Source organism: Polynucleobacter sp. AP-Sanab-80-C2, assembly GCF_035012965.1.
Taxonomy (GTDB): Bacteria; Pseudomonadota; Gammaproteobacteria; order Burkholderiales; family Burkholderiaceae; genus Polynucleobacter.
Map to the genome: position 1 here is coordinate 294,080 of NZ_JAYGQS010000002.1, position 57,671 is coordinate 351,750.

Sequence of the window (57,671 nt, forward strand, 5' to 3'; positions counted from 1 at the left end):
TTTACCCTGATTTCAATCCCTTGAGCGCCGTCAAGGACTTAGGGGGTGAAATAACCCAAAATCAAGCGTTATTTTGCGTTTTAGCTAGTTTTGAGTAGCGCAAATGGATGCATTAAAACGATAAAGATTAGAGAATATGAATCACCCAAAGCCTTCACAAGAAGTTAAAGCAGTTGCAGTGGCTACTGCAGATGATTTGAGGGAGACCATTCGCCGAAAAAGTAAATTAAAAGGTCGTCAAGCAGATGACACATCTTTGGCAGAGGTTCGACAGCTGATTGGTGAGGCGGCCCATCGTCGAGACTTGCTGATTGAAAATCTTCATAAGCTGAATGATGAGTATCGTGCATTACATGATCGACATTTGGTTGCTCTGGCAAAAGAAATGAATTTGCCTATGGCTGAGGTTTATGAAGTCGCCACTTTTTATCATCACTTTGAGGTAGTGCGCGGCAACGATCCTGTGGCGGATATTACTGTGCGCGTATGTGATGGAATTGCTTGTGAATTAGCTGGTGCACAAAACCTAATGGCCAAACTTCCTGCGATTTTAGGAAATCCCAAGGTCAAAGTAATAGCAGCTCCTTGTGTGGGTCGTTGCGAACAAGCGCCTGTAGCGGTAGTGCATCAATATCCAGTGCTATTTGCTACAGCAGAAAAAGTTAAGGCTGCGGTCAGCAACCAATTAACTACCCAGCCAATGGCAAAAGATGATGCCAGCTTTGATCCGGCTGCATTAGCAGGGCATGGTGTATCTCCGCAAGGTGAGAACCAAGCAGTTTCACCTGACTATGTTGGCTATGAGGCTTACCGTGCTCAAGGTGGTTATACATTAGCTAGAGAAATTCATGAAGGTAAGAGAGACGCTGAGAGTGTAATCAAGGCGATGGAGAGTTCTGGCTTGCGTGGCTTGGGTGGCGCAGGTTTTCCAGCAGGTCGCAAGTGGCGCATCGTGAAAGACCAAACAGCACCTAAGCTCATGGCTGTCAATATTGACGAAGGTGAGCCTGGCACTTTTAAAGATCGAACCTATTTAGAGCGTGATCCCCATCGCTTCCTTGAGGGCTTACTCATTGCAGCAAATGTCGTTGGGATTAATGCTTGCTACATTTACTTGCGTGATGAGTATCACGGCTGCCGTGAATTGCTCGAAAAAGAAATAGCAAAGCTCAAAGCAAATCCACCATTTCCGATTCCTAATATTGAATTGCGTCGCGGTGCAGGGGCCTATATCTGCGGTGAAGAATCCGCCATGATTGAGAGTATTGAAGGTAAGCGTGGCGAACCCCGGATGCGTCCGCCATACATTGCACAAGTGGGTTTATTTGGTAGACCAACTCTAGAGCACAACTTTGAAACTCTGTATTGGGTGCGTGACATTGTTCAACGCGGTCCAGAGTGGTTTAGTTCTTTCGGTCGTCATGATCGTAAAGGCTTGCGGAGTTTTAGTGTAAGTGGGCGCGTGAAAATGCCAGGTGTGAAGTTGGCACCAGCTGGTATCACGATTCAAGAATTGATTGATGAGTACTGTGGTGGCATGCAAGATGGTCATCAGTTCTATGGTTATTTACCGGGTGGCGCATCGGGTGGTATTTTGCCGGCGACCATGAATGATATTCCGCTGGACTTTGATACCCTGCAACCGTACGGCTGTTTCATCGGTTCTGCTGCAGTGATGGTGTTTAGTGACAAAGATAAAGCACGTGATATGGCTTTGAATGTGATGTACTTCTTTGAGCACGAGAGTTGTGGTCAGTGCACTCCATGCCGAGTTGGTACCGGTAAAGCTGCGAAATTGATGCAAGCGAAATCATGGGATCAAGAAACCCTCGAAGATTTGGCTACTGTCATGGTAGATGCGTCGATTTGTGGCTTAGGTCAAGCCGCACCAAATCCGATTCGTTGTATTCATAAATATTTCCCACAAGAAATCGTATAAAAAGGGAAGAACGAGACACCTATGAACGCACCAACCAATCCAAAAGAAATCGAACTCCAAACCGTTGAGTTCAAGCTCGACGGCAAGACGATTGTTTCTTATGAAGGCGAAACGATTCTCAAGGCTGCAAAACGTCATGGGATTGATATTCCCCATCTCTGTTTCAAAGATGGTTACCGTCCTGATGGTAACTGCCGAGCTTGCGTTGTGGAAATCAATGGTGAGCGTACCTTAGCTCCAAGTTGCTGCAGAAGTGCAACATCAGGTATGGAAGTTAAAGCCAATAGCGAGCGCGCTATAAAAAGTCAAAAACTGGTACTGGAGATGTTGCTCTCCGATATGCCTGATGAAGGTTTTAAGTGGGTTGGTGATAGCAAAGCAGAAGAACAAAAGCATCAACATGGTGAGCTTAGTACTTGGGCTGCGCGGATGGATGTCACAGTGCGCCCAGAGCTGAAAGCCTTACGGCGTGAAAAAGTTGCTCACGATATTTCCCATCCAGCAATGGCAGTTAATCTAGATGCCTGTATTCAATGTAATCGTTGCGTGCGTGCTTGCCGTGAAGAGCAGGTCAATGATGTCATTGGCTACGCGATGCGTGGGGCCCACAGCGAGATTGTGTTTGATCTCAATGATCCAATGGGTGACAGCACTTGCGTTGCCTGTGGCGAGTGTGTACAAGCATGTCCTACTGGTGCATTGATGCCAAAAGGCTTAATTGGCTCACAAATAGTAGATCGCAAAGTGGATTCTGTATGTCCATTTTGTGGCGTGGGTTGCCAGATAACTTATAACGTCAAAGATGAAAAGATTGTGAGTGTTGAGGGTCGCGATGGCCCAGCCAACCATAATCGTTTATGCGTCAAGGGCCGCTTCGGCATGGATTACATCCACAATCCACAGCGCTTAACAAAACCACTCATTCGTAAACCAGGCGTTCCTAAGGATGAATCCATTCTAGAAGGCAAGCAAGACTGGTCAGATATCTTCCGTGAAGCAACTTGGGAAGAGGCTTTGGATTTTGCTGGCGGCAAGCTTAAAGAGTTAAAAGATAAGCACGGCCTTAAAGTCTTGGCTGGCTTCGGCTCTGCTAAAGGCAGTAATGAAGAGGCGTATTTATTCCAGAAATTAGTTCGTACTGGATTTGGTAGTAACAACGTTGATCACTGCACCCGTCTTTGTCATGCCTCATCTGTTGCAGCGTTATTAGAAGGTGTTGGTTCGGGCGCTGTTAGTAACCAAGTCAATGATGTTGAGCACTCCAGTTTGATTTTCTTGATTGGATCAAACCCAACAGCTAATCATCCTGTCGCTGCAACTTGGTTTAAGAATGCGGCTAAACGAGGTGCCAAGATTGTGCTGTGCGATCCTCGTATGACCGAGATCAGTAAACATGCTTGGCGCACTATGCAGTTCAAGCCAGATACCGATGTGGCAATGCTCAATGCCATGATCTATACGATTATTGAAGAAGGCTTGGCGGACAAAGACTTCATTACGAATCGTGCCAATAATTATGAAGCGCTAAAAGACAATATCAAGGGCTATAGCCCTGAAGCTATGGCGCCGATCTGCGGTATTCCACCCGAAACTCTGCGTGAAGTGGCTAGAGAGTTTGCCACTACAAAATCAGCCATGATTTTGTGGGGTATGGGTATTAGCCAGCACGTTCATGGCACAGATAATGCACGCTGCTTAATCGCCTTGGTGAGCATCACCGGCCAAATTGGTAAGCCTGGCTCAGGACTGCATCCACTGCGCGGTCAAAATAACGTGCAGGGTGCTAGTGATGCTGGTTTGATACCGATGATGTTCCCTAACTATCAACGAGTTGATAATCCAGAAGCGCATGCTTGGTTTGAAAAATTCTGGGGAACGCCTCTTGATAAGAAACCTGGCTATACCGTGGTAGAGATCATGCATAAGATCACTGCGCCTGATAGTGATTCACATAAAATTCGCGGTATGTATGTCGAGGGTGAAAACCCAGCAATGAGCGACCCCGATCTCAATCATGCTCGCCATGCACTAGCCTCTCTAGAGCATTTGGTAGTGCAGGATATCTTTATGACTGAAACCGCATTGCTCGCTGACGTTGTTTTACCTGCAAGTGCTTGGCCTGAGAAGGTCGGTACTGCAAGCAATACGGACCGTATGGTGCAGATGGGTAAAAAAGCAATCAATCCTCCTGGCGAAGCTAAGCCTGATCTGTGGATCATCCAAGAGATTGCTAAGCGTATGGGCCTCAATTGGAATTACCCAGGTCCTGATGCTGGAGTTGCAGCAGTCTATGAAGAAATGCGTCAAGCAATGCATGGCGCAATTAAAGGCATTACTTGGGAGCGCCTTGAAAAAGAATCGAGTGTCACTTACCCTTGTTTATCACTTGAAGATCCTGGTCGTCCAATTGTCTTTGATGATTCTTTTGATACTCCTGACGGCAAAGTCAAACTCGTTCCTGCGGATATCATTCCAGCAAATGAACGTCCCGATACTGAATATCCATTTGTACTGATTACTGGTCGTCAGTTGGAGCATTGGCATACCGGTAGTATGACGCGCCGTGCAACCATACTGGATGCAATCGAGCCCATGGCAACTGTCTCAATGCATGGGGAAGATATGACCCAGTTAGGCGTTTCTGCTGGTGATGTCATTACTGTGCAATCACGTCGTGGCGAAGTTGGTATCCATGTACGTAGAGATGATGGTACGCCAAGGGGTGTGATCTTCATACCATTTGCTTACTATGAAGCTGCGGCAAATTTGATTACCAATTCTGCATTAGACCCATTTGGCAAAATCCCAGAATTTAAATATTGTGCAGTCAAGCTCGCTAAGGGCGGTGATGTTGCCAAGATTATGGGCTACGGCACTAATGCACCAAATGGACCAGAGTTAACCGTCAATATCTAAGCGTTTATCTGTTGTGATTTTTACCTAGAGCTCACGAATTTGATTTGCCCTTTAGAATGATCCCTCTATGGCAAGTTCATCACCCTCCCAAAACCAAGCTGAGTTACCAGTTCTCATTATTGGGGCAGGATTAGCCGGGTTAACCGTTGCTCTACACATGGCTGAGAACCAGCCAGTCATCTTGATGGCCAAACGGGGCTTGAGTGAAGCTGCTACTGCTTGGGCCCAAGGTGGCATTGTTGGCGTGGTGGATAAAGAGCATGACAGTATTGACTCTCATGTGGCCGACACTATAGATGCCGGTGCTGGACTGGTAGTGGAGTCAACTGCTCGCTACATTGCTGAAGAGAGTGCTGAAGCCATTAAATGGTTGGTGGAGCAAGGCGTTCCTTTTACCGAAGATAAGTCTGGCCCCATGGGTTTGCATCTCACTCGTGAAGGTGGCCATAGTCATCGCCGAATTGCGCATGCTGCTGATGCAACTGGTAAGGCGATTCATGAAGTGTTGCTGGATAAAGCAAGAGCCCATAAAAATATCCGAATTTTGGAACATTGGATTGCACTCGATCTCATTACCAATCGTCAACTAGATGCTAAGACACAGCGTAGCAAGCCAAATCGGTGTTATGGCGTATATGCCTTAGATATTCAAAAGAATCGTGTTGAAACAATTGAAGCCAAGTCGGTAGTCTTAGCTACCGGTGGTGTTGGCAAAGTCTATCGCTATACTAGTAATCCTGATACTGCTACTGGCGATGGTATTGCCATGGCTTGGCGTGCAGGTTGCCGTGTTGGCAATATGGAATTTATTCAATTTCATCCTACCTGTTTGTATCACCCCAGTGATCGTACCTTCCTCATTACTGAAGCAATGCGTGGTGAGGGTGGCTTATTGAAATTGCCCGATGGCACTCGTTTTATGCCAGCCCATGATGAGCGCAATGAATTAGCTCCCCGCGATATCGTGGCGCGTGCCATCGACTTTGAAATGAAGAAGCATGGTCTTGATTATGTTCATTTAGATGCGACTCATCTTGGCGAAGCATTTATTAAAGAGCATTTCCCAATGATTTACGCGCGTTGCTTAAGTCTTGGCTTGGATATCACCAAAAAGCCAATACCGGTTGTACCTGCAGCCCATTACACCTGCGGCGGCGTGGTAACGGATCTCAAAGGCCGCACTGATTTACCAGGTCTATATGCGGTAGGTGAGGCAACCTACACAGGTTTGCATGGCGCCAATCGTTTGGCGAGTAATTCACTTCTAGAGTGCGTGGTGATTGGTAAAGCTGCAGCAGAAGATATATCAAATCTAAAGACTCCAGTAATGCCACATCTTCCTCTTTGGGATGAGAGTCAGGTAGAAGATGCTGATGAGCAGGTGGTGATCTCCCATAACTGGGATGAATTACGTTCTTTGATGTGGAACTACGTTGGTATTGTGAGAACCAATCGCCGATTAGAGCGCGCGCTCCACAGAATTAAACTTCTCAGATATGAAGTGCAAGAGTATTACGCCAACTTTAAAGTGACGCGCGATCTGATTGAATTGCGGAACTTACTAGAGTGTGCTGAACTCATTGTCAGATCAGCACTCATGCGCAGAGAAAGCAGGGGATTGCATTACAGCCGCGATTACCCAGGTACTTGGGCGGTCTCATATCCAACGATTTTGACCCCTCAAGCTGAGGGTAGCTTAGAAAATTCTGAAACCTAAGCGATTTATAGAGTGCCCTTTAGAACGGCCTCTTTAATATGTTTACTCAAGCGGGTTTGCCAGCCTTTACCGCTCGCACGTAATTTTTCTAAGATATCTGAATCTAATCTAAGACTTAGCATTTCCTTTGCATTCTGAATTGGAGGGCGACCAACACCTCGCTTAATTAAAGTATCGCCAACATAAACGTGTGCATCTCGAAACCACTGCTCATCTAGTTCGGGCGCGTCATCCGGATCAACCCAATCTTTCGATATATTTTTTAATTTCACGTTCATTTGCTCTCCTTAAGCTGATGATCCTTCTGGTGTTACCTCTGTACGTCCAAACCAACACAACTGGAAGGTGATCTAAATAGCCAAAAGTGATCATCCTTGTTTCCCCATAATTCTTTCTATCGTCTAGCTGGTCCATATGGGACAAAGCAAAGACTTCGTTTGCTCTCGCCATATCTAACCCCCTTACAAAAAGGGTAATTTCACGCTTCACATCATCAAACTCGATCACGTATCCACCCAATTAATGTATATACAAAAATAATTAATGTCAATACAAAAATTGAGAAAGAGACGGCGGGCCCAATTAATGCAAGGACATTAGTCTAGAAATGAAAAACCCCACTGCATATCAGTAGGGTTTGAAGAGTTTGTCAGTCAAAGACTGATGAAGAGAGGTGCTACAAAATTCTCATTGAGAAATCTACGGCATTCATATCCTTGGTTAGCTTGCCTAGTGAGATGCGATCTACACCAGTAGCAGCAATTGCGCGCATCTGATCTAAATTAATCCCACCAGAAGCCTCTAGTAAGGCGCGACCAGCCGTTAAAGCGACAGCTTGTTTCATTTGATCGGTATTGAAGTTATCAATCAAGATACTCTTGGCACCAGCAGCCAAAGCTTCTTCCAATTCCGCAAAGTTTTCTACTTCAATCTGAATCTCGACTCCAGCATTGAGTGCTTGGGCATTCTTTAAGGCTGCAGTAACACTACCTGCAGCAGCGATGTGATTCTCTTTAATGAGGATGCCGTGCCATAGTGCGAGTCGTTGATTTTGGCCGCCGCCTACACGAACCGCATACTTCTGCGCCTGACGTAAACCAGGAATTGTTTTACGGGTATCTAATACAGCACAGCCTTTTGGATTAGGACTAGCCCCAGCAATCGCATCAACATGTTGACGAGTAATACTGGCAGTCCAAGATAAGGTCTGCAAGAAGTTAATGCAAGTACGCTCAGCAGACAGAAGGGCTTGAGAGTCAGCTTGTATATCGCATACCTTAGTATCGGGTTTCATCAAGTCCCCTTCGATGTAATGCCAAGTTACCCTTGCATTGGGATCGAGTTTCTTGAGCGTGCCTTCAAACCAATCTACACCACAGAGCACTGCTTCTTGGCGAACAATTAGTTGTGCCTGCACTGTTTTATTGGGAACTAACTTGGCAGTCCAATCACCCTTGCCAATATCTTCCATGAGCGCATCCTGAATATTGCGTTGGCGAGCTTGCTCTAAAGTTTCGTTGGTATCAAACATGAAAGAATTATTAATATATAAAACTAAAAGTAAAAAAGCTAAGCAGCGCCAATATTCTTGACAAAGCCATGCTGTGCTTTGGCTAAAAGATCAGGGTGGTTTTTAGTAAAGTCCAGCATGCGCTCAATACAAACCAAAGCTTTTGTTCGAGTAGGTTCTTCAACAAAGATTTCACCAGAAGTATTTTCCAGGCAATCTAAAATACCTTGAAGACCATTCATCGCCATCCAAGGACAGTGAGCGCAACTCTTACAGGTGGCGCTATTACCGGCAGTGGGAGCCTCAATCAATTTCTTGTTAGGGGCTAACTGGCGCATGCGATGCAAGATACCCTTATCCGTGGCCACAATGTATTCGCTTGCAGTACCTTCAACCACTGCTTTGATCATGGCTGAAGTTGAGCCAACGACATCAGCCAAATCAACCACAGCTTGGGGTGACTCGGGATGCACCAAGATCATGGCATTGGGATGGGCAGCTTTGAGAATTTCTAATTCAGTCGCTTTAAATTCATCATGCACGATACAGGCACCATTCCATAACAACATATCAGCACCAGTCTGTTCTTGAATATACCTACCGAGATGTCGATCCGGTGCCCATAATATTTTTTTACCTTCAACTTTAAGTTGATGCACAATTGCTAAAGCGCAAGAGCTAGTGACCATCCAATCCGCTTGTGCTTTTACTGCAGCACTCGTATTGGCATACACCACCACAACTCGATCAGGATGGTCTGCGCGAAATTTGGCAAAGTCATTGGCATCACAACCAAGATCTAAGGAGCAGGTTGCATCTAAGTCTGGCATAAAGACACGCTTTTCAGGGCTGAGAATCTTTGCTGACTCACCCATAAAACGAACGCCGGCAACAATGAGATTCTTGGCAGGATGGTTCTTACCAAACCTTGCCATTTCTAGAGAGTCAGCTACAAAGCCACCAGTCTCCAAAGCCAAGTCTTGAATATCGCCATCAACATAGTAGTGAGCAATCAGAGCAGCATCTTTTTCAATCAAGAGCTGCTTGATGCGGGCAATGACAGTTGCTTTTTCAGGGGCTGCTAAATAAGGCGGGACCTTTGCCCATGCTTGGGCAGTACAGGTAACCCCAGCAGCATCTTGCTGAGGATAGTCAAAGGCAATCGGGGCGCTAACAGTTGAATTCATACGAAATCTTAATCCACTCCCGATATTTTTGCGCAGCTACTAAAACGGCAACTTCGCATCTGGCTTGGCAGCCAACAGTACAGCTTTAAACTCTGCCTGAATACGCTTAATCGCTTCTTCACTATCTGCTTCAAAGCGCATCACGACCACTGGAGTGGTATTGGAGGGTCTTGCTAAGCCAAAGCCATCGGCATATTCCACGCGCACACCATCGATCGTATTAGTCGATTGAGAAGTAGGGAACTTGGCATTAGCTTTAATGCTGTCTAGCAAAGTAAATGGCTCACCCTCTGCACAAGCGAGCTGTAGTTCTGGAGTGCAAATAGCATTAGGCAGTTCATTGAGCGTCTTGCTAGGATCTTTTTCTTTAGAGAGGATTTCTAAAAGACGAGCAGCTGTATAGAGACCATCATCAAAACCAAACCAACGGTCCTTAAAGAAGATGTGACCCGACATTTCACCAGCAAGGGGTGCACCAGTTTCTTTAAGCTTGGCCTTCACTAAAGAGTGACCGGTTTTCCACATCAAGGGTTCGCCACCATGCTGCTTAACCCAGGTGGCTAAGTTACGCGTACATTTCACGTCATAAATAATCTGACCGCCAGGATTTCTAGAGAGAACATCCTTAGCAAAAAGCATCATTTGACGATCTGGAAAAATAACTTGGCCATCTTTAGTCACAACACCTAAACGATCAGCGTCACCATCAAAGGCAAGACCTAATTCGTTATCCGTGTTTTGCAAATTTTTAATCAGGTCCTGAAGATTCTCAAGATGTGCTGGGTCAGGGTGATGATTGGGAAAATGACCATCGACTTCACAAAACAGCTCTTGTACTTCGCAACCGAGAGCCCTAAAGAGTTTGCCAGCAAACGCACCGCCCACGCCATTACCGCAATCGACGGCAATTTTCATCGGGCGTGAAATTTTGACATCACCTACGATGTACTTGAGATACATCGGGAAAATATCAAAGCTACTGCGAGTGCCGAGTTTATTAGATTCGTCAGCAGCAAATTGTTTGGCTTCAATACGTTTACGCAAGGCCTGAATCTGATCCCCATAAATCGCAGCACCACCTAGAACCATTTTGAAGCCGTTGTAGTTTGGTGGATTATGGCTACCGGTAATCATGATGCCGGACTTGGGCTGTTTACCATCAAGGATTTGATTCGCACCGAAGTAGACCATTGGGGTAGCAACCATACCCAGATCAATCACGTTAATGCCAGTGGAGAGTAGACCTTCAGTTAAGGCTTCAATCAGGCTCGGTCCAGATAAGCGACCATCACGACCAATCACAATTTCAGTCTCGCCAAGCTCGCGCATCTCAGTACCAAAGGCTTGACCAATGAGTTTGGCAATCGATGGATCTAAGGTTTCATTGATGATGCCGCGAATGTCATAAGCCTTAAAGATAGATGGAGAGAGTTGCATGAAACACCCTTAAATGAAAGGAAGCGCTGGGCGCAAAATAAATAAAAAAATTAAGAATTTGAATTCAGGAAATTAATGCGCTCAGCAGTGATAGCATCAACACTCTCATTGGCAACAACTTGGTCTGAGCCACTCGCTAATGCTTTTTCAATTGGCTTTGCCAACACCTTCCCATACTCAACACCAGGTTGATCAAAGCTATTGATATTCCAGAGCGCACCCAAAGTAGCAGCACGGTTCTCGTACAAGGCTAGTAATGCACCTAAATAGAAAGCATTGAGTTCAGGCAATAGCAATAAGTTGCTTGGACGCTTACCTGGATAAACATTATTTGGATTGCTATCAGTCTTGCCGTGCGCTAAAGCCTGGGCCTGCGCTAGGCAGTTCGATAACAAAATACGATGATGCGCTACGGACTCAGGTCGAGCGCTCATGGGTTTGCGTACAGCAATAAAATCAATCGGAATGATCTCAGGACCTTGGTGGAATAGCTGGAAGTAGGAGTGTTGCGCATTGCTGCCCGCACTACCAAATACTACTGGTGAAGAATATTTCACTGGCTTGCCATCTTTACCAACACTCTTGCCATTGCTTTCCATGTCCAGTTGTTGCAACCATTTCGGAAACCAATCTAAAGCATCTGCATAGGGAATGGCGGCATACGCTTTAATGCCATGCTTTTCTTGTTGATACAGTAAAGCTAGCGCCATGATGACGGGTAGATTATTTTCTAGGGGTGCATTCTTAAAATGCAAATCCATTGCATGTGCACCAGCCAAAAATTCCTCAAAGGTCTTAAAGCCATATTGCAAGGCAATGGGTAAGCCTACTGCTGACCAAACAGAGTAACGGCCGCCAACCCAATCCCAGAAGGGAAAGATATGATCATCTGCTATACCAAACTCTTTGGCAGCAGGCACATTAGCAGTTACCGCAAATAAGGCTTTAGCAATCTGACCTTTTGTGCAGTTGTTATCTTTCAACCAAGCGACTACTGCCTTGGCATTCATGGTGGTCTCTAGGGTCGTAAAGGACTTTGAAACAATAATCACGCGAGTGCTATTGGGTTGTGCACGATCCAGAATCCGGGCTAATTCAGCGGTATCAATATTGGCTAGAAAATGCATCCGCATGCCACGACTCTCAATGTCGGGCACATGGGCTAGTGCTTCAATGGCTAAGCGTGGTCCAAAGTCTGAACCACCAATACCAATGTGAATAACATCGGTAACACCAACCCATTTATTGCAGAGCGCTTCAATCCTTCGCCAAACATCCGTCACGGCAGGCATGACATCTAGTCCGTCTAAGATAACTGGCGATTTTGAAAGGTTGCGCAGTGCTGAATGCAGAGCGGGGCGATCTTCGCTTTGGTTGATATGCTTGCCAGCGAACATATCAGCGATAAATTCTGGAAGCTCAGACTTACGCGCTAGCTTAAATAGATCAGACCAATTATTAGAATCAATCCCTTGATAGGCCGTATCTAAAACAACATCGACTGCAGTGTGCGCTCCATTCGGCATGCTGCCGTGGAGGTTTTGAGCACTGTGCACGTTGTTCGAATCTGGCTTTGAAGACATATCTTGATTTTATCAATAAGGGGGTCAAAAACCCTTAAAACACTGAAAATGTTAGGATTTCGGTATATTGAGTGTCATCAAATAGTCATAAATAGAGATAAATAGATCAGCAAGTAAGTAAATAGACAAAACGAATATAGGCGGGGATGGATGGAGCAGGTTGATTGTGTTGTAGTGGGTGCTGGTGTTGTCGGACTCGCTGTCGCCCGTGAAATGGCACTTCAAGGTCGCGAGACCATCTTACTTGAGCGCGAAAGTGCGTTTGGCACTATCAGCAGCGCCCGAAATAGCGAGGTGATTCATGCCGGCATCTACTATCCCAAGGACTCACTCAAAGCCAAACTTTGTGTAGAAGGGAATCGCCTACTCTATGACTATTGCCGCAGTCATCAAGTAGCCACTCAACCTTACGGCAAGCTCATTGTCGCTGCTGATGAAACGCAAATTGATGACTTGCAAGCGATTCTCTACAAAGCCCAAAATAATGGCGTACCAGAGATCAAAATGATTTCAGGTAATGAAGCATTAGCGCTAGAGCCTAAACTCAGATGTGTGGCAGCGATTTTGTCTGCCACTACCGGTATTGTCGATAGCCATAGTTATATGCTCTCGCTGTTGGGTGGCTTTGAAGATGCGGGTGGTATGGTCGCCTATCAATCACCATTAGTAAGTGTGAAGCCTGTTGGCAAAAATGCGGAAGGTGGATATGAATTACTTGTTGGTGCTGCCGATGGCGCTGATAGCATGAGAATTCAGACAAAGTTACTCATCAATTGCGCCGGTATGAGTGCGCCAGCAGTAGCTCACAAAATTGAAGGACTCAAGCAAGAGCAAATACCTAAAGCCTATTTTGCAAAAGGTAACTACTTTTCTTTATCTGGAAAATCACCATTCACGCATTTGATTTATCCCATTCCGGAGCCTGGAGGTTTAGGAGTTCATCTGACTTTAGATATGGCTGGCCAAGCCAAGTTTGGGCCTGATGTGGAATGGTTGGATATTGATGCTGAAGAGCAAATTGATTACACCGTTAACCCAAAGCGAGGAGAGGGCTTCTATGAGGCTGTGAGACGCTATTGGCCAGACCTTAAAGATGGTTCCTTGCAACCTGATTACTCTGGGGTAAGAGCCAAAATTGTTCCTGCTAATACTCCAGCAGGAGACTTTTGCTTCAATAGTCCACAAGACCATGGCCTGCATGGGCTCTACAACCTTTATGGCTTTGAGTCCCCAGGGCTCACTTCTAGCCTTGCTATTGCGAAGCATTTAGAAGAGCAAATCAAAAAGTCTTTATAATCTAGGGCTTGAATCAAATCTGATTCCAGAGAATGGAAGAGTGGCAGAGCGGTTGAATGCACCAGTCTTGAAAACTGGCGAGGATGAAAGTCCTCCGTGAGTTCGAATCTCACCTCTTCCGCCAAAATATCAAATGAAAAGGGGCTCAGTAGCCCTTTTTTGATTTAGAAACTGGCTGCCAAGCCAATTGAAGTACCTCTCACATTCAGGCCGAACTGGTAGCGGAATACAAGACGTATCCTGCTAAATATGGGATCAGATGCACTTCGATCCAGCTCAATGCCAGTTCCGAGAGACGACAGCGAGCTAAATCCGAGTGTTCCACGTAAATCGCCTAAAAATTGAGTATTGGCTACTTCAAAAACTGCTCTGAGCGGTCTGTCTAGTGCCATAAAAGGCGTGGGAATTCTGCTGCGTCCCCAAAACGATAGACTTTGTGAATCGGCGGATCCCTGAACTGCAGTGGAGCTATCAAAAGTTTGAATGCCAATATTGGTGTAACGCAGTTCGATATCAATTTCTTGATCAGGTTTGTAGTTCTCATAATCAAGCATTACCGATCCTCCTAGTCCATAGGAGTTCATCCGACCACTATTAATAAACTGTAAATTGATGTCACGATTATTATTTATATAACGTGTGGCAATAGAAGCATCACTTTCTAAATGTCCAAGCATGACATTAGCTATGGGCCTAAAACGTAATTGATCTGTAATAGGGAAGTCCCAGCCGATACCGCCTGTTCCAGTGATGCTATTCCAATACATGGGTATGTTCACAGAGCTATTGCCAACCCCGTCAGTAAATGTTGGGTTATAGCGATTGAATGCTATTGTTCCTTCTATATAGAGTGGGAAATTGGCGCTAATACGATCTCCTCCGCCTAGTGAAGTCATTTGTAAGTCAGATCTACCACTGCTGCTTGAATTGATTTTTAGATTTCCTGTGGTGACATCTGGTGTGAGCGAGTACCCAGTGATCGTCATCAAAGCATCTGCACGCTTTTTTAAATAGTTGGTGCCCGCATCCTGAAGGGGTGTCTGCGCATTCACAGGATGCGTGATGCATAAAAGATATAGGAATAATAAGAATAAATGTTTCACTGATGGGTAAATATAAAACACCACAATCTATGGTTTAAATGCCCCGCCAGCTTCGAGCGCCTTGAGTTCATCACCAGTAATACCAAGCTCTGCTAATAATTCACTAGTATGTTCACCCAATAAAGGGGGATGCTTATGAACTTGTTGCGGCGTACCCATCAGCTTGACTGCAAAACCAATATTAGGAACCTTGCCTTCAATTGGGTGATCAATTTCCATGCGCATATTACGATGGCGACCATGCTCGCTATTAAAGGCCTGCGGATAAGTATTGATCGGACCCGCTGGAATGCCTGCAGCTAATAAAGTATCCACCCATTCATCACTCGTTTTACTGATAAACGTTTTTTCAAGTTCAGCAGCCAACTCAAGACGATTGGCTAAGCGTAGAGGATTGGTTTTAAAGCGCTCATCCTCAAAGAGTTCTGAGCGTCCAATCTTTTCACAAAGAAGCTTCCAAAGTTTTTGATTAGTAGCACCCATCACGAAGTAGCCATCAGAGGCTTTCATAGCTTGGTAAGGAGCGCTCATATGATTGGCTGTGCCCAATTTATAGGGCTCAACACCCGTTCCCCAGTATTGCGCCGTATCCCAAATAGAAAACGCTAATGCAGAATCGAATAGGGAGGCGTCAATAAATTGCCCCTCACCCGATTTGGTTTTGCCAATATAGGCAGACAAAATTCCATAAACCGCAAACAGAGCGCAACCGATATCAGCTACTGGCACGCCCGCCTTAACTGGCGGACCATCGGGGTAGCCAGTAACACTCATCACGCCGGACATGGCTTGCGCCATTAAATCAAAACCAGGACGATCTGCCCAGGGTCCTGTTTGTCCAAAGCCAGAGATGCTGGCATAGACCAAGCCGGGATTGATCTTTTGCAGCGTGGGGTAGTCAATCCCGAGTTTTTTCATCACGCCGGGGCGATAGTTCTCCACTAAGATATCGGCAGTTTTAACAAGCTCAAAGAATACTTTTTTCCCTGCTTCTGTTTTGAGGTTGAGGGTAAGACTGCGTTTATTGCGATTCATATTCAGAAAGCCCATGCTATCTGAGCCTTTCATCTTAAACCCCATGGCAGCTCGAGTTTGATCACCAGTGCCCGGTGGTTCAATCTTGATGACGTCAGCGCCCAAGTCAGCCAAGAGCATGCAGCAGTAGGGGCCAGCCATCACTTGGCTCACATCCAGCACTCTCACTCCAGAAAGGGGAAGGGGTTTAGTACCTGCTTTCGTAGGTGTTTTCGTCATTGTCTCGATGGTTTATATATGTTTAGAATGAAGTTCTAATAGTATCAAACACAATAAAACAATATTGGAGGCATTATGTTCCTGAAACCCTGGGCGCTTCGTAGCTTAGTGACATTAGCGCTAGGAGCTTATTCATGGCTCGCTCTTGCACAAGCGTCCTTTCCAACAAAACCGATTCGCTTGATTGTCGGTTTTGCTCCTGGTGGCGGCACTGATATTGTCGCTCGTGCCATTGCCCCAAAAATGAGTGAGATTCTTGGTCAGAGTGTGATTGTGGAAAACAAATCAGGTGCTGCGGGAACGATTGCTGCAGACCAGATCGCTAAATCTACTCCGGATGGCTATACCTTGTTAGTGGGGCATTCCAATTCCAATGCAATCGCACCATTTGTATTGACTAATGTGCCATACAACCCAGCGACAGATTTCACGCCAATTACCTATCTCGGTTATGTACCAAACGTTTTAGTCGTAAAGTCTTCATTACCGGTGAACTCAGTAGCGCAGCTCATCTCATTAGCCAAAGCCAACCCAGGTCAAATGACTTATGGCTCCTCTGGTATTGGCAGTACTCAACACTTAGCTGGTGCTTTGTTTGGAAAAATTGCAGGTATTCAGATCAATCACGTGCCATACAAAGGTAGTGGCCAAGCCATTATTGATTTACTCGGTGGTCAAATCACGATGAACTTTGACACTTTACCGCCGAACTTACAGCAAATTAAAGACGGTAGCTTAAAAGCCTTGGCAATCTCAACACCTAAGCGTTTATCGATTCTTCCCAATGTTCCAACCTTCAACGAGGTAGGCATCACTGGTTTTGATGTGACTAACTGGTATTCCATCATGGGGCCAAAAGGAATGGATCCAGTAGTTGTGAATAAGATTGACCAGGCTGTCAAATCAGCAATGGCTGACCCTCAAATTAAGAAAACATTAGATTCGCAAGGCTTGCAACCTGAAGGCCCAGTAACACCGGCAGCATTTAGCCTCTTTTTAACAGCTGAGCTTGCTAAGTACCAACGTTTGGTCAAGAGCCTGAACATCAAGGCTGAATAAGTTTCACGCATGACACAAAAAGAGCTGGACGCTAAGGTCGCACAAGTCACTATCGAGTTGCGCGACAAGATTGCGTACATTACCTTTGATCATGTCGCTGCGCGCAATGCGATGACGGTTGAGATGTACCAAAGTCTCAAAACAATCTGTGAGGATCTTGCCAAGAATCCAAGCATTCGTGTTGCTATCTTTCGGGGTGCAGGCGGCAAGTCTTTTGTCTCGGGTAGTGACATCGCTCAATTCACTAGCTTTAAAGATGGGGAAGATGGTATTCGATATGAAGAGGCAATACATGACTATCTCAACCCCTTAGCATTACTTCCGATCCCAACCATTGCTGTAATTGATGGCATGGCAGTCGGCGGTGGCCTAGCAATTGCGACTTGCTGTGATTTTAGGATCTCCACGCCAGATGCCAAGTTTGGTGTTCCCATTGCTAGAACTCTTGGTAATTGTCTTTATCCCGGCAATATCGCCTGGTTAGCCGCTCATATGGGTATGAATATTGTTAGGCGCATGCTTCTCTTGGCTGAGATGGTTTCGGCTAGGGAGTTGCATGCTCAGGGTTACTTGCTGGCTACGCATGATGCTGATCGGCTTGGCAATCAAGCAGACATTTTAGCTGAGCGCCTATCTAAACTCGCTCCGATTACGCAAAAAGCCAGCAAGCTCGCGATGGTCAGGATTATTGCCAATCAACTTCCAGACTGCCAAGACCTGATTCGTGAAACTTACGGCAGCGATGATTTCAAAAACGGCGTAGCTTCGTTTTTAAAGGGTGAGCCACCAATTTGGGTTGGCAAGTAATTAGAATGTAAGTCAGATGAGCAAATCAGCTCAATCTAAAAATACCTCTTGCAGATTATTTAAGTAGCGCAAGCCTAATGCTGTGGCTTTGAGCTTGCTGGGGTTCTCATCCAACAAGCCTTTTTTGCTTGCTTCGGCTAAGCCTTTGCTAATGACGCTTAAAGGCAGACCAGTGCGCTCACTAAAGGTATTGGTGTCAACACCATCGGTCAAGCGCAGGGTGTTGAGCATAAATTCAAAAGGTAGATCTTTAGTCTCAATCTCCTTGGATTCAATCAAGGCATTGCCTTTGCCTTCCATAGCAGACATATAAGTATCTGGATGACGCTCTCGTACTTGACGGGTAACTTTATCTGGGAAAGAAATTTTTCCATGGGCACCAGCACCAATGCCAATGTAGTCACCAAAGCGCCAATAATTGAGATTGTGTTTGCACTCTTGATCCTTCTTGGCATAAGCAGAAACTTCGTAGCGCTTGTAGCCAGCCTTAGCTAGTAGATCGAGATTCTGTTCAAAGATGGCATCAATTTCATCATCATTGGGTAGCTTTGGCGGAAAGCTAGCGAAGTAAGTATTAGGCTCTAGTGTGAGATTGTAAAAAGATAAATGAGGTGTCTTGAAGGATAGGGCAGTCTCTACGTCAGCCTTTGCAGCCTCGAGACTTTGATTGGGTAAGCCATACATCAGATCTAGGTTGACCGATTTGAAGTTATCTAAAGCAATCTGAATAGCCCGTTTAGCTTCTTCGCCATTGTGAATGCGCCCCAAAGCCTTGAGTTGCTCATCTTGAAAACTTTGTATACCTATAGATACTCGGTTGATGCCACACTTCGCAAAAGCGGCAAACTTATTAGCCTCAATTGATCCAGGATTGGCCTCCATCGTGATCTCAGCATCTGCATCTAAATTGATGCGAGCACGAATGGCAGAGAGTAATTCATCCATACCTTCGGGTGATAAGAGGCTGGGTGTACCACCACCAATAAAAATACTGTGTACTTGTCGACCCCATATATTGGGAAGCTCAGTTTCTAGATCAGCAATCAATGCTTTGATGTAGCGCTGCTCATCAAAGCCAGACTTATTACCGGTCGCTTCTTTAATCTGATGGGAGTTGAAATCACAATAAGGACACTTCTTTTCACACCAAGGGAAGTGGATATAGAGGGATAAAGGAGGAAGTGCTGTTAGCGAAACAGCATTGGCTTGCAACTTAGGCACGACTAGATCGAGTCTTCAATTGAATAATCAGCTCGCGCAAGGCTTGACCACGATGGCTAATGGCATTCTTCTTCTCGGGTTCCAACTCTGCGGCTGTAAGGCCTAATTCTGGCAGAAAGAAATACGGATCATAGCCAAAGCCATTAGTACCTTTTGGATCGTCAATTAATGTTCCATACCACCGCGTTTGTAAGATCATGGGTTCTGGATCATCAGCGCTGATGACAAATACTAAAGCGCAAACATAATGTGCGCCGCGATTGATTTGCCCCTTTAATTCCTGAATTAACTTTTGATTATTAGCAGCATCATTCGCTGGCTCTCCAGCGAAACGCGCTGATAAAACGCCAGGTTGACCATTTAATGCATGTGCGCAAATGCCAGAGTCATCAGCCAATGCCGGCAGACCGCTAGCTGCGCTAGCGTGACGTGCTTTAGCAAGCGCATTCTCTATAAAAGTGTGATGAGGTTCTTCTGCGGAGGGGATGCCCAATTCGCCTTGGGGAATGACTTGGAAATTTAAGGGCGCAAGAAGTGCCTGAAACTCCCGTACCTTGCCAGCGTTATTGGATGCGAGAACCAGCTTTTGGATCATGCTTGTTTATTCTCTATTCATTTCAATGCATCAATCTGTAATTGAGTCAGCTCTTGAATGCCTTGCTCCGCTAAATCTAATAGGGCAGTCAGTTCACTTCTAGAGAATGCTGCGCCCTCTGCAGTACCTTGTACCTCAATCATGCCGCCTTTACCGGTCATGACCACATTCATATCGGTATCACAAGAAGAATCCTCTGGGTAATCTAAATCCAAGACGGGAACGCCTTGATAGATGCCAACGGAAATTGCGGCTACGCTATCGATGATGGGGTCTTGAGTGAGTGCACCACTTTTGAGTAATTGATTGACGGCATCACGCGCAGCTACATAAGCGCCAGTGATAGAAGCGGTACGGGTACCACCATCGGCTTGCAAAACATCGCAATCTAAATGGATGGTACGTTCACCCAAGATTTCTAAATTAAAGATGCTGCGCATGGTGCGACCGATGAGACGCTGGATTTCTTGAGTACGACCCGATTGTTTGCCGCGGGCTGCTTCACGATCGCTGCGAGTATGAGTGGATCGAGGCAGCATGCCGTACTCTGCTGTGACCCAGCCTTCACCTGAGCCACGTTTGTGGGGCGGCACTTTATCGAGAATGCTGGCAGTACACAAAACCTTGGTATCACCAAAGGCAATCAGCACAGAACCTTCAGCATGCTTGGTAAAGCTTCTAGAGATCGTGACAGGGCGCAAGTCTTTGGGCTTACGCCCGCTGGGACGAGAGATATTGGCTGAATATGGGCTGCTCATGGGTTTGTCCTAAAGTGGCTATAAAGAATCTACAATGTCCATATGATATCGAGCATGACTGGTTATGGCAGCGCTTCTCGCCAAGTCTCCCTAGGGGCTGGCGTTGTAGCTGATCTGCAGGTGGAATGTCGGGCTGTAAACAGCCGCTTTCTGGATTTAGGCTTTCGTCTTCCGGATGAGTGCCGAGGAGCTGAACCTGCCTTACGTGAAATGGCGACCCATAGTCTTTCTCGGGGCAAGGTAGAGTTTCGGGCAGCATGGCGAGTCAATAGCGGTGCTGCTGGTGCGGCTAAGAGTAATCCTCATGCGCTAGGGGCGCTTCAGCAAGATCGCCTGGATGCACTCTACACCCTCCAAGAGAAAGCCCAGGAAGCATTTCCGAAAGCCCAAGAGCTTAGTATTGCCGAAGTCCTGCGTTGGCCAGGCATTGTTTCAGAGCCACGAGGTGAAGAAGAAGGTTGGATTGCTGCAACGGTGGAGGCGGGTCGTGCTGCCTTAGAGGCGCTGATAGAAAGTCGCAACTCTGAAGGTAAAGCGCTGGTTGGTGTGCTAACCAATATCACTAGCAAGATGCGCGAGATCGTGAAGGTAATTGAACCCAAGGTTCCAGAATACGTTTCTCAGTATCAAAAAAAGCTAACCGAACGCCTATCTGAAGCATTAGCTGCCCAAGAACAAGCTAAGTCTGGTACTGAGCTCATGGAGCGTATTCGACAAGAGGTCGTTCTCTATGCGGTGCGAATTGATATTGCTGAAGAGTTTGCAAGACTCAAGACTCATCTGCAAGCAGTTGATACTGCTCTGGCTGGTAAAGGTCCGGTTGGTAAGCGTTTGGATTTTCTGATGCAAGAACTTAATCGTGAGGCCAATACCTTAAGCTCTAAGTCTGTTTCGGAGGAATGTACCCAAGCTGCTTTAGAGCTCAAACTGTTGATTGAGCAAATGCGCGAGCAAGTGCAAAACCTAGAATAGTGAATAATTCGTAATTCATACCATTGATTGATGACTAATTCTATTTTGACCCCTTCTTATCAAGGCAGCATGCTGATGATTGTTGCGCCCTCTGGCGCAGGCAAGTCATCTTTAGTGAATGCCTTACTAAAAGAAGATGCAGGTCTCAAGCTTTCTTTATCCACTACAACCCGCGCACCAAGACCTGGTGAAGTCGACGGTAAAGATTATCTATTTGCTACTAAAGAAGAGTTCATTGCTGAAAGAGATCAAGGTCACTTTTTAGAATGGGCAGAAGTGCATGGCCATTTTTATGGAACTTCAAAACCTTGGATTGAATCTCAAATGCAAGCTGGTAGCGATGTCATGCTGGAGATTGATTGGCAGGGGGCGCAACAGATTCGGAAACTGATTCCCTCTGTACAGTGGATCTTTATTTTTCCGCCCTCGATAGAAGCTTTAGAAGAGCGTTTACGCAAAAGAGGGCAAGATGATGAAGCGACGATTCAGAGGCGTTTAGCAGCAGCGCATATAGAGCTAATGCATGCCCACGAGGCAGATTACATTGTGGTGAATGATTCTTTTGACCAGGCCCTGATGGACCTAAAACATATTTTGACCTCCAGTCGCCTTCGTTCTGGACCCAGTATGGCCCGAAATCCAGCTCTTTTAAGGCGCCTTGGGGTCTAATCAGTTATCCTATAGGTATTGAAGCTAAATTAAGTGAGTTCAGCATGGCCCGTATTACTGTAGAAGATTGCCTTAAAACCATTCCTAATCGTTTTGAACTGGTATTGGCTGCGACCTATCGCGCACGTCAATTAGTTCAAGGTCACTCCCCACGTGTTGAGTCCAGAGATAAAGCTACGGTTGTTGCTTTGCGTGAAGTAGCCGCTGGTGTAACTGACCGTGACATGTTGACCAAAGTTCCTTTGTAATAAAGGAGTTCCGGTGTGGAGCTCCCTTTAGGAACGACCAAGACATCGGAATTAGTAGGAGGGGTCTCGCCCAATGAGGTCTCCTTAGGGGTTGTGCAAACTGATTTTCCTGTAGATCTTTTAAGTACCCCATCAGATACGCCCATTATTGCCAGCAATCAAAACGGTAAGAAGTCCGTTATAGCGAGTTTATTGGCGCAATCTAGCCGCCATTTATTCGGGCCTACTTCGGCACCGAGTCTTCCTCTAAAGCATCAAGTTGTATCGATTGAGGGTCTGCTCTCTAAGTTGAGTTATCTCAAGCCTGAAGAAATCACGCAAGTTAAAAAAGCCTTTCAGTTTTCTGATGCGGCTCACTTAGGTCAATACCGCCATAGTGGTGAGCCATACATTACTCATCCAGTAGCGGTAGCAGAGCTTTGTGCTACATGGCGTTTAGATGCGCCCTCGATCATGGCTGCGCTCTTGCATGATGTGATTGAAGATACGGGTAGTACTAAAGCAGATCTGGTGGAAAAGTTTGGCACCAAAGTTGCAGAGCTGGTTGAAGGTCTTACCAAACTCGATAAGCTCGAGTTTCAGAGTCATGCAGAAGCGCAAGCGGAGAGCTTCCGTAAAATGTTCATGGCGATGGCGCGCGATGTCCGTGTGATTTTGGTGAAGTTGGCCGACCGCACCCACAATATGCGCACCCTAGACGCTGTACCGATGGAAAAGCGCCGCAGGGTAGCCGCTGAGACCATTGAGATTTATGCGCCGATTGCTCACCGTCTTGGTTTAAATATTATCTATCGAGATTTGCAAGATCTTAGCTTTCGTTATTCCATGCCGATGCGATTTCGTGTCATTGAGGGTGCTGTTAAACGTGCCCGAGGTAACCGTAAAGAAATGGTTGAAAAGATTTTGCAGACTTCACGTATGGCGTTTGCAAAAGCAAACTTAGATGTTGATCTTCGAGGCCGTGAGAAGACTTTATATAGTATCTATAACAAGATGCGTAGTAAGCATGTGAGCTTCTCCCAAGTTTTAGATGTCTATGCATTCCGTGTCACTGTGAGCAGTATTGACGAGTGTTATCGCGCGCTCGGAATCCTACATTCGCTATATAAGCCCATGCCTGGCAAATTCAAGGATTACATTGCGATTCCAAAATTGAATGGCTATCAATCTTTGCATACCACCTTGCTCGGCCCATCTGGTGTACCGGTAGAGTTTCAGATACGTACAACCGATATGCATGCTGTAGCAGAAGCAGGTGTCGCGGCTCACTGGGCTTATAAAGACGGCTCTCCCGATATGAGCGAGGTACAAAATCGCGCTCACCAATGGTTACAGTCCCTGATTGATATTCAGGATAGTAGCGGCGACTCTCAAGAATTCTTAGAACACGTCAAGATTGATTTATTTCCTGATGCAGTTTATGTATTCACACCAAAAGGGCAAATTCGTGCGCTCCCGCGGGGTGCAACTGCCTTAGACTTTGCTTACTCTATTCATAGCGATTTAGGCAATACTTGTGTAGCAGTCAAAATCAATGGCTTGCAATTACCACTACGAAGCGAACTTAAGAATGGCGACATCATTGAGGTGGTGACCTCAGCCAATTCTCAACCTAATCCCGGTTGGTTGGCATTTGTTCGTACCGGTAAAGCGCGTGCTTCGATTCGCCATTCACTCAAAACTAAGCACTATTCAGAATCTCTCCAGTTGGGCGAAAGATTGCTTGCAAATAGTTTGCGTCAACAAGGAGTAGATGCTGGATTGCTGAGTCCTGAGGTTTGGGAGAAGCTCATGCATTGGACGGGTGATAAAACACGTGAGGAAGCCTGCGTCAATATTGCTTTGGGTCGTCGCTCACCCCAAGAGCTGGCGATTCGTCTCAAAATTTTAGTGGATGACGAGGGTGGCGGCGAACAGATGCGTCTTGGCGCGGTAGATTGGGTGGCCCCCCATCAAGAAACACACCATCATCAGCTTCAAGCAATCCTAGTCGATGGTCGCGAAGGTAACTCGATTAGTTTTCAATCCTGCTGTCATCCTATTCCTGGCGACAATATTATTGGTTACCTTGGCAAAGGCGAAGGTTTACAAGTGCATATTAATGACTGTCCTATTGCCTTACGTATGCTATCTAAAGACGGTGATAAGTGGGTGGAAGTTGAGTGGAGTAAAGAACTCAATCGGGAGTTTGAGGTTGACTTAGCAATTGATACGCGCCAAGGTAAGGGGGTATTGGCCCGGGTGGCTAGTAGCGTGACTTCTGCAGATTCCAACATCATGAATGTATCTATGGATGATCGCTTCAAGGAAGACTCGGTCACCATTCGCTTTACGATCCAAGTTTATGATCGACTGCACTTATCTAAAGTCATGCGCAGTTTACGGGCTAATCCTGATGTCATGCGCGTTACCCGTACTCGCGTACTTTAAAAAGTTCACCTAAGGATATTGCACCTCTAGGATTTCTATTTCAGTAGGACCATTAGGTGTTTGAATCGAGACACAGTCACCAAGCCTGGCTTTAATCAGTGCCTGAGCTATCGGCGAAACCCAACTGACATGATTTTTCTCTAAATCAACTTCATCAACACCAACGATGGTGATCGTAGTTTCTTTGCCGACATCTTTACCTTCCAGCGGTGAGTACGTCACGCTTGCTCCAAAGAAAATCTGTTCGGCATCCGCATCACCGGATTTTCGAGCAGAATTGTCGACTACTACGGCAAATTCAAGCCGTTTGTTTAAGAAACGAATCCGCCGATCGATCTCCCGTAGTCGCTTTTTTCCATAGATATAGTCCCCGTTTTCTGAGCGGTCGCCGTTACTTGCTGCCCAGTGGACCACCTTAACAACCTCCGGCCTATCAAGGTTTAAGAGCTGCAATAGCTCGGCTTTGATCCGCTCGTGACCGGCTGGGGTAATGTAGTTCTTCTCTTCCATGGCATAATTATGGCTGTTGCGGCTGTAGCTCAGCTGGATAGAGTACTTGGCTACGAACCAAGGGGTCGTGGGTTCAATTCCTGCCAGCCGCACCACCTCATATAGGGGCCTAGTTGAAAAACTGGGCCCTTTTTCATTTTGGCGCAATTCACAAAGCTTTCCTCTAGATACCTTATAGTCTCTAAATGAGCGTTTCTGACACTATTTCCACTGTTTCTATAGCATCCAGCACTCCAGTGGCAGTCTGGTCACAAATTGATTCCTCTCGTGCCAAGATTGCGCTTAGTGGCATAGTCAATGTCTATAGCTTAGGTGGCGTGTGGACTCAGATGCGCTCGGCGCAAAACGCTTGGTTAGCGCAAATCTCCCCAGCCAATATCAAAACGGCAACATTGACCTTTGATGCATCACAAGTCACTTCCTTAGATGGTGCGGGCATTGCTTTTTTGATTGGAATTGAAGAGGTGCAACAAAAAGCCGGTGCACAGTTTGATTTAGTCGGATTAGACTCTCGTTACCAACCGCTGCTCAATGAGTTTGATCCGATCTCTCATTTATTTCCAGTTCCAGTAGTTAAGCCAAAACGAAGTTTCATTGTTAGCACTGGTATCGCTGCACAAAATATTATTGATGATGCACGTGGGCTCATCACGTTTACCGGTCACCTTGCTGCTGATTTGGTTTGGTCTATACGTCATATCAAACAAGTACGCTGGGGCGATTTTGTAAATGCTGCTGTTGAGGCGGGTGTTGCTGCGCTACCTATTGTGGGGCTGGTGGCCTTCCTGATTGGTGTCATCCTTTCTTTTCAGGCTGCGATTGGCATGGAACAGTTTGGCGCTACCTCTTTTGTAGGTCCCTTGGCGGCATTGGGAATCGTCCGTGAAATGGGTCCTTTAATCACCGCAATCTTGTTAGCAGGTCGATCCTCTGCAGCATTTGCTGCTGAGATTGGCACGATGACAGTCAATAGCGAAGTCGATGCTTTGGTATCGGGTGGACTCAGTCCAATTCGTTTCTTGGTAGTTCCAAGAGTACTCGCTGGTATTTTAGTTGCGCCGATATTGACACTCTTTGCCGATATCGTGAGCATCTTTGCGTCGATGTTAACGATGTTGATATATGGCATCCCCTTTATTAATTTTTATAATGGCATGTTGAGTGCCATTGATGTAGAAGATATCCTTTCAGGACTGATTAAGGCTACTTTATTTGGTGTGGTGGTCTCTGCGATGGGATGTCTGAGGGGCATGCAAACAGGCACTGGTGCAGCAGCAGTAGGTATCTCAGCCACGCGCGCGGTAGTGAGTAGTATCGTGATGATCGTCTTGGTTGACGGTATTTTTGCTTTTATCTCGTATGAGACAGGTTTCTGATGAACGCACCAGTGACCACTTCAAAGAGCTCTTATGCTATCGATGTCCAAAACCTGACTGTCGGCTATGGCTCTAACGTATTAATGAAAGATCTCAACTTCACCGTGAATAACGGCGAGATTTTTGTGATTTTGGGTGGCTCAGGCTGCGGCAAATCTAGTCTTCTTAAGAATCTCTTTGGTTTATATCAGCCCTTGTCAGGTGACGTGTTGATTGAAGGGCAAAATATCACTGCAGCGCAGGGTGCTGATCGCCAAAAAATCATGACGAGCTTTGGGGTGATGTATCAACAAGGCGCTTTATTTGGTTCGATGAACCTGCTTGATAACGTCACATTATTCATGCAGGAATATACCCAATTAACGCAAGACCAAATGAATCTTTTGGCGCGGTGTAAATTAGATTGGGTTGGATTACTGCCTTATGAGGCTTACATGCCTAGTGAGATTAGTGGCGGCATGCAAAAGCGAGCAGCGATCGCACGAGCTATGGCACTCGACCCTAAGATACTTTTTTTGGATGAGCCCTCAGCCGGTCTCGATCCAATTACTTCGGCGGACTTAGATCAAACTATTATGGATCTATCTAAAAACCTTGGCATTACCTTTGTTATCGTATCGCATGAATTGGCTAGTATTTATGCCATTGCAGATAAGGTGATCATGCTGGATAAAGCCGCGAAAGGCATCATTGCCGAAGGTGACCCAAAAGTATTACGTGATACCAGCACCGATCCTCGCGTGCATCAATTCTTTAATCGCATTACGACTAAGGACGCAGCATGAGTAATAACTCCAATCCTAATTACTTCCGCTTAGGCGTTTTTGTGCTTGGCGCCATCGGCGTGCTCCTCACCGTGATTTTGATTTTTGGTTCAGGCCAAATTTTCAAAAAGTCTTTCACCATTGAGACTTATATTAAACAGTCTGTAACAGGTCTGGATACTGGTGCTCCAGTGAGATTTAGAGGGGTTAAGATCGGCCAGGTTACTTTTATTGGTTTATCTGGGGATCTTTACGAAAAGGAAGTGCCTTTTCACGATCGCCTCCAATATGTTGTCGTCCGCATGCAGATCTTTGGTGAAATGGTCAACGAGGATCTGATTAAGGAGTTTGTCAAAAACAGTTTACGTGCCCAGGTAAAGTCGCAAGGCATTACTGGTGTGAACTACATTGAATTTAATTTCACACCAAACGTAGACACATTCCCGCCTTTGCCTTACAAATGGAAGCCAGAGTATCCTGTGATTCCTTCCCTGCCTAACCAGGCAGATCAAATCATTGGCGGTATTCAAAAGCTGATTGATGCCATGAACCAGATCAATATTGATGGCACACAACAAAAATTTGACGCGCTGTTAGGTAATCTCAATACATTAATGGCGGGTGATGGTAAAGACAATCAAGGATTAGTTCGCTCTGTGAAAGACATGAACGTGATCCTTGAGCGTATTGCTAAGGTGACCGATAAGGATGAGCTCAATATCCTCATGCGTGAGTTAGTGGGAACCATGGTTGCCTTACGCCAAACAGTTACCAGCATGCAGGGTGATACACAATTGACTATTGAGAATCTGAAGCAGACTAGTGAACAGCTAAATGAGTTTTCTCGTATTGCCAGTCAATCGCCGTCAAGCTTGATATGGGGCGAGCCTCCCGCAAAAATTTCCTTACCCATGAATGGGACTCAAGGCCAGTCTGGAGTTCAAAAATGATGAAGCGCATTTTTCTGATTGCTGTTGCCCTTAGCCTAACTGCTTGTTCTTTACCAAGTAGGGCTCCTGTCACTCCCACTAGCTGGATGGTTTCGCCCGAGAGAACTGGTGTACCACGTCAGGCTAGAACAGATTTTTGGCTAAAAGTAGGGGCAGTCTCTGTTGCTGCTCCATATGATGGCAAGTCTTTGGTTTATCGTTTGGGTGATCAGCGCTATGAGAAAGATTTTTACAATATTTACTCAACCATTCCATCGGAGATGATTGGTAATGCTGAACGTCAATGGCTTAACAATGCCAATATTTTTGCTGCAGCAGTTGGACAGGGCAATAGTTTTTTCCCGTACTACACATTACAAACGAGTGTGAACGAGTTTTATGGCGACTATCGTGTAAGACCTGAAGCAGTAGTTAGCGTGGAATTCTTTTTGACTGTAATCAATGGCAGTAAAACCAATCCCTTGATTGGTGCAAATCGCTACACCAAGCGCATTCCTCTCAAAGACAATACTCCTGAAGCGCTTGTATTGGGTCAGCAACAAGCCCTTGCTGAAATTTTCAAACAGTACGAAGAACAGCTCTATCAATATGCTGGCAAGCTACCCAAACCGATAGGACAGTAAGTTAATGAAATTCACTCCTTTGAGAGTCATACTGCAAAACGTCTTTGCAGCTTTATTTTTTAGCTTGTGCTTATTTTCAGGTGCCCAAGCACAGACTTTCCCTAATAAGCCAATACGCCTGATAGTTCCTTTTGCTCCAGGTGGCAGTACCGACATCATTGCGCGTGCGGTCGGTGATGCGCTGGGTCGTCAATTAGGTCAGCCGGTGATTGTCGAGAACAAAGCCGGTGGCGGAGGATCTGTGGGCGCGCTTGAAGTCATGCGCGCACCCAAGGATGGTTATACCATCGGCATGGCAACGGTATCTACTACTGCAGCTAATCCAGCGATTAATTCTAGGATTGGTTACGACCCCATTACCGATTTCACCGCTATAAGTAATATTGCAGCGACACCGAACATCATTGCCGTGAATCCAGCTTTTCCTGCTAAAGACTTCAAGACTTTTATGGAGGTCTTAAAAGCAAACCCTGGTAAGTATTCTTATTCGAGTTCTGGTACGGGCGGGATTGGTCATCTGCAAACAGAATTATTTAAAAGCTTAACGGGCGTGTTTATTGTTCACATCCCTTATCGTGGGGCAGGTCCCGCATTAGCAGACACTGTGGGTGGTCAAGTCTCCATGATTTTTGATAACTTACCATCCTCTTTGCCTTTCATTAAGGATGGCAAGCTAGTGCCAATTGTGATTGCTGCTCCAAAGCGCTTGGCGCAATTACCTCATGTGCCAACGTTCTCTGAAGTAGGTTTGGCGCCAGTAAACCGCATGGCATATTACGGATTGTTGGGTCCGGCAGGCATTTCGAAGGATGTGGTAGATAAGTATTATGCTGCCCTTAAAGTGGTCACTGCCGATCCAGCAGTTAAAAAGCGTATTGAGGATACTGGCTCTATCATTAACGTTAACGGGCCGGAAGCTTTTGCCAAAGAAATGAAGGCGGAATACACCGTATACAAAGAAGTAGTTGCAAAACAAAAACTGACTTTAGACTAAGATTTGAATTAACGCATTAAATAGAACTTTATAGAACAAAATAGGTGGGGACAGTATGGATTTAGGGATCAAAGGTAAGGTTGCTTTAGTCATGGCTTCAAGCCGCGGACTGGGTCAAGCGATGGCAGTTTCACTTGCGCGCGAAGGTGTGAAGGTTGCTGTGACAGGCCGCAGTCCGGAGGGATTGCAAAAGTCTGTTGAGCTGATTGAGGCAGCTGGCGGCATTGCTCTAGCACTCCATTGGGACTTGTCAGACTCTTCTGTGATTGATAGCTTGGTCACTAGGGTTGAGAAGGAACTTGGCCCGATTGATATCTTAATTAATAACACTGGCGGACCTCCACCTACGCCCGCTGCTGGACAAGACCCAGCACTGTGGCAAAAGAGTTTTAACGATATGGTGCTGTCATTAATTGCTATTACTGATCGTGTTTTGCCTGGCATGCGTGAGCGTAAATGGGGTCGCATTATCACGAGTACTACCTCTGGGGCAATTGCCCCCATTAAAAACCTCGCAATCTCAAACACCTTAAGAGCTGCCTTATTGGCATGGTCTAAAACCTTGGCCGCTGAAGTAGCCAAAGAGGGCATCACCGTCAATGTCATCATGCCTGGACGAGTTGCAACAGATCGTCTGCGTCAATTAGATGAGGCTAGAGCAAAACGTGAAGGTATTGCTTATGAAGAAGTTGTCAAAGCGAGTTTGCGCCAAATTCCGATGGGTCGTTATGGTGATCCAAAAGAGTACGGAGACGCCGCAGCGTTTTTAGCTAGCGAAAATGCTTCCTTTATTACTGGCACTGTCATGCGGATTGATGGCGGCCAGATTCAGGCAGTTTGATTTATTTTTTGACTAGCTTCTTACGGGGCATTCGACAAGACCTTCGCTCAAAAGAGCTGAAGTGGTTATTAGTAGCGCTCATTATTTCTGTGAGTGCTTTAACCAGCGTTAGCTTTTTAGCAGATCGGATGCATCGCGCATTCGAATTTGATGCACGCCAGCTCTTAGCCTCTGACTTGCTGATTGCTGCTGATCAGCCTTTGCCGCCACAATTGATTGAAGAGGCGCAAAGTAGGCAACTGCGCATTGCTCAGACAGTAGTATTCCCAAGTATGGCAACTGCCGGTGAGCATAGTAAGTTAGCCTCTCTCAAAGCAGTCAGTCCAGAATACCCATTGCGTGGTTCCTTGCAAGTGGAACAAGTCAATTCTCAAGCTCCGCCTTTAAGTCCAGTAAGTGGCACTGTTTTTGTAGAGCCAGCGTTATTAACGAATCTACATACCAAAGTGGGTGATTCACTGCGCTTAGGTGATCGTCAGTTTCTGATTTTCGGAGTGTTAACGCGAGAATTGGATCGCGGTGCAGCGTTTATGAATTTTGCGCCACGCGTGATGATGAGTTTGGATGACCTTAAGTCAACCGGTTTAATTAGTCTAGGTAGTCGAGTGACTTATCGATTGTTGTTAGCTGGGTCCGATAATCAAATCGCTGCTTACCAACAGTGGGCTAACCGATATATCGAAACACAAAATTTTCGCGGTCTCAGAATTGAGACTTTAGAAAACGCGCAACCTACCATGCGCAAAACTCTAGAGAAAGCCGAGCAATTTTTATCTTTAATTGCTTTACTAACCGCCATGATTGCAGCTGTCGCCATTGGATTATCAGCAAGGCGTTATATGGTCGGTCAGGCAGATGCTTGTGCCGCTTTAAAGTGCTTTGGTGCAACTAGGGCTGCCATCCTTAAAAAACAAATCAAGACTCTGCTAACGCTGGGTGTGGTTGCGGCAATTGTGGGTTCTACGCTCGGCTATCTTGTGCAAGAAATACTTACCGGTTTATTAGGTAATTTGCTTTTGGGTAATTTGCCGTCGATTTCAATCGGACCTATTTTATGGAGCATCCTATTTACTTGGGTTCTATTATTTGGGTTTGCGGGGCCGCCATTGCTGGGCCTAGCGAACGTCTCGCCCATGCGATTGATCCGAAAAGAGTTTGAGCTAGCCACGCTAGCTACTGCTTGGGTCGCTTTATTAGCAATTACCACCTGCGCTTTTTTAATTTGGGTTGCTGCACGAGATTGGAAGTTGGCACTTTGGGTTGGACTAAGTTTTGCGGGAGCAATTGTGATTTTCTCTGCTGCTGCTCGCGGAGTACTTTGGCTTTTATCCATAGTCAACCCGCAAAACTTCGCACTGCGATTCACAATCACAGCTATGGGACGTAGAGCGGGATTTGCAGTGATGCAGATTACCGCCTTGGGTATCGCTATGATGGCCATTCTCATGATTCTCTTGTTGCGGCAGGATTTATTAAATGCTTGGCAAGGCAATATCCCAGTTGATGCGCCAAACCGGTTCATGATCAATATTCAGGGTGATCAAAAGGTAGGTATTACTCAGACACTTGAAGCGGGCGGAGTATCTAAACCGGATTTTTCTCCGATGGTGAGAGGGCGCTTGGTTGAGCTTAATGGCCGAGATATTTCTTCGGCAGATTATTCGGAAGAAAATGCCAAGCGCTTGATTGATCGTGAATTTAATCTTTCGTATACGGAGCAATTGCCTCTAGGTAATCGAATCGTCTCTGGCAAATGGATTTCTGGAGATAGTCCACAAGTATCGATAGAGACCGGCATTGCAAAGACACTCAAGCTAAAGCTAGGTGACCAAATGACCTTCGAAGTAGCTGGTGAAAAGATCAGCGCTCCCATTACCTCGTTGCGTAAACTCGATTGGGGATCAATGCGAGTGAACTTCTTTGTGATCATGCCGCCTTCTCAACTCAGTGCTTTGCCACAATCTTGGATTACTTCATATTATCAAAATCCCAATAAAGAGACGCTTGATTTTCAATTGAGTCAGGCTTATCCGAATTTGACTCTGGTGGATGTATCAGCTTCATTGAAGCAGATACAAGATGTGCTCAATAAATTATCTGCTGCCTTAGGTTTATTATTTGCTTTCACCATCGTTGCCGCTATTTTGGTTTTGATTGCCGCGATTGCAGCAACGCAAGATGAACGCTATCGAAATGCCGCATTACTGAAGGCCATGGGCGCATCACGTGCAGTGCTGACACAGATCGCCAGAATTGAATTACTGGTGATTGGTTTTACTGCTGGTCTTTTAGCTGGCATTGCCGCGGGACTGGCTGCTTGGGCACTAGGACGCTTTGTTATGGAAATTGAATTTAATGCATTTGCTCAAGCGATACTGATGGGCGTGGCCTTTGGCGTAATAGCCTCTATGGCTGCGGGCTATCGCTTTCAGAATCGTATTCAAGGCGCTACTGCGATCGAGTGTCTGCGAGAAGCCTAGTAGTCTTTAGGTCAGAGTTACCAAGTTCTTTGGAAGCACTACCAGTTTTGAGCCTGCAAGCCGATCCGGAAAGCTTTGGCGCAGACTAGGTTCACGGCGATCAACATAAATGCTGAGTGGCCATATAAAAAGAGCGACGGTAAACAGCATTTCAATAATTTGCCATTTCTCTAGATGAAGCATCCATTGCAATACGACACAAGGAATAATCCAGAGCGAGCCATAAATGTAGCGCCATAATGCTTGCCGCTTCGTCAAAGCAAAGCCGCCGTTACCGATCATCCGGATACGCCAGGTTTGCATCGCCAGAGTTTGGCCAGTCTTAGTCCAATACCAAACAAAATAGATTCCAAGAACGGCATACAGGTAGAGAAATGTTAGCCAACTTGGTAAGGAAACGCCAAACATGATTCCTAGACCTAAGTTAGGTAATAGAAAGGTCAGAGCAATCACACCCAGTAATACGAGTTGCTCATAGAGGCAACAAGAAACGCGCCGCCAAAAATGAGGCGAGGGTAAAACATTTAATTCTGCAGGTGTCATACAGTCGTAATCAGTTATTGGGGCTCTGTGCCAGCAGGCGCAGAACTCTCTTCAGTGGGAATAGCTGCTCTGGGCTTTGCTGCTGGGGGAGGAGGCGTGGTGTCTTGCTTGATGGTGTGTTGCTGAAGGGTAGGAGCATTAATAAGTTTCGGTTTTTTCTTGGTCTCCATTTCAGCCAATTTTTTCTTCTGTTCGTCACTCAGCTTTTGATAGGCACTCCATGCCTCTGCTTTTTTCTCAGCTGGAAACTTCAGGCTAGCCAAATAGTTTTCACGTGCTATACGCCGATCCTTTTGCGATAAGTTTGACCAGCTAGTCATCCGAGACTGGAGTCGCTCTTGGTCCTGCGCGCTCATTTTGGGATAAATGTTAGAAACATAAATCCATTTCTTACGGCTATCGGGAAGCATGTAATCCCAATCGCTTTCGAGTGGCGCTAGGATTTTTTGCTGGGTGGGATTTAATCCATCCCATGTGCCATCAGGCTTTTTAGCTTGTATAGCTGTCGTTTTGCCATGAGGCGCGCCGCTAGAGGTTTGGGCAAAGGTTGTAGATGTGCTGAGAAGCAGGCCGAAGGCTGCAAGAACCACCAAGGCGTTGCCAGTAATTGACTTCAATGGATGACGCATCGAGCGTAACTAATGAGCGACGAGTTATTTACTTGAAGATAATTGAGAGGCACTGTCTTCAGAATCGGACAATGGTCCATTCTTGAGGAAAGCTAAAAAGCCACTATCAGCGTAAGCGTCTGGTGGAACATCATCCGTCAGCAGTGCCGCATCTACTTCAGCAATATCAGTAATCCGGGAATCGTTTTGCCATTGGGCAATGCCGATCAGACCAAAGATGAGGACCAGCATCGGGGCAGCCCAACTCACGGTATCCCACATGCCATTGGAGCTGGATGAGAAGTTGCCAGTAATACCGGCGAATACCGGTTTTTGAACACGAACCTTTTCAGCCTTGCGCATAGACAAGGCTTTCATGCGAGCTGCATGAAGACGATCTTTAATGCCAGCAGGCAGGCTTTGAGCCCCTTGGGTTAAAAGGGCAGCACTGGCACGACCAAATTGGTCGGCTTGGGTCTGGTTTAGGGCTTCGTCAAGGTGTTTCACAGGGTAATTCCTTTTAATTTCAATGCTTTAGCTAAGGTTTGTGTTGCTCTAGAACAATGCGTTTTGACGCTACCTTCGCTACAACTCATCGCTTTGGCAGTTTCAGTAATACTTAGCTCATCCCAATAACGCATCAGGAAGGCTTCTCGTTGACGTACAGGTAATTTAGCAATTTCTGACTCCAAAGCCTGTAAAAGCTGACTCTGTTCTAGTTTTTGAGCCCCATCTTGGTGAATTTCGCTGTCATCAGGAGCAGAAAGGGACTCTAAAGGGTCAAAATCGTCGTTTTCATCTGTTTTTTTGCCCATATTGGAAAACAGGGTGACCCAGGTATTGCGAACCTTTTGGCGTCTAAACCAGTCATGAATCCGATTTTGCAAGATTCTAGTAAAAACCAGCGGTAGTTCTGCAGCAGGTCTATCACCATATTTTTCAGCTAGCTTGATCATGGCATCCTGAACAATATCTAAAGCGGCATCGTCATCACGCACGGCATATACCGCTTGCTTGAAGGCGCGCTGTTCGATGCTACTTAGAAAGTCAGATAGTTCTTGGGCTGATGCCATGCAATCGATTACACCTGAATCGGTAAGAATTGAGCCATTTTAGGGGATTGCTATAGAATATAGGGCTTACTACCTAGATTCTCATTCAAGAAGTGGTTATTCCGGTAGCAGCGCCGTTCGAACTCAGGCCATAAGCAGGAGACAGAACAGACCAAACAATTTTTTGCCGAAAATTGCAAAGGACGAAAGAAAATGAATACAAGCAGCGCCGAATTTTTAGCTACGAAAGCTAATAAAGACTCAATCAATATAAATCCCGTAGTAGCGCCTCCAGAAATGATTGGTGCTGAAATGCTCGTGCAAGCACTGCACAAAGAGGGCGTTGAATATGTTTGGGGGTACCCAGGCGGTTCCGTTCTCTTCATCTACGATGAAATTTTTAAACAAGATAAGTTTGAGCACATCTTGGTTCGTCATGAACAAGCAGCTATCCATGCAGCCGATGGCTATGCTCGCGCAACCGGTAAGGTTGGTGTTGCCTTAGTCACTTCCGGTCCAGGTGTGACGAATGCGGTGACAGGTATCGCAACTGCGTACACTGATTCGATCCCGATGGTCATCATCAGCGGTAACGTGCCAACTTACGCCATTGGTGAAGACGCTTTCCAAGAGGCGGATACGGTTGGCATTACTCGTCCAATCGTTAAACATAACTTCCTCGTGAAGGATGTAAAAGATTTGCCGCTCGTATTAAAGAAGGCATTTCACATTGCACAAACGGGTCGCCCAGGTCCTGTCTTGATCGATATTCCTAAGGATGTATCTGCAGCCAAAGGCTCCTTTACCTATCCAGAAACTTTGGAGATGCGTTCTTACAACCCTGTGGTCAAAGGGCATAGCGGACAAATCCGCAAAGCAATTGCACTCTTGCAAGAAGCCGAGCGCCCTTACATCTATACCGGTGGAGGCATCATTTTGGCTGATGCAGCCCCTGAACTGAAAGAGTTTGCTGACTTATTAGGCTACCCCGTAACCAATACCTTGATGGGCCTTGGCGGCTTTCCTGGTACTAGCCCACAATTTGTTGGCATGCTCGGTATGCATGGAACTTACGAAGCCAATATGGCGATGCAACACAGCGATGTGTTGATTGCGATTGGTGCGCGATTTGACGACCGCGTGATTGGTAACACGCAACACTTTGCTAGTCACCCACGCAAAATTATTCATATCGATATCGATCCTTCCGTCATTTCTAAGCGCGTAAAAGTGGATGTGCCGATTGTTGGCAATCTCAAAGAAGTATTAGTAGAGATGACTGCGCAATTAAAAGTTTCTGGTCCACGCAAGAACGGCGACAAAGTTGCTGCTTGGTGGGATCAAATTAACGAATGGCGCAAAAAAGACTGCTTGAAGTACGACGAAGCCTCACAAATTGTGAAACCTCAGTATGTAGTTCAAAAACTTTGGGAGCTCACTGGTGGGGATGCGTTCATTACCTCTGACGTTGGTCAGCATCAAATGTGGGCCGCTCAGTTTTATAAGTTTGATCAGCCACGTCGTTGGATTAACTCAGGTGGATTAGGCACTATGGGTGTAGGCTTGCCTTATGCCATGGGCATCAAGAAGGCATTTCCTGAGAAGGATGTCTTTGCTATTACTGGCGAGGGTTCCATTCAGATGTGTATTCAGGAGCTTTCAACCTGCAAGCAATACAACACGCCAGTGAAGATAGTGTCCTTGAACAATCGTTATTTAGGTATGGTGCGTCAGTGGCAAGAGCTTACCTATAACAAGCGCTATTCGAGCTCATATATGGATTCTTTGCCTGACTTTGTGAAATTGGCTGAGGCTTATGGTCACATTGGTATGCGGATTGAGAAGAAATCTGATGTTGAGGGCGCGCTAAAAGAAGCCATTCGTTTAAAGGATCGCACTGTGTTTATGGATTTCCAGACTGACCCAGAAGAAAACGTTTGGCCAATGGTTCAGGCGGGCAAGGGTATTACTGAAATGCTCTTGGGTAGTGAGGAACTCTAATGCGCCACATTATTTCTATCTTGATTGAGAATGAGCCGGGTGCATTGTCACGGGTTGTAGGTTTGTTTTCTGCGCGTGGTTACAACATTGACTCCTTAAGTGTTGCGCCAACAGAAGATCCATCGCTTTCACGCATGACGATTGTGACCTTTGGTTCTGATGATGTCATTGAGCAAATCACCAAACACTTAAACCGTTTGGTTGAGGTAGTGAAGGTGTTTGATTTAAGCGAAGGCCCTCATATTGAGCGTGAACTTATGATGATTAAAGTTCGCGCAGTTGGTAAAGAGCGCGAAGAGCTTAAGCGCACTACTGACATCTTCCGGGGGCGCATCATTGATGTCACCGATAAGAGCTACACCATTGAGCTCACTGGTGATAGTGCTAAGTTGGATGCATTTATTGACTCGATCGATCGTGTTTCAATTTTGGAAACAGTTCGCTCTGGCGGATCCGGAATTGGTCGCGGTGAGCGCATCTTGAAGGTTTAATTTTTTTAACTGATTTATTAATCTAATAACAATATTTTCAACACAAGGAAAGAGCATGAAAGTTTTTTACGATAAAGACGCAGATTTGTCCCTCATTAAGGGCAAAAAAGTCACCATCATTGGCTACGGTTCACAGGGCCACGCACATGCATTGAATCTCAAAGACTCTGGTGTGAACGTGACTGTTGGTTTGCGTAAGAACGGTGCCTCATGGAGCAAAGCTGCAAACGCAGGTTTGACTGTTAAAGAAGTTGCCGATGCTGTAAAAGATGCTGATGTAGTAATGATGTTGTTGCCTGATGAGCAAATTGCTGATGTTTACAGTAAAGAGGTGCACGGCAATATTAAGCAGGGTGCTGCTCTCGCTTTTGCACACGGCTTTAACGTGCACTACGGTCAAGTTCAGCCACGCGCTGACTTGGATGTGATCATGATTGCTCCTAAAGCCCCTGGTCATACAGTACGTGGTACCTATTCACAAGGCGGTGGTGTTCCCCATTTGATCGCTGTTTATCAAGATAAATCTGGTTCTGCTCGCGATGTTGCTTTGTCCTATGCAACTGCAAACGGTGGTGGTCGTGCTGGCATCATTGAAACTAATTTCCGTGAAGAAACAGAAACCGACTTATTCGGTGAGCAAGCTGTTCTCTGTGGCGGCGCTGTGGAGTTGATCAAGGCAGGATATGAAACCTTGGTTGAAGCTGGCTATGCACCTGAGATGGCTTACTTTGAGTGCTTACATGAGCTCAAGTTGATTGTGGACTTAATCTACGAGGGTGGTATCGCCAATATGAACTACTCCATCTCTAACAATGCTGAGTATGGTGAGTACGTTACTGGTCCACGCGTTGTGACTGAGGATACGAAGAATGCCATGCGTCAGTGCTTGAAAGATATTCAGACTGGTGAATATGCAAAGAGCTTCATCCTTGAAAACAAGGCGGGTGCTCCAACATTAATCTCACGTCGTCGTTTGAATGCAGAGCATGAGATCGAAGTGGTTGGTGCAAAACTGCGCGCCATGATGCCTTGGATTGCAAAGAACAAATTAGTTGATCAAACTAAAAACTAATAAAGCGTTAAGCATTTCATTTATAGCGGTAACCTAAAAGGCTCAGAACAAAGATGATGTATCCACACCCCATTATTGCAAAAGAAGGTTGGCCCTATTTGGCGCTAGTGGGGATAGTGACTTTGTTGGTTCACCACTTTGGTGGCATTGCATGGTCCTGGCCTTTATGGATCATTTTTGTTTTTGTTCTGCAGTTTTTTCGTGACCCGCAGCGTATTCCTGCTTTAGGGCGCGATCTCGTTTTATCTCCAGCTGATGGGCGTATCGTTGTGGTTGAAACTGCAAACGATCCTTATGCAGGTCGCGAAGCCCTCAAAATCAGTGTCTTCATGAATGTGTTTAATGTGCACTCTAACCGCAGCGCTGTCAGTGGCACAGTAAAAGAAATTCAATATTTCCCAGGCAAATTTGTCAATGCAGATTTAGATAAAGCCTCTACGGAGAATGAGCGTAATGCAGTTGTGATTGATGCCAATGGTCAAACGATTACATTGGTTCAGGTTGCTGGCCTCATTGCGCGCCGTATTCTTTGCTACATCCATGTGGGTGATCGCTTAAAAGCAGGTGAGCGTTATGGCTTTATCCGTTTTGGATCTCGTGTAGACGTGTATTTACCCTTAACGGCAGAACCTTTAGTGTCTGTTGGTGATAAAGTCTTTGCAACCAACACTGCTTTGGCACGTGTGCCAGGCTTAGATTGATTCGCATCTTTTACCAGGATATTCTTTGAGTACATTTCGCCGTCGTGGTCGCATTGATCGCAGTCGCCTCTCTAATAAACGTACAGATTCCACTCCAGAAGAGTGGGTTGATACTTTAGAAGATGGGGTTGATTATGAAGTAGAGGAATTACACGAAAAGCCTCGCCCTCGCGGTAAGGGCATCTATTTACTGCCGAATGCCTTCACTACGGCGGCTTTATTTAGTGGTTTCTTCGCGATTGTGAATGCGATGAACGATCAGTTTCAGGTTGCTGCGATCGCCATATTTGCTTCCCTCGTATTGGATGGTATGGATGGTCGAGTAGCTCGCATGACCAATACCCAAAGCGCATTCGGTGAACAATATGATTCCCTCGCAGATATGGTGTCCTTCGGTGTTGCGCCTGCCTTGGTGGCTTATGAGTGGGCCCTGAAAGATTTAGGTAAGTGGGGTTGGTTAGCAGCGTTTACCTATTGTGCAGGCGCTGCCTTGCGTTTAGCCCGTTTCAATGTCAACACTGCAGTAGTTGATAAGAAGTTTTTTCAAGGCTTACCAAGTCCTGCGGCTGGTTCTTTGATTGCTGGCTTTATTTGGCTCGCTGACGATAACAAGATTCCGGTACGCGACACTGCAATTCCTTGGATAACCTTTTTGATCGCGGTTTATGCAGGCTTAACGATGGTCTCTAATGCCCGCTTCTATAGCGGTAAGGCCTTAGATGTGCGCTATCGCGTGCCCTTTGGCGTCATGGTTCTGATGATTTTGACCTTCGTATTGATCTCTTCCAACCCGCCTTTGACCCTATTTGGTTTATTTGTGGTGTATTCCATCTCGGGATATGTCATTTGGGCCTGGGAACGTCTTAGCGGCAAGCGTTTTAGCTAATTCCCTATTTTTGGGGTATATTAAATCCATGTTGATGAAATTCTCACCTTTAACCAGCCTTTTACCGCTAGCACTAAGCCTTAAGCTTGGGGCGGGTAAGGCCTGAGTTGATGAGATAGAAAAAATTCATTAACCACCAATACCAGCCCCAGCAAATTGCTGGGGTTTTTGTTTTTGAGACTGCAATACAGAATTTTTAAAAAATTAGTTAAATCCAAACCGGAGAGTAGTGATGAGCGACAAAGTAATCATTTTTGACACCACCTTACGTGATGGCGAACAATCCCCTGGCGCATCAATGACTAAAGACGAGAAGGTTCGTATTGCTCGTCAGCTTGAGCGTCTCAAGGTGGATGTGATTGAAGCAGGATTTGCCGCGAGCTCTGAGGGCGATTTCCAAGCCATCTCCGCTGTTGCTGCTGCCATTAAGGATTCGATTGTATGCTCCTTGGCAAGAGCAAATGATAAGGACATCACACGCGCCTCAGATGCTTTAAAGGCTGCGAATGCGAAACGTATTCATGCTTTCTTGGCTACTAGTCCATTGCACATGGCCGTGAAGTTGCGCATGTCTCCAGAAGAGGTATTGGAGCAAGCAAAACGCTCCATTCGCTTTGCGAGAAACTTGGCTGCTGATATTGAATTCTCAGCAGAAGATGGCTATCGCTCAGAGATGGACTTCTTATGTAGAGTAGTCGAAGCGGTGATTAATGAGGGTGCCTCTACGATCAATATTCCAGATACTGTTGGTTATGCAACCCCAGAGTTATATGGTGAGTTCATTAAGACCTTGCGTACCCGCGTGCCTAACTCTGATAAAGCTGTTTGGTCAGTGCATTGTCATAATGACTTAGGTATGGCTGTTGCGAATTCTTTGGCTGGCGTGAAGATCGGTGGAGCGCGTCAAATTGAGTGCACTATCAACGGCTTGGGTGAGCGAGCTGGCAATACTGCTTTAGAAGAAATCGTGATGTCTTTACGTACCCGTAAAGATTACTTTGATATGATTTGCGGTATCGATGCGACGCAAATTGTGCCAGCCTCTAAATTGGTTTCTCAAATTACTGGCTTTGTAGTTCAGCCCAATAAAGCTGTTGTTGGTGCTAATGCCTTTGCCCATGCCTCTGGTATTCACCAAGATGGTATCTTGAAAAATCGCGAGACCTATGAAATCATGCGCGCAGAAGATGTGGGCTGGTCAACCAATAAAATTGTGTTGGGTAAATTATCTGGCCGCAATGCATTTAAACAACGCTTGCATGAATTAGGCATCACTGTCGAAGCAGAGGCTGATGTGAATGAAGCTTTTGCAAGATTTAAAGCCTTGGCGGATCAAAAAGCAGAAATATTTGATGAGGACATCATTGCAATCATGTCAGATTCAGCCTCTGCTGAAGAGGGCGAGCATTACCACTTCCTCTCCTTGAGTCAACATTCTGAAACTGGCGAACGCCCTAAATCCCGTGTGACCTTCCGCATGGGTGATAAGGAGGTGAGTGCTGAGGCCGAAGGTAATGGCCCGGTAGATGCCAGCTTAAATGCTATTGAAGAGATGGCCAAGAGTGGCGCTGAACAATTACTCTACTCAGTCAACGCTATTACTTCGGGCACCCAATCTCAGGGTGAAGTCACAGTACGCTTGGCAAAAGGTGGTCGAATTGTGAATGGTGTGGGCACTGATCCTGACATCATTGCTGCTTCTGCTAAAGCCTATTTATCTGCATTAAATAAACTTCATGATCCTAGCCAAGTGAAGCTCAATGCGCAGATGACACCCTGAACTCGACATCATCTTTTAAGCTTATTTATTCAAGTCGGTATTTTTATAGTACTTTGTGCCTTTGCCCGTGATTTCTGCAGCAATACCTGAGTCTGTTAGTTGGTACATCAAGACGCCAGGAGCAACGACGGTGGCGTCTTGATAGGCTCCACCATCCTTGTCGTATTTGGCCGCGGCAGTAACTTGACCTCCAAAAGTCCAGCCTGAATTCACAAAGTCATTGAGTGCTGCTTCAGTCTGGAAGATAAAAATATTTTGAAATGACTTAATGCCAAGACCAATTCCTGCTTGAACTTCAGCCATATCCATGTAAATCGTTTTCTTGGATGCCTTATTAATAACAACACCAGTTCCTGTTCCGCCTCCAGCAATCAATATCTTCATACCAAAGTTACTAAACGTAGCATAACCACTCGATTGCTCGATGAGATTTTTTGCTTTTGGCTGCGCCCGGTAAAGATCACTCAAGATCTCTTCATTCTTCTTTAGAATCTCTTGCTTTTGCTGAGCCACTGTTTTGCTGGGTCCAAAAACAGAAGAAAATTGAGCATAAGAATGCATTGGTAATAAAAGTACGGCACCGTATACAAGAAGGGAAAGTAATTTATTCATAGTGATGTATTGGTTAATGAAGATGAGTATTAATCAGCCGAGCCACCTAGGGCTAGGTAGAGATTAATTCGTTGGGCTAGGGCATCCACTTGGCCTTGGCGCCAGCTAATATTTGTACTATTGGTTTTAATGCGTTGTTGCTGAATTTGGCGTTGATCAACTCTGCCAATCTGAAATTCAGATTCAGTGTTTTTCATGACTTGTTTTTGTTGCATCAATTGAGTTTGTAATTGCGAACTACGCTCACGCCAGGTTGCCTCGCCATTGAGCGCATTCTCCACATCATTAAACGCTGCAAGAACGACTTTGCCGTAATTGGCTAAAGCTGCTTGCGCTTCAGCATTTTGATAAGCAATTTGGGCTTCAATTGCGCCACCTTGGAACAGAGGGAGCGCTACATTGGCACCAACGCCAAAACTGGTGCTGGCACCGTTCACCAGAGTAAAGATTTGGCTATTGATGTACCCATAACCCGCAGTCAAACTAATTTTAGGAAGCCGTGCGAGTCGTTTTTCATCGGCCAGATAGAAGGCGCTATTAACACGTGCTTCAGCGGCAATCAGATCCGGTCTGCGCTCTAATAAATCTGCTGGTAGTCCTGGCTCAACCGGTTTTGGAAGCGCTGGTAATGCAGTCGATTTCAAGGGCTCAGCCTTTGGATAGCGTCCCACCAGAGTCTCTACAGCGCGCAGTGCTTGGTCGCGGGCTAAGGCGCTATTGAGTGCCAGCTCCTGTGCTTGAGCCGCATTAATTTTGGTACTTGCCACATCATTAAAAGAAGATGCACCAATTTTTTCTCGAAATTGTGTCAAGTCAGATATTTTTTGAGATGCGTCAGCATTCTCTTTGGCTAACTGTGCTTGTTCTTGTAGGCTGCGCGCAAGCCACACTGATTTAGCCAAGGTCGCGATCAAAGACAGGCGGGCAGCATCTTGATCGGCATTTATAGCCTTAGAATTTTGTTCTGCGCCTGCAACGGATGTGCGTACGCGACCCCATAGATCCAGTTCCCAGTTGGCGCCGATGTAAAAACCAGTTAGACCAGTTCCACTAGAGCCTACTTTGCTACCGCTATTGCCGATGGCATTAATACCGGGGTACTGTGATCCGCCAGCAGCACTCATGAGGGCCTCAGACTGAGTTCTGCGTGCTGCGATGATACGAATGCTGGGATTGTTCTGTAATGCCTCGGCCACTAAGGCATTTAATTCAGGATCATTAAATTGTTTGAGCCATGCGTCATCTACTGTTACAGCATCTTGCTTGCTAGCTTGATTAGCCTGAAATTGCCTGGGAACGCTAGCATTAGGAATGGATTGATCAACCAGTTCCTGGTTGCTCTTAAGTGGGCTAATGGTGCAAGCACTCAATGCTATTACCCCTAGCAAATAGAGTGAAACTTTATGAAACGAGTGCATATAAAATTTACACATCTCTATTTTTAATGTAGTTTTGGAATGATGTAATTGAGCTTAGTGCTAATCCGTAACATCACCTTACGAATGATGTGTAAGAACGCAAGATGATCGGTGTAGACCGCACCATCTCCAACGGCCCCAGCAGGAAGCAATAACTCTGCATGTCGATCATCCATTAGTAACTTCACGGCAAATCGATTGACCGGAATTTCTCTCAAGCCTGTAGTAGGTAGATTGCCGCTCACACCAATTTGACCTTGACCTTCAGCTAGGATGATGGACTCAACCTTTGCCTTGAGGATCTTGCCCGGAAAACTAGGAATGTAAAACTCAGCCTCATTACCGACTTCAATTTGATGCAACTCATTTTGATTAAACAAGGCATAGATTTGCGGCGTGTCTTCCATGAAGGTCATGACTGAAGCAATCGGAAAAGCTGCGACAAAAGCTCCAGGGCGCAACTGTACGTTGACGACGGTACCATCACTTGGTGCCCGAACAACGGTTTGCTCTAGATCATATTCAGAATGAATGGTTTGTTCGCTAAGTTCTGCTAAATCCGCTTGGGCTTTTTCTAAATCAAAGCGGTTACCCGAACCGCTCTTCACAAGCGCTTCATTTTCTTTTACGCGCAACTTCGCTAGTTTCAGTTTGGCTTTGAGCGCATTCACTGAAGCTTGATATTGAGTGGGGTCGATCTTGAAGAGGACATCTCCTTTTTTGACGCGTTGATTAACTGTCACAGGCACTTCAGTGACACGACCTTTTACTTGACTCACAATGCCAACAGAATTTCTGACAACGACCACATTGCTAGAGGAGGGTGAAAAGATATTCAGTAGCAAGATCAGCGTAATCATTCCCACAACAGGAATCGTAAAAACGATTACTTTTGCTACCGCATTCCAGGGGAGTAATTTGTATTTAAAAAAGATTAACCAAACAATGCCGGCATAGATGCCAAGAATCAGTGCTTCCATGCTTATTTCACCTCTGTATTCTGATCTTCCTGATGCTCTTTATCTATGGGCATGTATTTATCTGTCCCATAGGCAAGCTTGTACATCGTGGGGCGGGTGTACGCCCAAAGATAAGCAAAAGGCCAGAGGAGGCCTCCAAAAAAGAAGGAGAGCAGACACAGGGCATGAATCGCGTCTCGCTGGGGGTGCTCTCTGCGCTTAGCAATGGTATCGGGCAGGATATGAACATACCAAAAGCCAGCAATAAAGCCGACGGGCAGAATGATGAGCACTACCCAAGAGACGATATTGGCAAATCCATCAATCATTTCTGGTGGCAAAAAGGAGGCGTATGAGAGTGATGGCAGCAATAAAAAGGCTAAAAGAGGACTGATGATGAGGGTCTTTTTCATGATTTTGGGCATAAATGGCTAGATATGGGGTTCAAAATGCTGCTTGAGGGTCTAAATTGCTGATTTCTAAGTAATTTATCACGCATTTTTAAAAATGCTTATTAGCCCTGTAAGCAATAAAATCACTTCCAAACATTTCAGGGTCGCAATCCTTCCTCAAAAAAGAGGCAATCTGTTACAATTCGAGGGCTTTGATTTGTAAAGCTTTTTTGTTTTATTTTGTTAATAACGCACGACACAAATTGGGTGAAAGCTCAAGTGTTCGCAAGTAAGGAGTATTAAAAATGGCAGTTGCTGATATTAAAACGGCGGAAATCGTCAAAGAAAACGCGCGTAGCGCAAACGATACGGGTAGTCCTGAAGTGCAAGTTTCATTGCTTACAGCCCGCATCAATGAATTAACCCCCCATTTCAAGGCTAACGCTAAAGACCATCACAGCCGTCGCGGTTTGTTGAAGATGGTTTCACGTCGCCGTCGCCTCTTAGATTACCTCAAAGGCAAAGATTTGGATCGCTATCGCGCATTGATCGACAAATTAGGTCTCCGTAAGTAATTCTTATTAGTATTGCAATGCCATCTCACTTAGGGTTGTTTCTTTCCAGAATCAGTCTTAAGAAGGTGGCATGTTTTTTGAGCGCTTTTAGATTATTTGTGTAGGGGATCGTGTCATTCCAATGAGTTTCTGAATGTGATCAGAGTCTCCCTGGAATGGCATCCCTTGTGATCCGAAATCGCTCCAGTGTTGTCGTGACACTGCTTTATCCCACGACAAGCGTAATGCTCATGTGAGTGTTGCGTGAACAATTTGGAGAAGATCAGAATGACAATGTTTAAAAAAGCAGTAAAAAGTTTTCAATGGGGCAATCATCAAGTAACGATGGAAACTGGTGAGATTGCTCGCCAATCTGGTGGTGCCGTAATCGTCAACGTAGATGACACTGTAGTTATGGGTACGGTAGTTGCTTCAAAGTCTGCAAAGCCAGGCCAATCCTTTTTCCCATTGACAGTGGATTATTTAGAAAAAACTTACGCAGCAGGTAAGATCCCTGGTGGTTTCTTCCGTCGCGAAGGTCGTCCATCTGAAGGTGAGACATTGATTTCCCGCTTGATCGACCGTCCACTGCGTCCACTATTTCCTGAGGGTTTCTTGAATGAAGTTCAGGTTGTAGTGCATGTGTTGTCTATCAACCCAGACGTTCCTGCTGATATTCCTGCTTTGATTGCTGCTTCTGCAGCCTTAGCCGTTTCAGGCATTCCATTTGCTGGCCCAGTTGGCGCAGCACGTGTTGGTTACGCTAACGGTCAATACCTTTTGAATCCAACTCGTACAGAACAAGCTACCAGCGAACTCGATTTGATTGTTGCTGGTACTCAAGCAGCTGTATTGATGGTGGAATCTGAAGCAAACCAATTATCTGAAGATGTGATGTTAGGTGCAGTGGTTTATGGCCATGACCAAATGCAAACCGCGATTAACGCTATCAATGATTTGGTACGCGAAGCTGGCAAGCCAGAATGGGATTGGACTGCCGCCCCTAAAGATGAGCCATTTATTGCTAAGGTCACTGCCTTGGCTGAAGCCCCATTGCGCGAGGCCTATCAGATTCGTCAAAAGGGTGCTCGTTCAGACAAGCTCAAAGAGATTTCTAAAGAAGTTTTGGCGAAGTTATCTGAAGAAGGTGATGTTGATGCCGTTGCTGTTAGCGACATCATGTTTGAAATTGAAGCGAAGATTGTCCGTAGCCAGATTTTGAACGGCGAGCCACGTATTGATGGTCGCGATACACGTACTGTGCGTCCGATTGAAATTCGTAACGGCGTATTGCCGCGTACCCACGGTTCTGCATTGTTTACGCGTGGTGAAACACAGGCTTTGGTTATCGCCACCTTAGGTACTGCACGTGATGAGCAAATCATTGATGCTCTCGAAGGTGAATACCGAGATCGTTTCATGTTCCACTACAACATGCCTCCGTTTGCTACTGGCGAAACTGGTCGTGTAGGTAGCCCAAAGCGTCGTGAAATTGGTCACGGTCGTTTGGCTAAGCGTGCATTGATACCAGTATTACCTAGCCCAGAGGATTTTGCATACAGCATCCGTGTTGTTTCAGAAATCACAGAGTCCAATGGTTCTTCATCTATGGCTTCAGTTTGCGGTGGCTGTTTGGCAATGATGGACGCTGGTGTTCCAGTAAAAGCTCATGTTGCTGGTGTAGCAATGGGCTTGATTTTGGATGGCAATCGTTTTGCCGTGTTGACCGATATCTTGGGTGACGAAGATCACTTAGGCGATATGGACTTCAAGGTAGCAGGTACTGCAAACGGTATTACTGCGCTCCAGATGGATATTAAGGTTCAAGGTATTACGAAAGAAATTATGCAAGTTGCTTTGGCACAAGCGAAAGAAGGTCGTTTGCACATTTTGAGCAAAATGCAAGAAGCCATGGGTTCAGTTCGTACAGAATTGTCTGCTCATGCTCCACGCATGGTGTCATTCAAGATTCATCCAGACAAGATTCGTGAAGTGATTGGCAAGGGTGGCGCAACGATTCAGGCTTTGACTAAAGAAACTGGTTGCAGCATCGACATCAAAGATGACGGAACAGTCACGATTGCTTCCACTAGTGCTGAAGGCATGGCTGAAGCGAAAGCCCGTATCGAAGGTATCACTGCTGAAGCTGAAGTTGGCAAGATCTATGAAGGTCCAGTAGTGAAGTTGCTTGAGTTCGGTGCTTTGGTCAACATTCTTCCTGGTAAAGACGGACTCTTGCATATCTCTGAAATCTCCAATGAGCGTGTAAAAGAAGTTAAAGATTACTTAGCAGAAGGCCAAGTGGTTCGCGTGAAGTTATTAGCCGCTGATGAGCGCGGTCGTTTGCGCTTATCTCTCAAGGCTGCAATGGCTGATGAAGGTGGTTCGATTGCTCCTTTGGCTGGTGCTGCAACTGAAGCCGCTCCAACTGACGAAACTGCTTAAGTTAATTTCAGTCGGAGTTTTCAATGCGCGTAATTGAGATCAAAGAATTTGGTGCACCAGAAATGCTGGTGCCTAGTACTCGCCCAGACCCAGCGGTTCCGACTGCTGGAACTGGCGAGGTTTTGATTAAGGTCCTCGCAGCAGGAATTAATCGCCCTGACGTTTTACAGCGTAAGGGTCATTACCCAGTTCCTGCTGGTGCATCCGATATTCCTGGTCTTGAAGTTGCTGGTGAAATTATTGGTGGTGATTTAGTTCACGCAGATAATGCATTCGGCCTCAAGGTAGGTGACAAGGTTTGCGCCTTAGTTCAAGGCGGTGGTTATGCAGACTTTTGTATTGCACCGATTGCCCAGTGCTTACCTTATCCAACCGGATTTACTGATCAAGAAGCGGCAGCATTGCCTGAAACTTTTTACACCGTCTGGAGTAATGTCTTCATGCGCGGTGAATTGTCAGCAGGTGAAACTCTCTTAGTCCAAGGCGGTTCAAGCGGTATTGGCGTTACCGCTATTTTGCTTGCTAAAGCTATGGGACATAAAGTGTTTGTTACTGCTGGTACCGATGAAAAGTGTGCCGCATGCATAAAGTTGGGCGCTGACCTCGCTATTAACTACAAGACACAAGACTTTGTAGAAGAAGTGAAGAAGGCTACTGACGCTAAAGGTGTTAATGTCATCCTCGATATGGTGACTGGCGCTTATGTGCAGCGTGAAATCGATTGCTTGGCTGATGATGGTCGTATTGTGATCATTGCGATTCAGGGTGGATCGAAAGCGGAAGTGAGTACCAATCAAATTCTGCGACGTCGTTTGACGATTACTGGTTCAACCTTGCGTCCACGCCCAGTATCATTCAAAAAACACATTACCAAACAGTTGCATGATCATGTTTGGCCTTTACTTAATGCAGGTAAGTTAAAGCCGGCAATCTATAAAACCTTTACGCTGGATCAAGCGGCAGATGCGCATCGATTGATGGAGTCCTCTGAGCATGTTGGCAAAATAGTTCTCACGGTGTAATTCAATAAAACTTATGCGTCCACTCATCGTCATCGGCAACTGGAAAATGAATGGTAGTCTTGCAGGTAATCAAGATTGGGTTAAAACCGTTGCCCGCGGTATGGAAAGCGGCATGCCTGCTGGTCGCAAGTTTGCTGTATGCCCACCGTCTCCTTATTTAGCTCAGTGCGCTCACTTAATTAAAGAACATTCTTTGGCGTTTTTAAGCTTAGGCGCTCAAGATGTCTCGGCACAAACTTCTGGTGCTTACACAGGAGAGACAAGCGCCGCTATGCTCAAAGAGCTCGGCTGTCAGTATGTCATTGTTGGTCACTCTGAGCGTCGTCAAATGCATCATGAGGTGGATGAGATTGTTGCAGCAAAGGCACTTCAAGTATTAGATAGCGGTATGACTCCCGTGATCTGTGTTGGTGAGACTGCTGATGAGCGCAATTCTGGCAGAGCTGAAGAGATTGTTTGTGGTCAGATAGCCAAGCAAGTCTCAGTGCTTCAGGATCGCTTGGCTGATTGTCTCATCGCTTATGAACCAGTGTGGGCGATTGGTACTGGCAAGGTTGCCAGTGCGCAGCTTGCTCAAGATATGCATCGTCATATTCGTTTGCAATTGGCTGAGTTTGATGAGGATGTCGCATCACATGTAGGAATTTTGTATGGTGGCAGCATCAAGCCTGACAATGCTGTTGAATTGTTTGCCATGCCCGATATTGATGGTGGATTGGTGGGGGGTGCTGCGCTAGACCCTCAAGATTTTCTAGCCATCTGTCAGGCATAGATTTTTTATTTGGAGAGAAGCTGTGGAATGGTTTAAGACTTTATTAATCGTGTTGCAGGTAATTTCAGCTTTGGCTGTGATTTTGCTAGTGCTATTACAGCAAGGCAAGGGCGCTGATATGGGCGCTGCTTTTGGCTCTGGTTCCTCAGGGAGCTTATTTGGCGCTAGCGGTTCGGCCAATTTTTTATCCCATACAACAGCCGTCTTTGCTGCAGTCTTTTTTATCAGCACTTTGGGGATTACTTGGCTTGGTAACAAGAAGGAAGTCAGTCCTGGGGTTCTCTCTGGAACCGTGGCTCCTGCAGTAACGCCAGCTGCTCCGACCGCTCCTGCTCAAGATCCAAGCAAACCAGCAGTTCCTAAGTAAAAAAGTAGGTTTTTACTGATTTTTCTGCCCGATATTTAGGGTGGTTTAGTTGTGCAATGCAGTAGAATTGACAGGTTTTGCAAGATGCCGACGTGGTGAAATTGGTAGACACGCTATCTTGAGGGGGTAGTGGCTTAGGCTGTGCGAGTTCGAGTCTCGCCGTCGGCACCAAGAAATGATGTTTAGCTAGAGTTTTGCTCTAAATCAACAGGTTTAGATGTGGATTATTTGATAATTTGTTTTTTTTGAAGAATCGCCAGAAGAACGACTCAGGACCATTTTGAATCTCGCTAATTACTTTCCTGTTCTGCTTTTTATCCTTGTAGGTATTGGGGTGGGATTAGTCCCCATGTTCCTCGGAAAAATTTTGGCTCCCTCGAAGCCTGATGCCGAAAAACTCTCTCCATATGAGTGCGGTTTTGAAGCCTTCGAAGATGCCCGTATGAAGTTTGACGTGCGCTATTACCTGATTGCTATTCTCTTTATTTTGTTTGATCTTGAAACCGCATTCCTCTTTCCTTGGGGTGTTGCGTTACGTGATCTTGGCTGGTTTGGCTACGCCTCCATGGTGATCTTCCTGTTGGAATTCATTGTGGGATTTGTGTATATCTGGAAAAAGGGCGCTCTCGACTGGGAGTGATCGATATGGCATTAGAAGGCGTTCTCAAAGAAGGATTTGTTACCACTACTGCAGACCAGTTAATTAACTGGACTCGCAACGGCTCTTTATGGCCCATGACCTTTGGTTTGGCCTGTTGCGCAGTAGAAATGATGCACGCTGGCGCATCTCGCTATGACTTAGATCGCTTTGGTGTCGTTTTCCGCCCCTCTCCACGTCAATCTGACTTGATGATTGTTGCCGGAACCTTATGTAACAAGATGGCACCAGCTTTGCGCAAGGTGTATGACCAAATGCCAGAGCCACGTTGGGTAATCTCTATGGGATCCTGCGCAAATGGCGGTGGTTATTACCATAACTCCTATTCTGTAGTGCGTGGTTGCGACCGTATTGTGCCAGTTGATATTTATGTTCCCGGTTGTCCTCCAACAGCAGAAGCCTTGATTTACGGCGTTATTCAGTTGCAATCTAAGATTGCTCGCACCAGCACGATCGCGCGGAAAGCCTAAGCCATGTCAGATCGTTTAGTTCAGCTAGCCGCTAATCTCGAAAAGGTTCTTGGTAAACGCATTCAATCTGTTGAGCTTGCTTTAGGTGAGGTGACTGTTGTACTCAATGCGGAGACCTATTTTGAATCTGCGATGTTGCTGCGAGATGATGCATCATTAGCGTTCGAGCAATTGATCGATTTATGTGGCGTTGACTACCAAGACTTCCGTGACGGTGCCTGGGGTGGGCAGCGTTTTGGTGCGGTAAGCCATTTACTGTCTATCAAACATAACTGGCGTCTAAGGGTACGGGCTTTCGCTCCTGATGATAGTTATCCACTGCTAGCCTCTATCACCCCAGTTTGGAATTCAGCGAATTGGTTTGAGCGCGAAGCATTCGATCTCTACGGCATTATCTTTGAAGGTCATGAAGACTTGCGCCGCATCTTGACTGACTATGGCTTTATTGGCCATCCATTTAGAAAAGACTTCCCAATCAGTGGCAATGTAGAAATGCGCTATGACCCAGAGTTAAAGAGAGTTGTTTATCAGCCAGTCACGATTGAAGCGCGTGAAATTACTCCCCGGATCGTTCGCGAAGAGCAGTACGGAGGCCCGGTTTAAGTCATGGCACAAATTAAGAATTACACCCTCAATTTTGGTCCTCAACATCCTGCGGCGCATGGCGTATTACGTTTAGTGCTTGAGTTAGATGGTGAAGTGATTCAGCGTGCTGATCCGCATATCGGTCTATTACATCGTGCAACTGAGAAATTAGCAGAGACTCGTACTTGGATTCAGAATGTTCCTTATATGGATCGTTTGGACTATGTGTCCATGATGGCCAATGAGCATGCCTATGTATTAGCCATTGAGAAGTTATTGCAAGTAGACGTTCCATTACGTGCGCAATACATTCGCGTCATGTATGACGAGTTGACTCGTCTGCTAAATCATTTACTTTGGATCGGCTGTCATGGTCTAGACGTTGGTGCAATGGCGGTATTCTTGTATGCCTTCCGTGATCGCGAAGATATTTTCGATATGTACGAAGCGGTATCTGGTGCTCGTATGCATGCTGCTTACTATCGTCCGGGAGGTGTATATCGCGATTTGCCAGATCAAATGGCTCAATACGATAAGTCTAAGATTCGGAGCACATCCGCTGTAAAACGCTTGAATGAAAACCGTAGCGGCACCTTGCTTGACTTTATTGAGCAATTTGCTAGCGGCTTTGATGCCAATGTAGATGAGTATTGCAATCTATTAACTGACAACCGCATTTGGAAACAGCGTTTAGTGAATATTGGTGTTGTTACTCCTGAGCGTGCATTGCAGCTGGGCTTTACTGGCCCAATGTTGCGTGGTTCTGGTATTGAGTGGGACTTGCGTAAAAAGCAGCCATATGAAGTGTATGACCGCCTATATTTTGATATCCCAGTGGGCGTTAATGGCGATTCATACGATCGTTATTTAGTGCGTATGGAAGAGATGCGTCAATCTAACCGCATCATTAAACAATGCGTAGCTTGGTTAAAAGCAAATCCAGGTCCCGTGATGAGCGATAACCATAAGGTTTCTCCACCGAAACGCGTGGACATGAAAACCAATATGGAAGAATTGATTCACCATTTCAAACTCTTTACTGAAGGTATCCATGTACCTAATGGGGAAGCTTACTCTGCGGTTGAGCATCCAAAAGGTGAGTTTGGAATTTACTTGATTTCTGATGGTGCTAATAAGCCATATCGTATGAAGATTCGTGCTCCAGGATTTGTACATCTTTCAGCGATGGATGAGATGTCACGTGGTCACATGTTGGCGGATGCTGTAACCATTATTGGTACGCAGGATATTGTGTTTGGGGAGATTGACCGCTAATCAAGCGTGCCAAGGATGAATTAATGACAACAACCCTTCAACTATCCGACAAAACGCTGGCAGATATTGCCCGTAACGTTGCTAAATATCCGCCAGAGCAAAAGCAGTCTGCCGTGATGGCTTCCTTGATCGCCGCACAAACTGAAGTGGGCTGGGTCTCGCCAGAGGTGATTGCTACCGTTGCACAAATCCTAGAAATGCCGACGATTGCTGTAGAAGAAGTGGCCACTTTCTACAATATGTACAACACCAAGCCAATTGGTAAATTTAAGTTGGTGATTTGCACGAATCTGCCTTGTCAATTAACCCATGGTGAAACTTCAGCCAACTACTTGAAAGAAACTTTGGGTATTGGCTTTAACGAAACGACAACTTGTGGCACCTTCACATTAAAAGAGGGTGAGTGTATGGGTGCCTGCGGCGATTCGCCGGTCATGCTCGTCAATGACAAGCGTATGTGCAGTTTGATGAGTAAAGAGAAGATTGATGCCCTTTTAAATGAACTCCGTGCAGAAGGGAAAACAGCATGACTAGCTTGCACGATCGTCACATTAAGCCCTTGATCCTTGCAGGATTGAATGGTGATAACTGGCGCTTAAAGGATTACGAGAGTCGTGGTGGCTACCAGCAGTTACGTCGTTTAATTAATGATAAGGTTGCGCCTGATGCAATCATTGCTGAATTAAAAGCGTCCTCATTGCGTGGTCGTGGTGGTGCAGGCTTTCCAACCGGCTTGAAGTGGAGTTTTATGCCACGTCAATTCCCAGGACAAAAATATTTAGTTTGTAATAGTGACGAAGGTGAGCCGGGGACTTTTAAAGACCGTGACATCATGCGTTACAACCCACATGCCTTGATTGAGGGCATGATTATTGGTGCATACACCATGGGGATTTCAACAGGTTATAACTATATCCACGGCGAAATTTGGGAAGTGTATTCACGTTTCGAAGAGGCTTTAGAAGAGGCGCGTGCTGCTGGTTACTTGGGCGACAAAATTCTTGGAAGTGATTTCTCATTTCAATTGCATGCCACGCCAGGTTGGGGTGCTTATATTTGTGGTGAAGAAACCGCTTTGCTTGAATCCTTAGAGGGTAAAAAAGGCCAGCCGCGCTTTAAGCCACCATTCCCAGCTAGCTTTGGTTTGTATGGCAAGCCAACTACTATTAATAACACTGAAACATTTGCTGCTGTGCCATTCATTTTGGCTATCGGCGGCCAAGCTTATTTGGATCTTGGTAAACCCAATAACGGCGGAACGAAGATTTTTTCTGTATCGGGTGACGTAGTGCATCCTGGTAACTATGAAATTCCATTGGGCACACCATTTGCAGAGCTCTTAAAGCTTGCTGGCGGTATGCGTGAAGGTAAGGCTTTGAAATCTGTCATTCCTGGTGGATCATCTGCACCGGTAATACCTGGCACGCAGATGATGGATCTGACGATGGATTACGACAGCATTGCGAAAGCAGGATCTATGCTGGGTTCTGGTGCTGTCATTGTGATGAATGAAACCCGTTGTATGGTTCGTGCTTTAGAGCGTCTTTCTTATTTCTATCACGAGGAATCTTGCGGCCAGTGCACACCATGTCGTGAAGGTACCGGATGGCTGTGGCGGATTGTGCACCGGATTGAACACGGCCAAGGTCGCCCCGAAGATTTAGATTTATTAAATGATGTTGCTGCCAACATCCAAGGCCGCACGATTTGCGCTTTGGGTGATGCAGCTGCAATGCCAGTGCGTGGCATGTTGAAGCATTACATGGATGAATTTACGTATCACGTAGAACATAAGCGCTGCTTAGATTCTGTAAAACCTTTATAAGTTATTGAGCACGGGACATCTTAAAGTGAGCATGGTAGAAATCGAATTAGATGGTAAGACAGTAGAAGTTCCGCAAGGTTCGATGGTGATGCACGCTGCGAACAAGCTGGGTAGCTACGTACCTCATTTTTGCTATCACAAGAAGTTATCCATAGCTGCTAACTGCCGTATGTGCTTAGTGGAAGTTGAGAAAGCACCAAAACCATTACCTGCTTGCGCTACACCAGTAACCCAAGGTATGAAGGTGTTTACTTATTCTGCAAAGGCAGTAGAAGCACAGCGCTCAGTGATGGAGTTCTTGCTGATTAACCACCCACTCGATTGCCCCATTTGCGATCAAGGTGGTGAGTGCCAATTACAAGACTTGGCAGTGGGCTACGGTAAATCGAACTCACGTTATGACGAAGAGAAGCGGGTTGTATTTCATAAAAATGTTGGCCCCTTGATTTCGATGCAAGAGATGAGTCGTTGTATTCACTGCACCCGTTGCGTGCGCTTTGGGCAAGAAGTTGCTGGCGTCATGGAATTGGGCATGATTAACCGTGGTGAGCATTCTGAGATCTCGACATTCCTAGGGCAAACAGTAGATTCAGAGTTATCTGGAAACATGATTGATTTGTGCCCAGTAGGCGCACTCACTAGCAAACCATTCCGTTATGAAGCCCGAACTTGGGAACTGGGTCGCAAGCGTTCAGTAAGTCCACACGATAGCCTGGGTGCCAATACAACAGTACAAACTAAAGCTAATAAAGTCATGCGAGTGGTTGCTTTGGAGAATGAGGCGATTAATGAATGCTGGATTAGCGACCGTGACCGCTTTTCCTATGAAGGCTTAAATAGCCAAGATCGTATCACTACACCCATGGTCAAGCAGGGTGGTCAGTGGTTAGAAACTGATTGGCAATCTGCTTTGGATTACGTTGCCCATTCTTTGAAGACGATTTCTGCTGAAAGTGGTGCTCAGTCTATTGGCGCATTAGCCCATCCAATCTCCAGCGCAGAAGAATTGCATCTCTTGCAAAAGATTGTGCGCGGCCTCGGCTCCGATCAAATTGAAACCCGTTTACGTCAGACTGATATTCATGGTGCAGCATCTGCTCCTTGGTTGGGTATGCCGGTTGCTCACTTAAGCGAACTTGATCGCGCTTTGGTCATTGGCAGCTTCTTAAGAAAAGATCAACCAGTACTTGCTGCGCGTTTGCGCACTGCATCTAAGCGTGGACTGCAGTTATCTCGGATTGACTCCGGTGGTGATGATTGGCTCATTTCAGCTACTGGCATTGCTGCTGCTCCAAGCGCATGGCTAAATATATTAAGTGAAGTAGCTTTGGCAGTTGCTAAAGCCAAGTCAGTCTCCACTCCAGATGGCACTCCAAATGTTCCAGTTTCAGCTCATGCACAAAAGATTGCTGACAGCTTGCTATCTGGTGCTAAAGCAGCGGTATTGATTGGATCAGCCGCTATTGCCCATCCTCAAGCTTCTGATTTGCATGTCTTGTCACAATTTATTGCTCAGCAAACTGGCGCAACCCTTGGTTTCTTGCCGGTTGGCGGAAATGCGGTTGGCGCATCTTTAGTTAAGGCCAATGGTGCAGGTGTTGAATCTGTATTGTCAGGCGATCGTCGTGCCGTGATCTTGATGAATCTCGAACCGGACATTGATTTGCCTAATCCCGAACAGGCTAGAGTAGCTTTGGCTAAAGCCAATACTGTGATTGCCATGACTGCCTATAAATCAGCAGACTTATTAGAATTAGCTGATGTCATTCTGCCAATTACTCCATATACAGAGACCGTTTCTACATTTGTTAACGCAGAAGGTAGGGCTCAGACGGTTCAACCATCTGTTAAACCTTTAGGTGACTCCCGTCCAGCATGGAAGGTCTTGCGTGTACTTGGCGGTCTCTTGAGTTTAGATGGCTTCCTCTTTAATTTGCCAGAGGA

At 45.9% G+C, this 57,671-nt stretch carries 55 protein-coding genes and 3 tRNA genes (1 of these 58 cut by a window edge); 38 read left to right on the forward strand and 20 right to left on the reverse strand.

The window, feature by feature from the left end; genetic code table 11:
- Positions 1-136 precede the first annotated feature (136 nt).
- From VC178_RS04725 to nadB, 3 genes are all read left to right on the forward strand, one after another.
- Positions 137-1,939: an NAD(P)H-dependent oxidoreductase subunit E gene (locus VC178_RS04725; protein ID WP_323481748.1), complete on the forward strand. Its 1,803-nt coding sequence runs from the start codon at positions 137-139 to the stop codon at positions 1,937-1,939.
- Positions 1,940-1,960: 21 nt separating this feature from the next.
- Positions 1,961-4,855 carry a formate dehydrogenase subunit alpha gene (fdhF, locus tag VC178_RS04730; RefSeq protein ID WP_323481749.1) on the forward strand — a complete coding sequence of 965 codons (2,895 nt, stop codon included), beginning with the start codon at positions 1,961-1,963 and terminating at the stop codon, positions 4,853-4,855.
- A gap of 67 nt (positions 4,856-4,922) precedes the next feature.
- A complete protein-coding gene (gene nadB / locus VC178_RS04735) occupies positions 4,923-6,572 on the forward strand; it encodes an L-aspartate oxidase (RefSeq protein WP_323481750.1) in 1,650 nt (549 codons plus the stop codon).
- 5 nt (positions 6,573-6,577) lie between these two features.
- Here nadB and VC178_RS04740 read toward each other — a convergent pair whose 3' ends face one another.
- From VC178_RS04740 to pgi, 6 genes are all read right to left on the reverse strand, one after another.
- Positions 6,578-6,850: a BrnA antitoxin family protein gene (locus VC178_RS04740; RefSeq protein WP_215320336.1), complete on the reverse strand. Its 273-nt coding sequence runs from the start codon at positions 6,848-6,850 to the stop codon at positions 6,578-6,580.
- The gene (locus VC178_RS04745) at positions 6,810-7,022 is read right to left on the reverse strand and encodes a BrnT family toxin (protein ID WP_251370098.1); all 213 of its coding nucleotides are present in this window, start codon (positions 7,020-7,022) and stop codon (positions 6,810-6,812) included. The genes VC178_RS04740 and VC178_RS04745 overlap by 41 nt, the downstream gene beginning before the upstream one ends.
- Before the next feature lie 226 nt (positions 7,023-7,248).
- On the reverse strand, positions 7,249-8,103 hold the full coding sequence (gene nadC / locus VC178_RS04750; RefSeq protein WP_323481751.1) for a carboxylating nicotinate-nucleotide diphosphorylase: 855 nt from the start codon (positions 8,101-8,103) through the stop codon (positions 7,249-7,251).
- A 38-nt stretch (positions 8,104-8,141) separates the two neighbouring features.
- Complete coding sequence (gene nadA / locus VC178_RS04755) at positions 8,142-9,269, reverse strand: quinolinate synthase NadA (protein WP_323481752.1); 1,128 nt, start codon at positions 9,267-9,269, stop codon at positions 8,142-8,144.
- 39 nt (positions 9,270-9,308) lie between these two features.
- The gene (locus tag VC178_RS04760; protein WP_323481753.1) at positions 9,309-10,706 is read right to left on the reverse strand and encodes a phosphomannomutase/phosphoglucomutase; all 1,398 of its coding nucleotides are present in this window, start codon (positions 10,704-10,706) and stop codon (positions 9,309-9,311) included.
- A gap of 50 nt (positions 10,707-10,756) precedes the next feature.
- Entirely contained in the window at positions 10,757-12,289 is a 1,533-nt protein-coding gene (gene pgi / locus VC178_RS04765) for a glucose-6-phosphate isomerase (RefSeq protein WP_323481754.1), read from the reverse strand.
- 150 nt (positions 12,290-12,439) lie between these two features.
- Between pgi and VC178_RS04770 the strand changes: the two genes are divergently transcribed.
- Both VC178_RS04770 and VC178_RS04775 read left to right on the forward strand, forming a co-directional pair.
- Positions 12,440-13,585: an NAD(P)/FAD-dependent oxidoreductase gene (locus VC178_RS04770; RefSeq protein ID WP_323481755.1), complete on the forward strand. Its 1,146-nt coding sequence runs from the start codon at positions 12,440-12,442 to the stop codon at positions 13,583-13,585.
- Between the two features lie 34 nt (positions 13,586-13,619).
- Positions 13,620-13,709, forward strand: a tRNA-Ser gene (locus tag VC178_RS04775).
- A 40-nt stretch (positions 13,710-13,749) separates the two neighbouring features.
- Here VC178_RS04775 and VC178_RS04780 read toward each other — a convergent pair.
- Both VC178_RS04780 and VC178_RS04785 read right to left on the reverse strand, forming a co-directional pair.
- Positions 13,750-14,688 carry a hypothetical protein gene (locus tag VC178_RS04780; RefSeq protein ID WP_323481756.1) on the reverse strand — a complete coding sequence of 313 codons (939 nt, stop codon included), beginning with the start codon at positions 14,686-14,688 and terminating at the stop codon, positions 13,750-13,752.
- A 27-nt stretch (positions 14,689-14,715) separates the two neighbouring features.
- The gene (locus tag VC178_RS04785) at positions 14,716-15,942 is read right to left on the reverse strand and encodes a CoA transferase (RefSeq protein WP_323481757.1); all 1,227 of its coding nucleotides are present in this window, start codon (positions 15,940-15,942) and stop codon (positions 14,716-14,718) included.
- Between the two features lie 75 nt (positions 15,943-16,017).
- Between VC178_RS04785 and VC178_RS04790 the strand changes: the two genes are divergently transcribed.
- Positions 16,018-17,001, forward strand: a complete 984-nt coding sequence (locus VC178_RS04790) for a tripartite tricarboxylate transporter substrate binding protein (protein ID WP_323481758.1) — start codon at positions 16,018-16,020, stop codon at positions 16,999-17,001.
- 9 nt (positions 17,002-17,010) lie between these two features.
- Positions 17,011-17,808: an enoyl-CoA hydratase/isomerase family protein gene (locus tag VC178_RS04795; protein ID WP_323481759.1), complete on the forward strand. Its 798-nt coding sequence runs from the start codon at positions 17,011-17,013 to the stop codon at positions 17,806-17,808.
- A 30-nt stretch (positions 17,809-17,838) separates the two neighbouring features.
- On the opposite strand, the gene hemW is transcribed toward VC178_RS04795, so the two are convergent.
- The 3 genes from hemW to rph are packed head-to-tail and all read right to left on the reverse strand — an operon-like array spanning position 17,839 to position 20,382.
- Positions 17,839-19,029, reverse strand: coding sequence for a radical SAM family heme chaperone HemW (gene hemW, locus VC178_RS04800; protein WP_323481760.1), 1,191 nt, complete (start codon positions 19,027-19,029; stop codon positions 17,839-17,841).
- Positions 19,022-19,621: an RdgB/HAM1 family non-canonical purine NTP pyrophosphatase gene (gene rdgB, locus VC178_RS04805; protein WP_323481823.1), complete on the reverse strand. Its 600-nt coding sequence runs from the start codon at positions 19,619-19,621 to the stop codon at positions 19,022-19,024. The genes hemW and rdgB overlap by 8 nt, the downstream gene beginning before the upstream one ends.
- A gap of 20 nt (positions 19,622-19,641) precedes the next feature.
- Complete coding sequence (gene rph, locus VC178_RS04810; protein ID WP_323481761.1) at positions 19,642-20,382, reverse strand: ribonuclease PH; 741 nt, start codon at positions 20,380-20,382, stop codon at positions 19,642-19,644.
- Positions 20,383-20,424: 42 nt separating this feature from the next.
- On the opposite strand from rph, the gene VC178_RS04815 reads away from it, so the two are divergent.
- The 4 genes from VC178_RS04815 to VC178_RS04830 are packed head-to-tail and all read left to right on the forward strand — an operon-like array spanning position 20,425 to position 24,701.
- The gene (locus VC178_RS04815; RefSeq protein ID WP_323481762.1) at positions 20,425-21,354 is read left to right on the forward strand and encodes a YicC/YloC family endoribonuclease; all 930 of its coding nucleotides are present in this window, start codon (positions 20,425-20,427) and stop codon (positions 21,352-21,354) included.
- A 30-nt stretch (positions 21,355-21,384) separates the two neighbouring features.
- On the forward strand, positions 21,385-22,023 hold the full coding sequence (gmk, locus tag VC178_RS04820) for a guanylate kinase (protein ID WP_323481763.1): 639 nt from the start codon (positions 21,385-21,387) through the stop codon (positions 22,021-22,023).
- Between the two features lie 44 nt (positions 22,024-22,067).
- Positions 22,068-22,271 carry a DNA-directed RNA polymerase subunit omega gene (gene rpoZ / locus VC178_RS04825; protein WP_011902918.1) on the forward strand — a complete coding sequence of 68 codons (204 nt, stop codon included), beginning with the start codon at positions 22,068-22,070 and terminating at the stop codon, positions 22,269-22,271.
- A gap of 15 nt (positions 22,272-22,286) precedes the next feature.
- Complete coding sequence (locus tag VC178_RS04830) at positions 22,287-24,701, forward strand: RelA/SpoT family protein (protein WP_416350535.1); 2,415 nt, start codon at positions 22,287-22,289, stop codon at positions 24,699-24,701.
- Between the two features lie 9 nt (positions 24,702-24,710).
- On the opposite strand, the gene greB is transcribed toward VC178_RS04830, so the two are convergent.
- On the reverse strand, positions 24,711-25,211 hold the full coding sequence (gene greB / locus VC178_RS04835) for a transcription elongation factor GreB (RefSeq protein ID WP_323481764.1): 501 nt from the start codon (positions 25,209-25,211) through the stop codon (positions 24,711-24,713).
- An 18-nt stretch (positions 25,212-25,229) separates the two neighbouring features.
- Here greB and VC178_RS04840 point away from each other — a divergent pair.
- The 8 genes from VC178_RS04840 (at position 25,230) to VC178_RS04875 (ending at position 33,239) form a co-directional block, all read left to right on the forward strand.
- Positions 25,230-25,306, forward strand: a tRNA-Arg gene (locus tag VC178_RS04840).
- Positions 25,307-25,396: 90 nt separating this feature from the next.
- Positions 25,397-26,587, forward strand: coding sequence for an ABC transporter permease (locus tag VC178_RS04845; RefSeq protein WP_323481765.1), 1,191 nt, complete (start codon positions 25,397-25,399; stop codon positions 26,585-26,587).
- Complete coding sequence (locus VC178_RS04850) at positions 26,587-27,372, forward strand: ABC transporter ATP-binding protein (protein ID WP_323481766.1); 786 nt, start codon at positions 26,587-26,589, stop codon at positions 27,370-27,372. Before VC178_RS04845 ends, VC178_RS04850 begins: the two co-directional genes overlap by 1 nt.
- Complete coding sequence (locus VC178_RS04855; RefSeq protein WP_216127428.1) at positions 27,369-28,301, forward strand: MlaD family protein; 933 nt, start codon at positions 27,369-27,371, stop codon at positions 28,299-28,301. The genes VC178_RS04850 and VC178_RS04855 overlap by 4 nt, the downstream gene beginning before the upstream one ends.
- Positions 28,298-28,924: a PqiC family protein gene (locus tag VC178_RS04860; protein WP_216127430.1), complete on the forward strand. Its 627-nt coding sequence runs from the start codon at positions 28,298-28,300 to the stop codon at positions 28,922-28,924. Before VC178_RS04855 ends, VC178_RS04860 begins: the two co-directional genes overlap by 4 nt.
- A gap of 4 nt (positions 28,925-28,928) precedes the next feature.
- Entirely contained in the window at positions 28,929-29,918 is a 990-nt protein-coding gene (locus tag VC178_RS04865) for a tripartite tricarboxylate transporter substrate binding protein BugE (RefSeq protein ID WP_251370069.1), read from the forward strand.
- A 55-nt stretch (positions 29,919-29,973) separates the two neighbouring features.
- Positions 29,974-30,759, forward strand: coding sequence for an SDR family oxidoreductase (locus tag VC178_RS04870; protein WP_323481767.1), 786 nt, complete (start codon positions 29,974-29,976; stop codon positions 30,757-30,759).
- Between the two features lie 8 nt (positions 30,760-30,767).
- Entirely contained in the window at positions 30,768-33,239 is a 2,472-nt protein-coding gene (locus VC178_RS04875; protein ID WP_323481768.1) for an ABC transporter permease, read from the forward strand.
- A gap of 6 nt (positions 33,240-33,245) precedes the next feature.
- Here the strand turns inward: VC178_RS04875 and VC178_RS04880 are convergent, their stop codons facing one another.
- Genes VC178_RS04880 through VC178_RS04895 form a run of 4 tightly spaced genes read right to left on the reverse strand, consistent with a single transcriptional unit; the run spans position 33,246 to position 35,463 of the window.
- On the reverse strand, positions 33,246-33,782 hold the full coding sequence (locus VC178_RS04880; protein WP_323481769.1) for an RDD family protein: 537 nt from the start codon (positions 33,780-33,782) through the stop codon (positions 33,246-33,248).
- A 14-nt stretch (positions 33,783-33,796) separates the two neighbouring features.
- Complete coding sequence (locus tag VC178_RS04885; RefSeq protein WP_323481770.1) at positions 33,797-34,411, reverse strand: DUF3106 domain-containing protein; 615 nt, start codon at positions 34,409-34,411, stop codon at positions 33,797-33,799.
- A 24-nt stretch (positions 34,412-34,435) separates the two neighbouring features.
- Positions 34,436-34,897: a DUF3619 family protein gene (locus VC178_RS04890; protein ID WP_323481771.1), complete on the reverse strand. Its 462-nt coding sequence runs from the start codon at positions 34,895-34,897 to the stop codon at positions 34,436-34,438.
- Positions 34,894-35,463, reverse strand: coding sequence for an RNA polymerase sigma factor (locus VC178_RS04895; RefSeq protein WP_215296941.1), 570 nt, complete (start codon positions 35,461-35,463; stop codon positions 34,894-34,896). Before VC178_RS04895 ends, VC178_RS04890 begins: the two co-directional genes overlap by 4 nt.
- A gap of 192 nt (positions 35,464-35,655) precedes the next feature.
- Between VC178_RS04895 and VC178_RS04900 the strand changes: the two genes are divergently transcribed.
- The 6 genes from VC178_RS04900 (at position 35,656) to VC178_RS04925 (ending at position 42,373) form a co-directional block, all read left to right on the forward strand.
- The gene (locus VC178_RS04900; protein WP_323481772.1) at positions 35,656-37,443 is read left to right on the forward strand and encodes an acetolactate synthase 3 catalytic subunit; all 1,788 of its coding nucleotides are present in this window, start codon (positions 35,656-35,658) and stop codon (positions 37,441-37,443) included.
- On the forward strand, positions 37,443-37,934 hold the full coding sequence (gene ilvN / locus VC178_RS04905; protein ID WP_215296945.1) for an acetolactate synthase small subunit: 492 nt from the start codon (positions 37,443-37,445) through the stop codon (positions 37,932-37,934). The genes VC178_RS04900 and ilvN overlap by 1 nt, the downstream gene beginning before the upstream one ends.
- A 55-nt stretch (positions 37,935-37,989) precedes the next feature.
- A complete protein-coding gene (ilvC, locus tag VC178_RS04910) occupies positions 37,990-39,006 on the forward strand; it encodes a ketol-acid reductoisomerase (RefSeq protein WP_215296947.1) in 1,017 nt (338 codons plus the stop codon).
- 53 nt (positions 39,007-39,059) lie between these two features.
- The gene (locus VC178_RS04915; protein ID WP_215296948.1) at positions 39,060-39,707 is read left to right on the forward strand and encodes a phosphatidylserine decarboxylase; all 648 of its coding nucleotides are present in this window, start codon (positions 39,060-39,062) and stop codon (positions 39,705-39,707) included.
- A gap of 25 nt (positions 39,708-39,732) precedes the next feature.
- Complete coding sequence (gene pssA / locus VC178_RS04920; RefSeq protein WP_215296950.1) at positions 39,733-40,593, forward strand: CDP-diacylglycerol--serine O-phosphatidyltransferase; 861 nt, start codon at positions 39,733-39,735, stop codon at positions 40,591-40,593.
- Positions 40,594-40,825: 232 nt separating this feature from the next.
- Positions 40,826-42,373: a 2-isopropylmalate synthase gene (locus VC178_RS04925; protein WP_323481773.1), complete on the forward strand. Its 1,548-nt coding sequence runs from the start codon at positions 40,826-40,828 to the stop codon at positions 42,371-42,373.
- A 21-nt stretch (positions 42,374-42,394) separates the two neighbouring features.
- On the opposite strand, the gene VC178_RS04930 is transcribed toward VC178_RS04925, so the two are convergent.
- The 4 genes from VC178_RS04930 to VC178_RS04945 all read right to left on the reverse strand — a co-directional run bounded on the left by VC178_RS04930 (position 42,395) and on the right by VC178_RS04945 (position 45,775).
- Entirely contained in the window at positions 42,395-42,985 is a 591-nt protein-coding gene (locus VC178_RS04930; RefSeq protein ID WP_323481774.1) for a hypothetical protein, read from the reverse strand.
- 29 nt (positions 42,986-43,014) lie between these two features.
- Complete coding sequence (locus VC178_RS04935; protein ID WP_323481775.1) at positions 43,015-44,355, reverse strand: efflux transporter outer membrane subunit; 1,341 nt, start codon at positions 44,353-44,355, stop codon at positions 43,015-43,017.
- A 71-nt stretch (positions 44,356-44,426) separates the two neighbouring features.
- Positions 44,427-45,383, reverse strand: a complete 957-nt coding sequence (locus tag VC178_RS04940; RefSeq protein WP_323481776.1) for an HlyD family secretion protein — start codon at positions 45,381-45,383, stop codon at positions 44,427-44,429.
- A gap of 2 nt (positions 45,384-45,385) precedes the next feature.
- Entirely contained in the window at positions 45,386-45,775 is a 390-nt protein-coding gene (locus VC178_RS04945) for a DUF3302 domain-containing protein (RefSeq protein ID WP_215320404.1), read from the reverse strand.
- 284 nt (positions 45,776-46,059) lie between these two features.
- On the opposite strand from VC178_RS04945, the gene rpsO reads away from it, so the two are divergent.
- From rpsO to nuoG, 13 genes are all read left to right on the forward strand, one after another.
- Positions 46,060-46,329, forward strand: a complete 270-nt coding sequence (gene rpsO / locus VC178_RS04950; RefSeq protein ID WP_068948469.1) for a 30S ribosomal protein S15 — start codon at positions 46,060-46,062, stop codon at positions 46,327-46,329.
- Positions 46,330-46,596: 267 nt separating this feature from the next.
- Positions 46,597-48,753, forward strand: coding sequence for a polyribonucleotide nucleotidyltransferase (gene pnp / locus VC178_RS04955; protein WP_216127458.1), 2,157 nt, complete (start codon positions 46,597-46,599; stop codon positions 48,751-48,753).
- 23 nt (positions 48,754-48,776) lie between these two features.
- Positions 48,777-49,775 carry an NAD(P)H-quinone oxidoreductase gene (locus VC178_RS04960; protein ID WP_323481777.1) on the forward strand — a complete coding sequence of 333 codons (999 nt, stop codon included), beginning with the start codon at positions 48,777-48,779 and terminating at the stop codon, positions 49,773-49,775.
- Positions 49,776-49,788: 13 nt separating this feature from the next.
- The gene (gene tpiA, locus VC178_RS04965) at positions 49,789-50,547 is read left to right on the forward strand and encodes a triose-phosphate isomerase (protein WP_323481778.1); all 759 of its coding nucleotides are present in this window, start codon (positions 49,789-49,791) and stop codon (positions 50,545-50,547) included.
- A 22-nt stretch (positions 50,548-50,569) separates the two neighbouring features.
- A complete protein-coding gene (gene secG, locus VC178_RS04970) occupies positions 50,570-50,914 on the forward strand; it encodes a preprotein translocase subunit SecG (protein ID WP_215320411.1) in 345 nt (114 codons plus the stop codon).
- 86 nt (positions 50,915-51,000) lie between these two features.
- Positions 51,001-51,085: transfer RNA gene (locus tag VC178_RS04975), tRNA-Leu, on the forward strand.
- A 109-nt stretch (positions 51,086-51,194) separates the two neighbouring features.
- On the forward strand, positions 51,195-51,554 hold the full coding sequence (locus VC178_RS04980) for an NADH-quinone oxidoreductase subunit A (protein ID WP_068948474.1): 360 nt from the start codon (positions 51,195-51,197) through the stop codon (positions 51,552-51,554).
- A gap of 5 nt (positions 51,555-51,559) precedes the next feature.
- Positions 51,560-52,042 carry a NuoB/complex I 20 kDa subunit family protein gene (locus VC178_RS04985; RefSeq protein WP_215296970.1) on the forward strand — a complete coding sequence of 161 codons (483 nt, stop codon included), beginning with the start codon at positions 51,560-51,562 and terminating at the stop codon, positions 52,040-52,042.
- 3 nt (positions 52,043-52,045) lie between these two features.
- Entirely contained in the window at positions 52,046-52,645 is a 600-nt protein-coding gene (locus VC178_RS04990) for an NADH-quinone oxidoreductase subunit C (RefSeq protein WP_323481779.1), read from the forward strand.
- A gap of 3 nt (positions 52,646-52,648) precedes the next feature.
- Complete coding sequence (locus VC178_RS04995; protein WP_215296974.1) at positions 52,649-53,902, forward strand: NADH-quinone oxidoreductase subunit D; 1,254 nt, start codon at positions 52,649-52,651, stop codon at positions 53,900-53,902.
- A gap of 23 nt (positions 53,903-53,925) precedes the next feature.
- A complete protein-coding gene (gene nuoE / locus VC178_RS05000) occupies positions 53,926-54,432 on the forward strand; it encodes an NADH-quinone oxidoreductase subunit NuoE (protein ID WP_323481780.1) in 507 nt (168 codons plus the stop codon).
- Positions 54,429-55,727: an NADH-quinone oxidoreductase subunit NuoF gene (nuoF, locus tag VC178_RS05005; RefSeq protein ID WP_323481781.1), complete on the forward strand. Its 1,299-nt coding sequence runs from the start codon at positions 54,429-54,431 to the stop codon at positions 55,725-55,727. Before nuoE ends, nuoF begins: the two co-directional genes overlap by 4 nt.
- A gap of 31 nt (positions 55,728-55,758) precedes the next feature.
- On the forward strand, positions 55,759-57,671 hold the 5' portion of the coding sequence (nuoG, locus tag VC178_RS05010; RefSeq protein ID WP_323481782.1) for an NADH-quinone oxidoreductase subunit NuoG. Its footprint extends 403 nt past the window's final position; the window shows 1,913 of its 2,316 coding nt (coding positions 1-1,913); its start codon is at positions 55,759-55,761; its stop codon lies beyond the right edge, outside the window.

Excerpts from the sequence above, each read along its gene's own strand:
- VC178_RS04725 (WP_323481748.1), top strand. The coding sequence starts at position 137 with ATGAATCACCCAAAGCCTTCACAAGAAGTTAAAGCAGTTGCAGTGGCT.
- fdhF (WP_323481749.1), top strand. The coding sequence starts at position 1,961 with ATGAACGCACCAACCAATCCAAAAGAAATCGAACTCCAAACCGTTGAG.
- nadB (WP_323481750.1), top strand. The coding sequence starts at position 4,923 with ATGGCAAGTTCATCACCCTCCCAAAACCAAGCTGAGTTACCAGTTCTC.
- VC178_RS04740 (WP_215320336.1), bottom strand. The coding sequence starts at position 6,850 with ATGAACGTGAAATTAAAAAATATATCGAAAGATTGGGTTGATCCGGAT.
- VC178_RS04745 (WP_251370098.1), bottom strand. The coding sequence starts at position 7,022 with ATGGCGAGAGCAAACGAAGTCTTTGCTTTGTCCCATATGGACCAGCTA.
- nadC (WP_323481751.1), bottom strand. The coding sequence starts at position 8,103 with ATGTTTGATACCAACGAAACTTTAGAGCAAGCTCGCCAACGCAATATT.
- nadA (WP_323481752.1), bottom strand. The coding sequence starts at position 9,269 with ATGAATTCAACTGTTAGCGCCCCGATTGCCTTTGACTATCCTCAGCAA.
- VC178_RS04760 (WP_323481753.1), bottom strand. The coding sequence starts at position 10,706 with ATGCAACTCTCTCCATCTATCTTTAAGGCTTATGACATTCGCGGCATC.
- pgi (WP_323481754.1), bottom strand. The coding sequence starts at position 12,289 with ATGTCTTCAAAGCCAGATTCGAACAACGTGCACAGTGCTCAAAACCTC.
- VC178_RS04770 (WP_323481755.1), top strand. The coding sequence starts at position 12,440 with ATGGAGCAGGTTGATTGTGTTGTAGTGGGTGCTGGTGTTGTCGGACTC.
- VC178_RS04785 (WP_323481757.1), bottom strand. The coding sequence starts at position 15,942 with ATGACGAAAACACCTACGAAAGCAGGTACTAAACCCCTTCCCCTTTCT.
- VC178_RS04790 (WP_323481758.1), top strand. The coding sequence starts at position 16,018 with ATGTTCCTGAAACCCTGGGCGCTTCGTAGCTTAGTGACATTAGCGCTA.
- VC178_RS04795 (WP_323481759.1), top strand. The coding sequence starts at position 17,011 with ATGACACAAAAAGAGCTGGACGCTAAGGTCGCACAAGTCACTATCGAG.
- rph (WP_323481761.1), bottom strand. The coding sequence starts at position 20,382 with ATGAGCAGCCCATATTCAGCCAATATCTCTCGTCCCAGCGGGCGTAAG.
- VC178_RS04815 (WP_323481762.1), top strand. The coding sequence starts at position 20,425 with ATGATATCGAGCATGACTGGTTATGGCAGCGCTTCTCGCCAAGTCTCC.
- gmk (WP_323481763.1), top strand. The coding sequence starts at position 21,385 with ATGACTAATTCTATTTTGACCCCTTCTTATCAAGGCAGCATGCTGATG.
- rpoZ (WP_011902918.1), top strand. The coding sequence starts at position 22,068 with ATGGCCCGTATTACTGTAGAAGATTGCCTTAAAACCATTCCTAATCGT.
- greB (WP_323481764.1), bottom strand. The coding sequence starts at position 25,211 with ATGGAAGAGAAGAACTACATTACCCCAGCCGGTCACGAGCGGATCAAA.
- VC178_RS04845 (WP_323481765.1), top strand. The coding sequence starts at position 25,397 with ATGAGCGTTTCTGACACTATTTCCACTGTTTCTATAGCATCCAGCACT.
- VC178_RS04850 (WP_323481766.1), top strand. The coding sequence starts at position 26,587 with ATGAACGCACCAGTGACCACTTCAAAGAGCTCTTATGCTATCGATGTC.
- VC178_RS04855 (WP_216127428.1), top strand. The coding sequence starts at position 27,369 with ATGAGTAATAACTCCAATCCTAATTACTTCCGCTTAGGCGTTTTTGTG.
- VC178_RS04860 (WP_216127430.1), top strand. The coding sequence starts at position 28,298 with ATGATGAAGCGCATTTTTCTGATTGCTGTTGCCCTTAGCCTAACTGCT.
- VC178_RS04865 (WP_251370069.1), top strand. The coding sequence starts at position 28,929 with ATGAAATTCACTCCTTTGAGAGTCATACTGCAAAACGTCTTTGCAGCT.
- VC178_RS04870 (WP_323481767.1), top strand. The coding sequence starts at position 29,974 with ATGGATTTAGGGATCAAAGGTAAGGTTGCTTTAGTCATGGCTTCAAGC.
- VC178_RS04880 (WP_323481769.1), bottom strand. The coding sequence starts at position 33,782 with ATGACACCTGCAGAATTAAATGTTTTACCCTCGCCTCATTTTTGGCGG.
- VC178_RS04885 (WP_323481770.1), bottom strand. The coding sequence starts at position 34,411 with ATGCGTCATCCATTGAAGTCAATTACTGGCAACGCCTTGGTGGTTCTT.
- VC178_RS04895 (WP_215296941.1), bottom strand. The coding sequence starts at position 35,463 with ATGGCATCAGCCCAAGAACTATCTGACTTTCTAAGTAGCATCGAACAG.
- VC178_RS04900 (WP_323481772.1), top strand. The coding sequence starts at position 35,656 with ATGAATACAAGCAGCGCCGAATTTTTAGCTACGAAAGCTAATAAAGAC.
- ilvN (WP_215296945.1), top strand. The coding sequence starts at position 37,443 with ATGCGCCACATTATTTCTATCTTGATTGAGAATGAGCCGGGTGCATTG.
- ilvC (WP_215296947.1), top strand. The coding sequence starts at position 37,990 with ATGAAAGTTTTTTACGATAAAGACGCAGATTTGTCCCTCATTAAGGGC.
- VC178_RS04915 (WP_215296948.1), top strand. The coding sequence starts at position 39,060 with ATGATGTATCCACACCCCATTATTGCAAAAGAAGGTTGGCCCTATTTG.
- VC178_RS04925 (WP_323481773.1), top strand. The coding sequence starts at position 40,826 with ATGAGCGACAAAGTAATCATTTTTGACACCACCTTACGTGATGGCGAA.
- VC178_RS04930 (WP_323481774.1), bottom strand. The coding sequence starts at position 42,985 with ATGAATAAATTACTTTCCCTTCTTGTATACGGTGCCGTACTTTTATTA.
- VC178_RS04940 (WP_323481776.1), bottom strand. The coding sequence starts at position 45,383 with ATGGAAGCACTGATTCTTGGCATCTATGCCGGCATTGTTTGGTTAATC.
- VC178_RS04945 (WP_215320404.1), bottom strand. The coding sequence starts at position 45,775 with ATGAAAAAGACCCTCATCATCAGTCCTCTTTTAGCCTTTTTATTGCTG.
- rpsO (WP_068948469.1), top strand. The coding sequence starts at position 46,060 with ATGGCAGTTGCTGATATTAAAACGGCGGAAATCGTCAAAGAAAACGCG.
- pnp (WP_216127458.1), top strand. The coding sequence starts at position 46,597 with ATGACAATGTTTAAAAAAGCAGTAAAAAGTTTTCAATGGGGCAATCAT.
- VC178_RS04960 (WP_323481777.1), top strand. The coding sequence starts at position 48,777 with ATGCGCGTAATTGAGATCAAAGAATTTGGTGCACCAGAAATGCTGGTG.
- tpiA (WP_323481778.1), top strand. The coding sequence starts at position 49,789 with ATGCGTCCACTCATCGTCATCGGCAACTGGAAAATGAATGGTAGTCTT.
- VC178_RS04985 (WP_215296970.1), top strand. The coding sequence starts at position 51,560 with ATGGCATTAGAAGGCGTTCTCAAAGAAGGATTTGTTACCACTACTGCA.
- VC178_RS04990 (WP_323481779.1), top strand. The coding sequence starts at position 52,046 with ATGTCAGATCGTTTAGTTCAGCTAGCCGCTAATCTCGAAAAGGTTCTT.
- VC178_RS04995 (WP_215296974.1), top strand. The coding sequence starts at position 52,649 with ATGGCACAAATTAAGAATTACACCCTCAATTTTGGTCCTCAACATCCT.
- nuoE (WP_323481780.1), top strand. The coding sequence starts at position 53,926 with ATGACAACAACCCTTCAACTATCCGACAAAACGCTGGCAGATATTGCC.
- nuoF (WP_323481781.1), top strand. The coding sequence starts at position 54,429 with ATGACTAGCTTGCACGATCGTCACATTAAGCCCTTGATCCTTGCAGGA.